The sequence below is a fragment of the Ensifer sp. ENS11 genome (assembly GCF_014851895.1).
Taxonomy (GTDB): domain Bacteria; phylum Pseudomonadota; class Alphaproteobacteria; order Rhizobiales; family Rhizobiaceae; genus Ensifer; species Ensifer canadensis.
Genome location: NZ_JACVAN010000007.1, coordinates 230,686 through 287,641, shown reverse-complemented (window position 1 = coordinate 287,641; position 56,956 = coordinate 230,686). Strand labels below are relative to the sequence as shown.

55 protein-coding genes (2 of these 55 running past the window's edge) are annotated in these 56,956 nt (G+C 62.1%); 17 read left to right on the top strand and 38 right to left on the bottom strand.

What is annotated here, in order from left to right; translation table 11 throughout:
• The 6 genes from IB264_RS16545 to hutU all read left to right on the top strand — a co-directional run.
• Positions 1-545, top strand: the 3' end of a protein-coding gene (locus IB264_RS16545; protein ID WP_025428669.1) for an alpha-D-ribose 1-methylphosphonate 5-triphosphate diphosphatase. It extends 595 nt beyond the left edge of the window; the window shows 545 of its 1,140 coding nt (coding positions 596-1,140); its start codon lies off the left edge, out of view; its stop codon occupies positions 543-545.
• Positions 542-1,129 carry a phosphonate metabolism protein/1,5-bisphosphokinase (PRPP-forming) PhnN gene (phnN, locus tag IB264_RS16540; RefSeq protein WP_057211228.1) on the top strand — a complete coding sequence of 196 codons (588 nt, stop codon included), beginning with the start codon at positions 542-544 and terminating at the stop codon, positions 1,127-1,129. The genes IB264_RS16545 and phnN overlap by 4 nt, the downstream gene beginning before the upstream one ends.
• Before the next feature lie 193 nt (positions 1,130-1,322).
• Positions 1,323-2,567: an imidazolonepropionase gene (gene hutI, locus IB264_RS16535; RefSeq protein WP_057211229.1), complete on the top strand. Its 1,245-nt coding sequence runs from the start codon at positions 1,323-1,325 to the stop codon at positions 2,565-2,567.
• Positions 2,564-4,099 carry a histidine ammonia-lyase gene (gene hutH / locus IB264_RS16530; protein WP_025428666.1) on the top strand — a complete coding sequence of 512 codons (1,536 nt, stop codon included), beginning with the start codon at positions 2,564-2,566 and terminating at the stop codon, positions 4,097-4,099. Before hutI ends, hutH begins: the two co-directional genes overlap by 4 nt.
• A gap of 1 nt (position 4,100) precedes the next feature.
• Positions 4,101-4,919 (top strand): N-formylglutamate deformylase, encoded by an 819-nt coding sequence (hutG, locus tag IB264_RS16525; protein WP_025428665.1) that lies wholly within the window; start codon positions 4,101-4,103, stop codon positions 4,917-4,919.
• Positions 4,920-4,921: 2 nt separating this feature from the next.
• Entirely contained in the window at positions 4,922-6,595 is a 1,674-nt protein-coding gene (gene hutU / locus IB264_RS16520) for a urocanate hydratase (protein ID WP_025428664.1), read from the top strand.
• A 43-nt stretch (positions 6,596-6,638) separates the two neighbouring features.
• Here hutU and IB264_RS16515 read toward each other — a convergent pair whose 3' ends face one another.
• The 6 genes from IB264_RS16515 to IB264_RS16490 all read right to left on the bottom strand — a co-directional run bounded on the left by IB264_RS16515 (position 6,639) and on the right by IB264_RS16490 (position 13,413).
• On the bottom strand, positions 6,639-7,850 hold the full coding sequence (locus IB264_RS16515; protein WP_025428663.1) for an MFS transporter: 1,212 nt from the start codon (positions 7,848-7,850) through the stop codon (positions 6,639-6,641).
• Positions 7,851-7,937: 87 nt separating this feature from the next.
• Positions 7,938-9,380: a M81 family metallopeptidase gene (locus IB264_RS16510; protein ID WP_025428662.1), complete on the bottom strand. Its 1,443-nt coding sequence runs from the start codon at positions 9,378-9,380 to the stop codon at positions 7,938-7,940.
• Positions 9,381-9,391: 11 nt separating this feature from the next.
• Positions 9,392-11,311, bottom strand: coding sequence for a beta-N-acetylhexosaminidase (locus IB264_RS16505; protein ID WP_192433841.1), 1,920 nt, complete (start codon positions 11,309-11,311; stop codon positions 9,392-9,394).
• A 25-nt stretch (positions 11,312-11,336) separates the two neighbouring features.
• The gene (locus IB264_RS16500) at positions 11,337-12,113 is read right to left on the bottom strand and encodes an SDR family oxidoreductase (RefSeq protein WP_025428660.1); all 777 of its coding nucleotides are present in this window, start codon (positions 12,111-12,113) and stop codon (positions 11,337-11,339) included.
• Between the two features lie 21 nt (positions 12,114-12,134).
• Positions 12,135-12,998, bottom strand: a complete 864-nt coding sequence (locus IB264_RS16495) for a MurR/RpiR family transcriptional regulator (RefSeq protein WP_025428659.1) — start codon at positions 12,996-12,998, stop codon at positions 12,135-12,137.
• 25 nt (positions 12,999-13,023) lie between these two features.
• Positions 13,024-13,413 (bottom strand): RidA family protein, encoded by a 390-nt coding sequence (locus IB264_RS16490; RefSeq protein WP_025428658.1) that lies wholly within the window; start codon positions 13,411-13,413, stop codon positions 13,024-13,026.
• A gap of 113 nt (positions 13,414-13,526) precedes the next feature.
• Here IB264_RS16490 and IB264_RS16485 point away from each other — a divergent pair, with 113 nt between their 5' ends.
• Complete coding sequence (locus IB264_RS16485; RefSeq protein ID WP_025428657.1) at positions 13,527-14,018, top strand: hypothetical protein; 492 nt, start codon at positions 13,527-13,529, stop codon at positions 14,016-14,018.
• Between the two features lie 20 nt (positions 14,019-14,038).
• Complete coding sequence (locus IB264_RS16480) at positions 14,039-15,514, top strand: M81 family metallopeptidase (protein ID WP_025428656.1); 1,476 nt, start codon at positions 14,039-14,041, stop codon at positions 15,512-15,514.
• 151 nt (positions 15,515-15,665) lie between these two features.
• On the opposite strand, the gene IB264_RS16475 is transcribed toward IB264_RS16480, so the two are convergent.
• From IB264_RS16475 to IB264_RS16435, 9 genes are all read right to left on the bottom strand, one after another.
• The gene (locus IB264_RS16475; protein WP_025428655.1) at positions 15,666-16,799 is read right to left on the bottom strand and encodes an ABC transporter ATP-binding protein; all 1,134 of its coding nucleotides are present in this window, start codon (positions 16,797-16,799) and stop codon (positions 15,666-15,668) included.
• Positions 16,800-16,887: 88 nt separating this feature from the next.
• Positions 16,888-18,117, bottom strand: coding sequence for an ABC transporter substrate-binding protein (locus tag IB264_RS16470; protein ID WP_025428654.1), 1,230 nt, complete (start codon positions 18,115-18,117; stop codon positions 16,888-16,890).
• Positions 18,118-18,152: 35 nt separating this feature from the next.
• Positions 18,153-19,010, bottom strand: coding sequence for a carbohydrate ABC transporter permease (locus IB264_RS16465; protein WP_025428653.1), 858 nt, complete (start codon positions 19,008-19,010; stop codon positions 18,153-18,155).
• On the bottom strand, positions 19,007-19,891 hold the full coding sequence (locus IB264_RS16460; protein ID WP_025428652.1) for a carbohydrate ABC transporter permease: 885 nt from the start codon (positions 19,889-19,891) through the stop codon (positions 19,007-19,009). The genes IB264_RS16465 and IB264_RS16460 overlap by 4 nt, the downstream gene beginning before the upstream one ends.
• A 13-nt stretch (positions 19,892-19,904) precedes the next feature.
• Positions 19,905-21,062: a Gfo/Idh/MocA family protein gene (locus tag IB264_RS16455; protein ID WP_025428651.1), complete on the bottom strand. Its 1,158-nt coding sequence runs from the start codon at positions 21,060-21,062 to the stop codon at positions 19,905-19,907.
• Positions 21,063-21,329: 267 nt separating this feature from the next.
• Positions 21,330-22,067, bottom strand: a complete 738-nt coding sequence (locus IB264_RS16450; RefSeq protein WP_025428650.1) for an ABC transporter permease — start codon at positions 22,065-22,067, stop codon at positions 21,330-21,332.
• Entirely contained in the window at positions 22,067-23,005 is a 939-nt protein-coding gene (locus IB264_RS16445; protein ID WP_025428649.1) for an ABC transporter ATP-binding protein, read from the bottom strand. The genes IB264_RS16450 and IB264_RS16445 overlap by 1 nt, the downstream gene beginning before the upstream one ends.
• The gene (locus tag IB264_RS16440; protein WP_025428648.1) at positions 23,002-24,168 is read right to left on the bottom strand and encodes an ABC transporter permease; all 1,167 of its coding nucleotides are present in this window, start codon (positions 24,166-24,168) and stop codon (positions 23,002-23,004) included. Before IB264_RS16440 ends, IB264_RS16445 begins: the two co-directional genes overlap by 4 nt.
• A 115-nt stretch (positions 24,169-24,283) precedes the next feature.
• Positions 24,284-25,195 (bottom strand): ABC transporter substrate-binding protein, encoded by a 912-nt coding sequence (locus IB264_RS16435; RefSeq protein WP_025428647.1) that lies wholly within the window; start codon positions 25,193-25,195, stop codon positions 24,284-24,286.
• Between the two features lie 335 nt (positions 25,196-25,530).
• Here IB264_RS16435 and IB264_RS16430 point away from each other — a divergent pair, with 335 nt between their 5' ends.
• Both IB264_RS16430 and IB264_RS16425 read left to right on the top strand, forming a co-directional pair.
• Positions 25,531-25,998, top strand: coding sequence for a membrane protein (locus IB264_RS16430; protein WP_025428646.1), 468 nt, complete (start codon positions 25,531-25,533; stop codon positions 25,996-25,998).
• Positions 25,995-27,371 (top strand): FAD-containing oxidoreductase, encoded by a 1,377-nt coding sequence (locus IB264_RS16425; RefSeq protein WP_025428645.1) that lies wholly within the window; start codon positions 25,995-25,997, stop codon positions 27,369-27,371. Before IB264_RS16430 ends, IB264_RS16425 begins: the two co-directional genes overlap by 4 nt.
• Before the next feature lie 30 nt (positions 27,372-27,401).
• On the opposite strand, the gene IB264_RS16420 is transcribed toward IB264_RS16425, so the two are convergent.
• From IB264_RS16420 to IB264_RS16385, 8 genes are all read right to left on the bottom strand, one after another.
• Positions 27,402-28,553, bottom strand: coding sequence for a M20 aminoacylase family protein (locus IB264_RS16420; RefSeq protein WP_025428644.1), 1,152 nt, complete (start codon positions 28,551-28,553; stop codon positions 27,402-27,404).
• A gap of 10 nt (positions 28,554-28,563) precedes the next feature.
• Positions 28,564-29,328, bottom strand: coding sequence for an ABC transporter ATP-binding protein (locus IB264_RS16415; RefSeq protein ID WP_025428643.1), 765 nt, complete (start codon positions 29,326-29,328; stop codon positions 28,564-28,566).
• Between the two features lie 37 nt (positions 29,329-29,365).
• Positions 29,366-30,067: an ABC transporter permease gene (locus tag IB264_RS16410; RefSeq protein WP_025428642.1), complete on the bottom strand. Its 702-nt coding sequence runs from the start codon at positions 30,065-30,067 to the stop codon at positions 29,366-29,368.
• A complete protein-coding gene (locus IB264_RS16405; protein ID WP_025428641.1) occupies positions 30,067-30,780 on the bottom strand; it encodes an ABC transporter permease in 714 nt (237 codons plus the stop codon). The genes IB264_RS16410 and IB264_RS16405 overlap by 1 nt, the downstream gene beginning before the upstream one ends.
• 124 nt (positions 30,781-30,904) lie before the next feature.
• Complete coding sequence (locus tag IB264_RS16400) at positions 30,905-31,705, bottom strand: transporter substrate-binding domain-containing protein (RefSeq protein WP_025428640.1); 801 nt, start codon at positions 31,703-31,705, stop codon at positions 30,905-30,907.
• 30 nt (positions 31,706-31,735) lie between these two features.
• Positions 31,736-32,539 carry a dimethylarginine dimethylaminohydrolase family protein gene (locus IB264_RS16395; RefSeq protein ID WP_025428639.1) on the bottom strand — a complete coding sequence of 268 codons (804 nt, stop codon included), beginning with the start codon at positions 32,537-32,539 and terminating at the stop codon, positions 31,736-31,738.
• 31 nt (positions 32,540-32,570) lie between these two features.
• Positions 32,571-33,542, bottom strand: a complete 972-nt coding sequence (ctlX, locus tag IB264_RS16390) for a citrulline utilization hydrolase CtlX (protein ID WP_025428638.1) — start codon at positions 33,540-33,542, stop codon at positions 32,571-32,573.
• A gap of 1 nt (position 33,543) precedes the next feature.
• Positions 33,544-34,596, bottom strand: a complete 1,053-nt coding sequence (locus IB264_RS16385) for an ornithine cyclodeaminase (RefSeq protein ID WP_309141653.1) — start codon at positions 34,594-34,596, stop codon at positions 33,544-33,546.
• Positions 34,597-34,720: 124 nt separating this feature from the next.
• On the opposite strand from IB264_RS16385, the gene IB264_RS16380 reads away from it, so the two are divergent.
• Both IB264_RS16380 and IB264_RS16375 read left to right on the top strand, forming a co-directional pair.
• Complete coding sequence (locus IB264_RS16380) at positions 34,721-35,146, top strand: Lrp/AsnC family transcriptional regulator (protein ID WP_025428636.1); 426 nt, start codon at positions 34,721-34,723, stop codon at positions 35,144-35,146.
• Between the two features lie 41 nt (positions 35,147-35,187).
• Positions 35,188-35,709, top strand: coding sequence for a hypothetical protein (locus IB264_RS16375; protein WP_038578194.1), 522 nt, complete (start codon positions 35,188-35,190; stop codon positions 35,707-35,709).
• A gap of 44 nt (positions 35,710-35,753) precedes the next feature.
• Here the strand turns inward: IB264_RS16375 and IB264_RS16370 are convergent, their stop codons facing one another.
• The 3 genes from IB264_RS16370 to IB264_RS16360 form a co-directional block, all read right to left on the bottom strand.
• A complete protein-coding gene (locus tag IB264_RS16370) occupies positions 35,754-36,182 on the bottom strand; it encodes an OsmC family protein (protein ID WP_025428635.1) in 429 nt (142 codons plus the stop codon).
• A gap of 146 nt (positions 36,183-36,328) precedes the next feature.
• Positions 36,329-37,918 carry an ABC transporter substrate-binding protein gene (locus IB264_RS16365; RefSeq protein ID WP_192433837.1) on the bottom strand — a complete coding sequence of 530 codons (1,590 nt, stop codon included), beginning with the start codon at positions 37,916-37,918 and terminating at the stop codon, positions 36,329-36,331.
• Between the two features lie 10 nt (positions 37,919-37,928).
• Positions 37,929-38,615 (bottom strand): helix-turn-helix domain-containing protein, encoded by a 687-nt coding sequence (locus IB264_RS16360; RefSeq protein ID WP_025428633.1) that lies wholly within the window; start codon positions 38,613-38,615, stop codon positions 37,929-37,931.
• Between the two features lie 120 nt (positions 38,616-38,735).
• On the opposite strand from IB264_RS16360, the gene IB264_RS16355 reads away from it, so the two are divergent.
• Genes IB264_RS16355 through IB264_RS16335 form a run of 5 tightly spaced genes read left to right on the top strand, consistent with a single transcriptional unit; the run spans position 38,736 to position 42,828 of the window.
• Positions 38,736-39,812 (top strand): ABC transporter permease, encoded by a 1,077-nt coding sequence (locus IB264_RS16355; RefSeq protein ID WP_025428632.1) that lies wholly within the window; start codon positions 38,736-38,738, stop codon positions 39,810-39,812.
• A gap of 12 nt (positions 39,813-39,824) precedes the next feature.
• Complete coding sequence (locus IB264_RS16350; RefSeq protein WP_025428631.1) at positions 39,825-40,730, top strand: ABC transporter permease; 906 nt, start codon at positions 39,825-39,827, stop codon at positions 40,728-40,730.
• Entirely contained in the window at positions 40,730-41,563 is an 834-nt protein-coding gene (locus IB264_RS16345; RefSeq protein ID WP_025428630.1) for an ABC transporter ATP-binding protein, read from the top strand. The genes IB264_RS16350 and IB264_RS16345 overlap by 1 nt, the downstream gene beginning before the upstream one ends.
• Positions 41,560-42,300: an ABC transporter ATP-binding protein gene (locus tag IB264_RS16340; protein WP_025428629.1), complete on the top strand. Its 741-nt coding sequence runs from the start codon at positions 41,560-41,562 to the stop codon at positions 42,298-42,300. The genes IB264_RS16345 and IB264_RS16340 overlap by 4 nt, the downstream gene beginning before the upstream one ends.
• A 21-nt stretch (positions 42,301-42,321) precedes the next feature.
• Positions 42,322-42,828, top strand: a complete 507-nt coding sequence (locus IB264_RS16335; protein ID WP_025428628.1) for a GAF domain-containing protein — start codon at positions 42,322-42,324, stop codon at positions 42,826-42,828.
• 46 nt (positions 42,829-42,874) lie between these two features.
• Here IB264_RS16335 and IB264_RS16330 read toward each other — a convergent pair whose 3' ends face one another.
• The 12 genes from IB264_RS16330 to IB264_RS16275 all read right to left on the bottom strand — a co-directional run.
• Positions 42,875-43,966 (bottom strand): ABC transporter ATP-binding protein, encoded by a 1,092-nt coding sequence (locus tag IB264_RS16330; protein WP_025428627.1) that lies wholly within the window; start codon positions 43,964-43,966, stop codon positions 42,875-42,877.
• A gap of 239 nt (positions 43,967-44,205) precedes the next feature.
• Positions 44,206-45,660, bottom strand: coding sequence for an ABC transporter substrate-binding protein (locus IB264_RS16325; protein WP_025428626.1), 1,455 nt, complete (start codon positions 45,658-45,660; stop codon positions 44,206-44,208).
• A 41-nt stretch (positions 45,661-45,701) separates the two neighbouring features.
• A complete protein-coding gene (locus IB264_RS16320) occupies positions 45,702-46,730 on the bottom strand; it encodes a carbohydrate ABC transporter permease (RefSeq protein ID WP_025428625.1) in 1,029 nt (342 codons plus the stop codon).
• Entirely contained in the window at positions 46,727-47,605 is an 879-nt protein-coding gene (locus IB264_RS16315; protein WP_025428624.1) for a carbohydrate ABC transporter permease, read from the bottom strand. Before IB264_RS16315 ends, IB264_RS16320 begins: the two co-directional genes overlap by 4 nt.
• The gene (gene rbsK / locus IB264_RS16310; protein WP_025428623.1) at positions 47,602-48,534 is read right to left on the bottom strand and encodes a ribokinase; all 933 of its coding nucleotides are present in this window, start codon (positions 48,532-48,534) and stop codon (positions 47,602-47,604) included. Before rbsK ends, IB264_RS16315 begins: the two co-directional genes overlap by 4 nt.
• A 121-nt stretch (positions 48,535-48,655) precedes the next feature.
• Positions 48,656-49,111: an RbsD/FucU family protein gene (locus IB264_RS16305; protein ID WP_025428622.1), complete on the bottom strand. Its 456-nt coding sequence runs from the start codon at positions 49,109-49,111 to the stop codon at positions 48,656-48,658.
• A 154-nt stretch (positions 49,112-49,265) separates the two neighbouring features.
• A complete protein-coding gene (locus tag IB264_RS16300; protein WP_192433835.1) occupies positions 49,266-51,650 on the bottom strand; it encodes an aldehyde dehydrogenase family protein in 2,385 nt (794 codons plus the stop codon).
• Between the two features lie 5 nt (positions 51,651-51,655).
• Positions 51,656-52,669 (bottom strand): deoxyribose-phosphate aldolase, encoded by a 1,014-nt coding sequence (gene deoC, locus IB264_RS16295; RefSeq protein ID WP_025428620.1) that lies wholly within the window; start codon positions 52,667-52,669, stop codon positions 51,656-51,658.
• Positions 52,670-52,847: 178 nt separating this feature from the next.
• The gene (locus IB264_RS16290; protein ID WP_192433833.1) at positions 52,848-53,579 is read right to left on the bottom strand and encodes a DeoR family transcriptional regulator; all 732 of its coding nucleotides are present in this window, start codon (positions 53,577-53,579) and stop codon (positions 52,848-52,850) included.
• 226 nt (positions 53,580-53,805) lie between these two features.
• A complete protein-coding gene (locus IB264_RS16285; RefSeq protein WP_025428619.1) occupies positions 53,806-55,608 on the bottom strand; it encodes an aminopeptidase P family protein in 1,803 nt (600 codons plus the stop codon).
• Between the two features lie 28 nt (positions 55,609-55,636).
• Positions 55,637-56,650: an ABC transporter ATP-binding protein gene (locus tag IB264_RS16280; protein ID WP_246811774.1), complete on the bottom strand. Its 1,014-nt coding sequence runs from the start codon at positions 56,648-56,650 to the stop codon at positions 55,637-55,639.
• On the bottom strand, positions 56,647-56,956 hold the end of the coding sequence (locus tag IB264_RS16275) for an ABC transporter ATP-binding protein (protein WP_192433831.1). Its footprint extends 704 nt past the window's final position; only the last 310 of its 1,014 coding nucleotides appear in the window; its start codon lies off the right edge, out of view; its stop codon occupies positions 56,647-56,649. Before IB264_RS16275 ends, IB264_RS16280 begins: the two co-directional genes overlap by 4 nt.

Sequence of the window (56,956 nt, the reverse complement as noted above, 5' to 3'; positions counted from 1 at the left end):
TTGAACGTCAGCAGGCGCTTTCGGCGAAGTATGCCGGCCCGCACCGCGATGCGCTCGCCAAGGCCTGTGCTGAGCGCGGCATTACCATCGCCAGCCACGACGACGCCACGATCGCCCATGTCGACGAATCTATCAGCTACGGCATCAAGCTCGCCGAGTTCCCGACCAGCTTCGAAGCGGCGGAAGCCTCCCATCGCGCCGGTCTTAGTGTGCTGATGGGCGCGCCCAACATCGTGCGCGGCAAGTCGCATTCGGGCAATATCGCCGCCCGTGACCTTGCCGACCGCGGCGTGCTCGACGTGCTTTCGTCCGATTATGTGCCCTTCAGCCTGATCCACGCGCCGTTCGTGCTCGCCGATGAGCTTGAAGCCATCGACCTGCCGAAGGCGATCGCCATGGTCAGCACCACCCCTGCCCGCACCGTCGGCCTCGACGATCGTGGCCGGATTGCCGTCGGCTTGCGCGCCGACATCGCGCGTGTCCACAGGCAGGAAGGTATTCCAGTGGTGCGTTCGGTCTGGCGCGAAGGTCGGCGTGTCGCATGAGCCAGCTCGAACTTAGGCGTGGCGCGCTTGTCGTCGTCGTCGGCCCGAGCGGGGCCGGCAAGGATAGCGTCATGGGCTTTGCCGCCCGACACTTCTGCGACTGCTCCGATGTCCACTTCGTTCGCCGCGTGATCACGCGGCCGTCGGACGCCGGAGGCGAGGTGCATGAAAGCGTTTCAGTCGCCGAATTCGTCGACATGGAGCAGGCAGGCGCCTTCGCTGTGTCCTGGGACGCGCACGGCCTGAAATACGGCATTCCCGAAGACGTTCGCCGCAATGTCGAACACGGCACCACGGCAATCGTCAACGGCAGCCGAAGCGCCCTGCCGGCGTTCCGCGCCGCCTTCGGCAACATCGCCGTCGCGGTCATCACGGCCGAGCCCGCCGCGCTCGCCAAGCGTCTTGCCGAGCGCGGACGCGAAAGCGAAGAGGACGTGTTGCGCCGGCTCTCGCGACAGGTGCCCGACGTCACATCGGGACCGGATGTCACGATCATCGACAACAGCGGTCGCCTTGAGAGTGCCGGGCGTCACTTCGTCGACCTCGTCGAGCGATTGCGCATGAGTGCCGCCCATCCGGCCTAAGTGTCGCGTTTTCCCAGGCGCCGTTTTTTAAGACCCTGGAGCAACCGCTCCGGGGTCTTTTGCATTTGAATGCCATCGCCCGGCGGCAATTCCGTGCGCCGTCTCCTTCCCTTTTCCTTCAGAAAGTCAATTTTCCTCTTGTCGAGACGATTATTATGTATATACATTATATCCAACGAGAGGGGATCGGCTGATGAGTCAATTTTCGACCAACGCAAACGCGTCCGGCATCTGGCGCAATCTTCGCCTTGCGACGTTGCGACCCGATCAAGACGGCCTCGGCATGGTGGAAAAGGGCGCAGTGGCTGTCGTCGACGGACACATTGCCTTTGCCGGCGCCGAGAGCGACCTTCCCGCCGATCTATCCCGCACACTTGAAGCAACGAATTGCAACGGCCGGGTGATGACGCCCGCCTTCATCGATTGCCATACGCACCTCGTCCACGGCGGCAACCGCGCTCGCGAGTTCCAGATGCGGCTCGAAGGTGCGTCCTATGAGGAAATCGCCCGCGCCGGTGGCGGTATCGTCTCCTCGGTCAAGGCAACCAATGCACTCTCAGTCGACGCGCTCGTGAAAAGCGCTCTGCCACGGCTCGACACGCTCATTGCCGAAGGTGTTTCGACGGTCGAGATCAAGTCCGGCTACGGCCTGAATATCGACGCCGAACTCAACATGCTGCGCGCCGCGCGCAAGCTTGGCGACAAACGTCCGGTCCGCATCGTCACCAGCTATCTCGCAGCGCATGCGACCCCCGCCGACTACAAGGGGCGCAACGACGACTACATTTCCGAGGTGGTGCTTCCGGGTCTTGATGTCGCCCACGCCGAGGGCCTGGTCGATGCCGTCGATGGCTTCTGCGAAGGCATCGCCTTTTCGACCGCAGAGATCGCCCGCGTCTTCGGTCGCGCCAAGGCGCTCGGCCTGCCGGTCAAACTGCATGCCGAACAGCTTTCCAACCTCGGTGGCGCCAAGCTTGCCGCCTCCTACGGTGCGTTGTCCGCCGACCATCTCGAATATCTCGACGCTGATGGAGCGCAGGCAATCGCCAAATCGGGCACGGTAGCCGTGCTGTTGCCCGGCGCGTTTTACGCGCTGCGCGAAAAGCAGCTTCCGCCGGTGGACGCGCTGCGCGCTGCCGGAGCGCACATCGCCATCGCAACGGATTGCAATCCCGGCACCTCGCCGCTGACTTCGCTGCTACTGACCATGAACATGTCGGCGACGTTCTTCCGGTTGACGATTGCCGAATGCCTCGCCGGCGTTACCCGCGAGGCGGCACGTGCGCTCGGGCTTCTCGCCGAAACCGGCACGATCGAAGTCGGCAAGTCTGCCGACCTCGCACTCTGGAACATCGAAGATCCGGCCGAGCTCGTCTACCGCATCGGCTTCAATCCACTTCATCTGCGCATCTTTAAGGGCGAAAGGACCGGTCTATGACCATCATTCTGCATCCAGGCTCGGTTCCGCTTGAGTATCTCGAGACCATCTATTGGAGCGGCGAACCTGCCCGCCTGCATCCGTCGTTCGACGCAGGAATCGAGAAGGCGGCCAAGCGCATCGCCGAGATCGTCGCCGGCAATGCGCCTGTCTATGGCATCAACACCGGCTTCGGCAAACTGGCTTCGATCAAGATCGACAGCGCTGACGTCGCCACCCTGCAGCGCAACCTGATCCTGTCGCATTGCTGCGGCGTCGGCCAGCCGCTCGCCGAAAACATCGTCCGCCTGATCCTGTCGCTGAAGCTCGTTTCTCTCGGTCGCGGCGCCTCCGGCGTCAGGCTCGAACTGGTGCGGCTGATAGAGGCGATGCTCGACAAGGGCGTCATCCCGGTCATTCCGGAAAAGGGCTCGGTCGGTGCGTCCGGCGACCTGGCACCGCTTGCCCACATGGCAGCCGTCATGATGGGCCACGGCGAGGCATTCTTCGAAGGCGCCCGCATGTCCGGCGCACAGGCCCTTGCCAAGGCCGGGCTGACGCCGGTGGTGCTTGCCGCCAAGGAAGGCCTCGCGCTGATCAACGGCACTCAGACGTCGACCGCACTCGCGCTCGCCGGCCTCTTCCGCACCCACCGCGCCGCCCAGGCAGCGCTCATCACCGGCGCAATGTCGACCGATGCAGCGATGGGTTCGTCTGCGCCCTTCCATCCGGACATTCACACACTTCGCGGCCATCAGGGCCAGATCGACACCGCCGCCGCCCTTCGCGCGCTTCTCTCAGGTTCCGCCATTCGCGAAAGCCATATCGAGGGCGACGAGCGGGTGCAGGATCCCTATTGCATTCGCTGCCAGCCGCAGGTGGACGGCGCCTGCCTCGACCTGTTGCGCTCGGTCGCGCGCGTGCTCGAAATCGAAGCGAATGCCGTTACCGACAACCCGCTTGTCCTTTCCGACAATTCCGTCGTCTCCGGCGGCAACTTCCACGCAGAACCGGTAGCGTTTGCCGCCGACCAGATCGCGCTCGCGGTTTGCGAGATCGGCGCGATCTCCCAGCGGCGCATTGCCCTTCTTGTCGACCCGGCCTTGTCCTACGGACTGCCGGCCTTTCTCGCCAAGAAGCCTGGCCTCAACTCCGGCCTGATGATCGCCGAGGTGACGTCGGCGGCGTTGATGTCGGAAAACAAGCAACTTTCGCACCCGGCCTCGGTCGACTCCACGCCGACATCGGCCAATCAGGAAGACCATGTTTCCATGGCCTGCCATGGCGCCCGCCGGCTGCTGCAGATGACCGACAACCTGTTTTCGATCATCGGCATCGAGGCGCTGACCGCCGTGCAGGGCGTCGAATTCCGTGCGCCGTTGACAACGAGCCCCGAACTTCAAAAAGCCGCCGCAGCCCTACGTGCAGTTTCGCCGACGATCGAAGAGGACCGCTATCTCGCCGACGATCTGCAGGCGGCCGGCGAGCTGATCGCATCCGGCACCCTGAATGCCGCGATTTCTGCCGGCATTCTGCCAAAACTGGAGGCTTGAGATGAGCGTCTTCGAAGTCCGCCAGGGCACCTCGCCCGTCATCCTCGGCTTTCCGCACACCGGCACGGATGTGCCGGCTGAAATATGGGACCGTCTCAACGATACCGGTCGCCTGCTCGCAGACACCGATTGGCACATTCACAAGCTCTATGAAGGCCTGTTGCCTGATGTTACCGTCGTGCGCGCCACCTTCCACCGCTACGTAATCGACGCCAACCGCGACCCGGAAAACGTCAGCCTTTATCCCGGGCAGAACACCACCGGGCTTATCCCGGAGACCGATTTCGACGGGTTGCCGATCTGGAAGGATGGCGAGGCCCCGACGGAGGCCGACACGGCATCGCGCCTGCGCCAATTCCATGCGCCTTATCACGCCGCATTTCTGGCCGAGATCGAGCGGGTCAAGGCCATCCACGGCATCGCCATCGTCTACGACTGCCATTCCATCCGCTCGCATATCCCGTTCCTGTTCGACGGCAAGCTGCCGGACCTGAACATCGGCACGGACATGGGCCGCACCTGCGCGCCTGCTATCGAGAAGGCCGCCGTCGATATCGCCGCTTCGGCCGATGGTTACACGAGCATTCTCAACGGCCGCTTCAAGGGCGGCTGGACGACCCGGCATTACGGGCGCCCGGAAACCGGCGTGCACGCCATCCAGATGGAACTGGCGCAATCGACCCATCTTGCCACCGAGGAGCCGCCTTTCGTGCTCGACGCCAGCAAGGAGGAACGCCTGCGCGCGCCCCTTCGGGCCATTCTTCAAAGCATCGAGAATACCGCATTCGACCTTAAAACGCTGACAGGGAGCGAGGCATGACCATGAACAATCCGCGCCACAATATTCGCGACGTGCGCGCCCCACAGGGAACCACGCTCAACGCCAAGAGCTGGATGACCGAAGCGCCGCTGCGCATGCTGATGAATAACCTCGACCCGAACGTGGCAGAAAACCCGCACGAGCTGGTCGTCTATGGCGGTATCGGCCGCGCCGCCCGCACCTGGGCCGACTTCGACAAGATCGTCGAAACCCTGAAGGACCTCAACGAAGACGAGACCCTGCTCGTCCAGTCCGGCAAGCCGGTCGGCGTCTTCCGCACCCACAAGGATGCGCCGCGCGTCCTGATCGCCAACTCCAACCTGGTGCCGCATTGGGCAACCTGGGACCACTTCAACGAGCTGGATAAAAAGGGTCTGGCGATGTACGGCCAGATGACGGCCGGCTCGTGGATCTACATCGGCACGCAGGGCATCGTTCAGGGCACCTACGAAACCTTCGTCGAGGCCGGCCGCCAGCATTACGGTGGCAGCCTCAAAGGCAAGTGGGTGCTGACAGGTGGTCTGGGCGGCATGGGCGGCGCACAGCCGCTGGCAGCCGTCATGGCCGGTGCATCCTGCCTCGCCGTCGAGTGCAACCCGGACTCGATCGACTTCCGCCTTCGCACCCGCTACGTCGATGAAAAGGCGGAAACGCTCGACGAGGCGATGGAGATGATCGCTCGCTGGACGAAAAACGGCGAAGCCAAGTCCGTCGGCCTGCTCGGCAACACCGCCGAAATCCTGCCGGAAATGGTTCGCCGCGGCATCCGCCCGGATATGGTCACCGACCAGACCTCCGCGCATGATCCGGTCAACGGCTACCTGCCCAAGGGCTGGACCATGGCCGAGTGGAAGGCCAAGCGCGAGAGCGACCCGAAGGCTGTCGAAAAGGCTGCGCGCGCCTCGATGCGTGAACATGTGGAAGCCATGATCGCCTTCCAGGACATGGGCATCCCGACCTTCGACTACGGCAACAACATCCGCCAGGTCGCCAAGGAAGAGGGCCTCGAAAACGCCTTCGCCTTCCCCGGCTTCGTGCCGGCCTATATTCGCCCGCTCTTTTGCCGCGGCATCGGCCCGTTCCGTTGGGCCGCACTCTCCGGCGATCCGGAAGACATCTACAAGACCGATGTCAAGGTCAAGGAACTGACCCCCGGCAACACCCACCTGCACAATTGGCTCGACATGGCGCGCGAGCGCATCTCGTTCCAGGGACTGCCAGCACGCATCTGCTGGGTCGGTCTCGGTGATCGCCATCGGCTCGGCCTCGCCTTCAACGAAATGGTCAGAAACGGCGAGCTCAAGGCTCCTGTTGTCATCGGCCGCGATCACCTCGACTCCGGCTCGGTCGCCTCGCCGAACCGCGAAACGGAAGCGATGAAGGACGGCTCGGACGCCGTCTCCGACTGGCCGCTGCTCAACGCCCTCTTGAACACTGCGTCCGGCGCCACCTGGGTGTCGCTGCACCATGGCGGCGGCGTCGGCATGGGCTTCTCGCAGCATTCGGGCGTCGTCATCTGCGCCGATGGCACTGATGATGCCGCCAAGCGACTTGAGCGTGTACTCTGGAACGACCCGGCCACCGGCGTCATGCGCCACGCCGATGCCGGCTACGACATCGCGCTCGACTGCGCCAAGGACAAGGGCCTGCGCCTGCCGGGCATCCTCGGCAACTGACGAAGATTTAGGGGCGCCGGTCTGGCGCCCCTACCCCTGGTTCTTACGGGGTGGTCGCTTTCCGATTGCCGCCTTCGAGCAAGAGCAGTAGTCCAAGGCCCGCCAATCCGCCAAGACCTCCAAGAAGTGCTGTTCCCGAATAGTCGCTGATGCGGGTGCCGAGTGCAAAGAGCGCCGCGCAAAGGCCGCCGCTCATGAAGATGTTGACCGAGATCAGCGAGCTTCCGAGCCCCGGCCGGTCGGCAATCAATTCCTGCAGGTAGGTGATGGGGATCGTGATCAGCGCGGCAGCGCCGAAGGCGCTGATCAGCGTCAGCGCATAGATGTGCCACGGCGCCGACGACAGTCCGAGCAGGACCATGTAGCCGATATAGATGACCGTCCCGAGCGCCAGTGCCTTCGCCGGCAGCAGGCTCACCTGGATGCGCGCCCAGACGAAGATGAAGACCACCTCTAGAAAAGCGACAACGCCGGCGATGATGCCGATATCCGTGACGCTACCACCGACGGCATTGGTCATGATCAGCGGCAGGACGGCCGCGTTGATATGCAATGTCGAGGTGATCATTGCCACCGCGACCACGCGCGCGAAGATGCGCGGCGCAAGGATCTCGCCGAAGGATGTCCAATAGGAAAGGCGCTTGCCCAGGCCCGGATCGACGCCGCCCTCGTTCGGCAAGGAGAAGAAGACCAGAAGCAGGTTGGCCGAGCATCCGAGGCTGGCGAGCAGATAGGCGGGCAGCATGCTGTCGCCACCGGCAAGCGCAAAGCCCACCAGCCCGGGCACCAATACCCAGGCAAGCGAAATCGCCGCGCGCGCGCCGGTCGTCAGAGCGCCGGCGTCCTGCCCACTCATGCGCCGCGCGACGCTGCGCACATTGGCAAAGAGCAACGTGTAGACTGCGCCATAGATCGGCAGGAACAGAAGCACGCTGACGAGAAAGCTCGATTGATAGGGCAGGACATAGACAATGCCGTAGCCGACCACGCCGAACAGGATCGCGGTCGACATCAGCACGCGATAATTGCCGATCCGATCGGCAAGGATGCCGATGGAAACGCTGACGATGACGTTCACCGTCGCGGCGGCCAGAATCAGCAGTGAATAGAGCCCGTCACTCAGGCCCAGTTCGTTGATGCCGACCACGGATTGATAAGGTGAGGTTGCCGCCCCGGCGAAGCCGAAGAGAAAGATCGCCAGCATGCTGACCCGAATCGACGGGTTGCGCATGGCGCTGAAAAGCGAGGAAGTCATGATGATGCACGTCCACGAAGGAGGCGATTTCAAAAGGGGAGCTTGGCGCCGGCGGGTCGCACCGGCGGTTGCATTGCGGGAAGCTGCTTACACCGATTCCGACCAGCGCGCCGAGAGATTCGCCTTGGGCATAAAGTCGAATTCCTGATCGAAGGGAAATGCGGGACGAGAGCGGTGCAGGCTTGCCAGATGGGGGATGTCCTGGTTGACGACACCATCGGTCAACGCCATCAGGTTGGGGTTGGCAATCGGCGCGAGTTCCGGCGAGAGATAGCCTGACTTGACCACGAGCAACCGGACATTGCTCGGGTCGAGGCCGAGGCGGGTGAAGTCGGCGATATCGTGATAGGGTCGACGTCGCGCCGAAAGCACGACGTCGATCGCCCCAACGCGGACAACCGCCTGGCGCTCCTTTACAGGACCAGGATCATCGAGCCGTACGACTTCCACCAGCATCTCCGCGACGGGACTTGCCGGATCGAGGCTGCCGCCGATCTTCAGCATCAGGTTTTCGCCGACGCCGGCAGCAAAGCAGGCTTCCACGGCAGGACGATCGGCGATACCGGCGATGAGTGCGCCGCGCCACCCCCGCGCAAGCAGGGCCTTCAACACATCCGCCCTATCGCCGACACCGCCGCCGGTCGGGTTGTCGCCGGAATCGGCAAGGATGATGGGGGTTGTCGTCGCCTTTTCGGCGACATCGAGCATGGCGTCGAGCGGGCCCGTCACAGGACCGAAACGGAAATTGCGACGTTCCGCCCAGTATGCCGCCGCAATGTCGACGGCTGCCTGCTCTGCCGCGGCCCGATCGGTCGCGGTAATCACGGCACAAGCCGTTGCACGCGGCTCGTCGGCCCAGACATAGCCGACCATCAGGTTGGCATCGAGCACACCCGGCCGCGCGTCGATGTCGGGCAGTTGCCGGTAGAGGCCCCTGGCCGGCTCGTCCTCGGTAGAGGTGCATTCCCCCGGCAGCAACACGGGGATCTTTGCCCACGCAACACCCGGGCGCGTCCCGCTGCGTAGCGCCTCAATGAGCATCGCCCAGGCGCGGATCATCGTTTCACGCGTGTCGATGTGCGGCGCGGTCCGATAGCCCGCGAAGATGTCGATCTGGTCGATGATACGCTGGCTGACATTGCCGTGCAGATCGTAGCTGGTGGCGATCGGGCAGTCCGGCCCGACGACAGATCTCGCGGCAGAGATCCAGTCCCCCTCAGCATCCTCCATGCCGTCGACCTTGATCGCCCCATGCATGGCGAGATAGAGCCCGTTGATCGGCAGGGCCTGTTGCAGCCGGTCGAGAAACTCCGCCTTGAAGGCGTCGTAGGTCGGTCGGGACACCGGCCCACCGGGCACGGCGCGCGCGTGCAGGAGCGGCAGATGCTCGATGCCTTCAGCGTCGAGAAAATCGAAATACTCCGCCTGGAGCAGATCCGCCCCGCGCAGCACCCGAAAATCCTCGACCGCCATCAGCACCGGCGAATAGGTGCTGCACTCCGTATGGATACCGCCGACGGCAATGCGCATGGAAGCTCCTGTCACAGTTTCGGGCTCAAGGGAGCGATCGCAGCAAAGCGCTGCCAGTCCTTGGCGGATTTCGGGGTCCATGCGGCTTCGGCGATGGCGCACAGCCTGGGGAAGACGAGCCGATTGAAGTAGCCGCGCGACAGGAAATGCTCCGACCAGATGCAGGCCTGAACGCCCTTCATGCGCGCTTTCAGCTCATCCGGAAATTCGCCTTCGGCCTCGTAGCCATAGGTATGGGCCGACGTTGCCGTCCCGGCCCAGCTGGCGCCCGGTTCCTGCCAGGCGTCGGCCTGCGCCATGTCGAGATAATAGGCCTGACCGGGCGTCATCACCACGTCATAGCCTTCCCGCGCAAGCTCGATGCCGACCTCCGGCCGCTCCCACGCCATCAGCAACGTGCCTTCGGTCTCGACGCCGCCGCCATGGGCGACCTCGTTCCACCCGGCAAGCTTGCGGCCGCGGACGGTCAGCATCTGCTTGACCTTCTTCAGGAAGAAGGATTGCAACGCAAAGGTGCCGGAAAGACCCTCTTTCTCCATCAGCTTCTTCGCCAGCGGCGAGGCAAGCCAGGAACCGTTGGCAACCTCGTCGCCGCCGATATGGATGTACTGACTCGGGAACAACTCGACCATTTCGTCGAGCACTTTCTCGAGGAAGTCATAGGTAAAGGCGATCGCCGGATTGAGCGCATTGTTCGGGTAGCCCTGAACGGAATGATAGCTTTCCGGCGCTTCTTGGCCATCGGTCAGGTCAGGCAGGGCGACAAGCGTGGCGGTGCTATGGCCGGGAATGTCGATCTCCGGAACGATCTCGACGTGAAGCGCCGTCGCCTGGGCCACCAGGGCTTTCACATCCTCTTGGCTGTAGAACCCGCCGGCGGGTTCCGCACCGTTGCCGAGTTGCGGCAACAACGGTTCGTCCGGCCCGCGCAGCACGCCGATCGTCGTTAACGTTGGAAACGCCTTGATTTCAAGCCGCCAGGCCTCGTCATCCGTCAGATGCCAGTGGAAGATGTTGAGCTTGAACCAGGCGAGAATATCGATGAGGCGGGAAATGTCCGATGTCGGGTAGAATTGCCTGGATACGTCGAGATGACAACCGCGCCAGCCGTAACGCGGCGCATCGGAGATCGTGCCCTGCGCCGGAAAACGGAATTTTTCCGGATGCGTGCGCGCGCCGTTCAGCAGCTGCGCCAAGGTCGTCAGCGCGTATTGCCGGCCGGCAGCACCACCATAGGCAAGGCGGATCTCCTTGGTCGAGAAGGCCAATTCGTAGGCCTCGGCAGCAAGCGTCGCATTCTTCGAGAAGACAATTGCCCGCCCTTGACTGGAGGCAACCAGGCTGAATGGCGCATGCCCCGCCGAAAACAGACGATGAAAAAGCCCAAGCACGCTCGCGACCGCTGCCACGTCGTCGGGCGCCGTCATCGGCGCGGGGTAAAGCACGACGGGAAAGCTGTCGCCTGCCCAGGCGTCGATTTGCGCCGGCCATGGCTGCATCGAAAACGGCAGGTCGAGCTTGCCTTCGGGCAGTTGTGCTGGCGGAGGCTCGCTCATGGTATTTTCCAGGAGCAGATCGGAGACGGCGACCGGCACATGCTCGCCGCTCGAAAACGTCAGATAGGCTGACTTGGCACCATCAGTGCAGTGCTTCGCCTGTCGATGCAGGCCGCTCACCGTGAACGTCCAGCTTTCGCCGGGGCCAAGCGTCAGCCCGGCGGGTGGTGCGAATTCATGAAAATTGGCGTTGCGGCGCAGGAAAGTGGCGTTGTCGCAGGCCTCCGGCACGATTACGCGCGTGAGCGACGTGTACACCAGCCGGAAGCCCGTGAGCGGTGCGGCTGAGAAATTGAACAGCGTGAAGGTGAACCGGCCAAATGCGCCGCCGTCAGGCTGCCAGGACGCTTCGAGACGATAGGAAACGGGCGCCATGATCTTCCTCCCAGAAGTCTTTCGGTCAGTAGTGGCTAGATTGTGAGAAGGTTCGCGCCAGTTCAGCCTGGCCGGCGGTCAGACCGCAATCAACAGGCAGGCACACGCCCGAGATCGCAGCGGCGAGCGGCCCTGCGAGGAAATGTACGGCGTTGGCAACATCGTCAGGATTGACGATGCGCTGTAAGGGATACCAGCGGCGCGCTTCCTCAAAGACCTGCGGATTGGCGGCGGCACGCGCTTCCCATGCCTGCGTTCGCACGGTGCCCGGCGCAACGGCGTTGGAGCGAATGCCGAACTTGCCGTACTCCACGGCGATCAGGCGTGTCAGATGCAGCAGGCCGGCCTTAGCAACGCTGTAGGCGGGATGGCCGAAGACATTCATGCCGTTGACGGAGGCGATATTGATCACCGAGCCGCGGCTTTCCTTCAGCATGTCTTCCACCGCGCGAAAGCACAGGAAGGCAGCTTCAAGGTTCAGCGCATTGTCCATGCGCCAGATATCCGGCGTCGTATCATGCAGGCTGACGGCGCGTGCGGCGCCGGCATTGTTGACGAGCGTGCGCACCGTACCGTGCTCGCCGGCCGTCGCAGCCAATTTTCCGACGCTTGTCGCATCCGTCACATCGCACGGGACCGCAACGAAGCGCTTGCCGCCGCCGATCTCCAGCGCCGCTCTCTCGGCGGCACGGCTGTCGATGTCGGCAAGGAGGACGACATCATGATCCTCGCCAAGGCGCCTGGCGATTGCGCGGCCGATATCGCCGGCTGCACCGGTGACGATGGCGACGGACTGCGTCATGCGGAAACCTTTCGCGGCACGTCAGTCTCCCAGCAACTGGCGGTCATCACCGTCGCGGTGCGTCACCAGCTGCTGCTTGATGCGCCGAAGTGTGACCGTTGCCTGCGGCTGAACCCGGTAGGCAACGAGACTGGAGAGGATATCGAGCAGCGCCAGATAGGCGATGCGGGTGGAGGTCGGACGGTAGATGTTGTTGCCCTCGGGCAGGTCGACAGGAACCGTGATCGTCGCCGCGGCCGCGACCGGACTGTTGCTCTGGGTCAGGGCAATCGTCGGCACCTTGAGCTCGCGCGCCAGCGTGAAGGCGCGCACGAGTTCGGCGTTCCGGCCCGAGAAGGATGAGCCGATCAGAACGTCGCTTGGGCGAGCGGCGGCCGCCATCATCAGCTGCATGCTGTGGTCGGAACTGGCGGTAACACGCAGGCCGTAGCGAAAGAGCCGGTTCTGCAACTCGCTGGCTATCATCGAGGAATTGCCGCCCGAACCGAAGGCATAGATCATTTCGGCGGTTGCGATGCGCTCGACCGCCTGCTCGATCGCCGCGAGATCGAGCGAACGATGCAGGAGGAAAAGCGCGTTCTGCGCCTTGGTGATGATGTCCTGGGCGACGTCACCGGTCTCGCGGCTCTTCGGCTCCGGCTTCAGGTAGCGCATGCCGATATAGGCGGTGCGCGCCAATTGCACCTTGAAATCGGAGAAGCTGTCGCAACCGAGCCGCCGACAGAAGCGCGTGACCGTGGGAGGAGAGACATCGGCCTTGCCGGCCAGCTCGATGATCGATGCATTCACCGCGAACTCGAAGTCATTCAGAAGAATATCGGCGATGCGGTTCTCCGATTGCGAGAGCCGGCCCTTTTCTTCCTGAAGTGTCGCGAAAATATCCATCGGCTGCTGATGTCCTTAGGGTCTATCAGCCTTCCTTCGGCTTGTAGGCGATGCAGTCGATCTCGACCTTGCAATCAACCATCATCGCCGACTGGACGCAGGCCCTCGCCGGTGGATGCGCACCGAAATACTCCTGATAGATCTTGTTGAAAGTCCAGAAATCACGCGGATCGTCGAGCCAAACGCCGCAACGCACCACGTGCTCGGTACCGTATCCGGCCTCGTCCAGAATGGCCAGAAGATTGGCGATCGCCTTGTGCGTCTGAGGGATGATACCGCCCTCGATGATCTCGCCTTTTTCCATGGCGACCTGGCCGGAAACATGCAGCCAGCCGTCCGCTTCCACCGCGCGCGCAAAGGGTAATGGCTTACCGCCCGCACCGACTTGTTCAGTGCCATACCGTTTGATGGTCATGTGTGCCTTCGTGCAAATTATTTTCTTTGATCGTTGACAAGTGACCATAGAAAGCTGAATTTGACCAGAGAAAAACACCATTCATGAAAAGAATTTCAATCCAGGGCGAAAACATGCGGGATCCCTTCCTCAATCCGTTCCCCTCTTCCGACACCGCACGCCATAGCATCTGGGAGATGCTTGTTCCGCGCGATATCGACGCTTTTCTTTCGGCCGACTGGTCGATGGTGGCAGGTGACTTTGTCGAAGACGGCTTCATCGGCATCGATGGACGTCGCGAAACCAATCCCGACAATTGGCGCCTCACCTTTCCCTCGCTTTCGGCCTATCGCGATGAGTGGCTGCGCCAGGCGAAAGATTTCGCGGGCCTCTCCTTCGCGGAAGACACACGCACGGCGATCTTCACGACGACGACGCTTGAGGACATCGAGGTCAACGGCGACTTCGCGCTTGCGCGCAAGAAGTTCGACGGCGGGTTGAAGAAATCGGACGGCAGCTTCGACGTGATGAAATGGCAGACGGTCTATTATTGCCGCCTGCACGAGGGACGCTGGAAGATCTCCGGTTTCACCGGCTACCTGCCGAACCCGATGGGACCGGCCTAAAAAGCAAAAAGGCAACGGCATTGCGGATCTTCACAGCAGCGCTCGCAACGGAAACCAATACCTTCTCGCCCATCTGCATAGATCGCCGCGCCTTCGAGGCGTCGCTCTACGCGCCGCCGGGCGAGCATCCTGAGACGCCGACGCTCTGTACGGCGCCGATCACGGTCGGCCGCCGCATTGCCGCGGAAAAAGGCTGGACGCTGATCGAAGGCACCGCCACCTGGGCGGATCCTGCCGGCCTCGTCAACCGCCAGACCTATGAGAGCCTGCGCGATGAAATCCTCGACCAGTTGCGCGCCGCGCTTCCGGTCAATGCCGTCGTCATGGGACTGCACGGCGCGATGGTCGCTGCCGGCTACGAGGACACCGAGGGCGATCTTCTTTCTCGCATTCGCGAGATCGTTGGCCGTGATGTTCTCGTCTGCGCCGAGTTGGACCCGCACAGCCACTTGACCCAGAAGCGCGTTTCGGCGTCAGACTTCTTCGTCTACTTCAAGGAGTTCCCGCACACCGACTTCGTCGATCGTGCCGAGGATCTCTGGCGGATCGCCATCGACACGCTGGAAGGTCGCGTGACGCCTGTGATGTCAGTGTTCGACTGCCGCATGATCGACGTCTACCCAACTTCGCGCGAGCCAATGCGCTCCTTCGTCGACAAGCTGATGCGTATCGAAGCGGAGGACGCCGATGTCCTGTCGCTTTCGATGGTGCACGGCTTCATGGCGGGCGATGTTCCGGAAATGGGCACGAAGGTGCTCGCCGTGACCAACGGCAAACCGGAGAAAGGCGAGGCGCTCGCACGGGAACTCGGGCTCGAACTCTTTTCGAAACGCGGAACCTTCATCATGCCGCAGATCGACGAGAAGCAAGCTGTCGCCGAGGCGAAGGCTGCGACCGAAGGCCCGGTCGTCATCGCCGATGTCTGGGACAACCCGGGCGGCGGAACCGCGGGCGACGCGACGGTGCTGCTCGAGGAACTGCTGGCACAGGGTGTCACCAATGCCGCCGTCGGAACGATCTGGGATCCGATGGCCGTGCAGATCTGCATGGCCGCCGGCGAAGGCGCCGAAATCCCGTTGCGCTTCGGCGCCAAGTCGGCTCCGGGAACCGGCAATCCTGTCGATGGCATCGTCAAGGTGGTCAAGCTGGTCCGCGACGCCGAGATGCGGTTCGGCGAGAGTTTTGCCCCCTTCGGCGATGCAGCCCTCATTTCCTATCGCGGCATCGATATCATCCTGAATTCGACGCGGGCGCAAAGCTTCGATCCGAGCCTCTTCTCGGTGATGGGCCTCGACCCGCAGTCAAAGAGCATTCTGGTCATCAAATCGACCAACCACTTCTACGCTTCGTTCTCCAAGATCGCCGCGCAGATCCTATATTGCTCGGCCGGCACCCCCTACCCGAACAACCCCGCCAAGACCGCCTATCTGCGCGCACCCAGGAATATCTGGCCGAAGGTCGCCGATCCGCATGGTCTCGAAAAGGGAGCGGCGTGAACCAAGGCAGTTTATGCGGCGGCCGCGATCGAGGCGGATAGTCAGCAGATCGGCCTTCTGATCTGGCCTATTCTCATCACCAATAACGAAAACGGCCGCTGTCCTGGTCATGGACAGCGGCCGTTCTTGTCCTAGTCTAGCTACGCTCCGCTCAGGCCGCCGCCGGGTCGAGCAAGCCCATGTCGATATCGGTGAGTTCGACACGCCGCTCGAGCGCGATGCCCGCCTCGTCGAACAGATGGCAGTCGGCGGCACGTATGCCGGTCAACACCTGTTCCTCCGGGCGGATTGCCACCGTGCCCGGCAGCATCGCGCAATAGTTCTCCCCTTCACCGCTGATGGCGGCATAGGCAACGGTATGGGCGCCCAGGCGCTCGATCACCGTTGGCGTGACTGTCAGCGACAGGTCTCCGGCGCCGAGCAAAATGTGCTCGGGCCGGACGCCCAGCGTCAATGTCCGCCCAACCAGGCCATCGTGCGGCCTGACCGGGACGACAACCGTCTTCCCCTTGTAATCGACCTCTACGCCGGCATCGCTGACGCCTTTGCAGGTGACCGGCAGGAAGTTCATCTTCGGGTTGCCGATGAAACCGGCGACGAAAATGTTGGCTGGCTTATGGTAGAGCTCGAGCGGTGCGCCTGTCTGGGCGATTTCACCGGCATTGAGCACGACGATCCGGTCCGCCATCGTCATCGCTTCGACCTGGTCGTGCGTGACGTAGATCATCGTGGCCCGCAATTGCCGATGCAGCTTCGCCAATTCAATGCGCATGTCGGCGCGCAGCGCCGCATCGAGGTTAGAGAGCGGCTCGTCGAACAGAAAGATCTTCGGTTCGCGCACGATCGCCCGGCCGATGGCCACCCGTTGGCGCTGGCCGCCGGAGAGCATTCCCGGTTTTTGCTGTAGCCGCTGGTCCAGATGGAGAATGCGCGCTGCATGCTCCACCTTGGCCTTCAGTTTCTCTTCCGGCATGTTTTCCACGCGAAGCGGAAAGGCAATGTTCTCGAAGACAGACATGTGCGGGTAGAGCGCATAGGATTGGAACACCATCGCGATCCCGCGCTTGACCGGCGGCAGGTCGTTGACGCGTTTGCCATCGATCACGATGTCCCCCGAGCTGGTCTCATCGAGACCGGCTATCATCCTGAGCAATGTCGACTTGCCGCAGCCGGAGGGTCCGACGAAAACGACGAACTCACCGTTCCTGACTTCGAGCTGGATACCTTTCAGCACCTCGAATGTCCCGTAGAATTTCTGAACCGTATTGAGATTGAGCTGTCCCAAGAAACTGTCTCCGGCCACCGGCGAGAAGCGGCACGTTCGTAAGCGGATTGGCCTGGGCCGCGGACCAAAGATCCGCGGCCCGGTGATTTTACTTGTACTCTTCGAGGTCGGCGGCCGCCTTCTTCAAGGCGTCGGCCGGTTCGGCCTTGCCGGTCACCACCGACTGGACCATTGCGATGATGACGTTCTGGAAGCCCTTGTAGTCGGTAAAGAGCGGCTCCGGACCACCGAACGCGATGCCGTCGATGAACGGCTGCCAATAGGGGTCCTTCTTGACGAATTCGTCAACCATCGGCGACGGACGCAACGGCGTCAGGCCGGCCGCGCCTTGCAACTCATACTCACCTTGCGGACCGGGCGAGGTGATGAATTTGGCGAATTCGGTCGCCTTCTCTTCGACACCGGAGCCCTTGAAGATCGCCAGGCTGTCGGTAATCAGCAGCGTCCCCTCGCCCTTGGCCGATGGGCCGAGCGGCAGCGGCGCAACGCCCCAGTTGACCTTGGTGTCCTTCAGGCGCACGGCGGCACCAGACCCGCCCTGGATCATGCCGACCTTGCCGTCGAGGAAGATCGCGCGAACCTCGTTCTGTTCGTAGGCGGTCGCCCCTTCGACGGAATAGGGAGTGATGTCCTTGTAGGCCTGGAGCGCGGCGAGAACCTCCGGGCTGTCGATGACGATCTTGTCGCCATCGATCACCTTGCCGTTGTTGGTGTACACCCAGTGCATGAACTGGTGCATCGTGTTGTCGAAGGTCTTGGCCGGAAGGCCGTAACCGGCGATACCCGTCTTTTCCTTGATCGCCTTGGCGAACTCGATCTCTTCGGCCCAGGTCTTCGGCGGCTTCTCAGGATCAAGGCCGGCCTGCTTGAACAGGTCCTTGTTCCAATAGAGCGCCTTGGTCGAGAACGCGATCGGAACGCCCCACTGGTTGTCGTCGAAGGTCACCGTGTCGACGATGTTGGGGTAATAGCTCTTCTTTTCCTCGTCCGTCATCGGCACGGGAACGATGAGATCGTTCTGGGCGAACTCCTTCAGCGTGCGCGAGCCGACATAGGCCATGGCGACCGGCGTGCCGGCAGCGGCAAGCGTCGTTGCCTTATCCTGGCACTGGGCCCAGCCGACAACTTCCGGCGTGACTTTCCAGCCTGGATTCTTTTCTTCCCACTGCTTGATGTATTTGGCGTGAACCGCATCCATGGTGTCGCCGCAGTAGATCCAGCTAATCTCCTGGTCGGCCGCCTGGGCGGTGACTGCGCCAAGCGCGGTCGAACCGAGCAGGGCGAGCGCGAGTACCCCTGTCTTGAATTGAATTGACACGTTGCAAGCTCCCGTTCTCTGGTGGTTGGTTGGTCTTATTGTTTCACCGCGCCTGCGGTCAGCCCGCTGACGAGATACCGTTGTAGGAGGAAGATCACGACGACCGCCGGCGCGATGCCGACGAAACTCGCCGCCATGAGCTCGTTCCAGATCACCTCTTGGCGACCGAAATAGGCGAAGAGCCCGACCGGTAGCGGCATGTATTCGCTCTTGGAGTTGAAGGTCAGGGCATAAATGAACTGCTGGGCATAGGCGCCGATGAAGGTGGTGATCGCCACCACGGTGATGCCCGGCATGGCGATCGGCAGGATCACGCGGCGCAGCGTATAGAAATGGCTCGCGCCATCGACGAAAGCGGCCTCGTCGAGCTCACGCGGAATGCGCATCATGTAAGTGCGCAACAGCCAGATCGCCGACGGGATAAGGAAGGCGACACCCGGCATGATCATGGCGAGATAGGTGTTGAGCACGCCGAAGCTGCGCATCAGCCGGAAAAGCGGAATGAGCAGCACGGCGCCGGAGAACATGTTGACTGCGAGAAAGGCGCCGAGCAGCGCGCCGCTGCCGCGGAATTTGAAGCGGGCAAAGGCATAGGCCGCCGGAATGACCAGTATCAGCACGATGGCTGTGACGATGGTGGAGATGAAGAAGGAATTGAAGATGTACCGAGCGAAACCGGGCACGCTGTCCCACATGGTCCGATAGGCGGCGAATGATCCGTTTTCCGGCCAGAACTTGTAGGGGGAGGAAAAGAGCAGACCCAGCGGCTTCAGCGAAACGAGGAACCCCTCGACGAATGGCGCCAGAATGAAGGCCAGGAAAACAAAGATCCCGGCATAGATGGCGACGAGTTCGTACCAGCGATATCGGTTGATCAAGGCAGGCTGGCTCATTTCTGTTCTCCCGAGGACAGGCGGCTGGTGACCCGGAAATAGGCAAAGCAGAAGATCGACAGGAAGATGCAGATCAGCACCGCGCGTGCCGCACCCTCGCCGTATTTCTTCGACCCTATGGCGGTGCGGTAGGTATCGATGATCATCGTTGTAGTTTCGCCGTTCGGACCACCCTGCGTGAGGATCCAGATGATATCGAAGGAGTTGAAGGTCGCGATCAGCGACAACATCGACATCGTGATCAGCGACGGCACCAGCAGCGGCAGCGTGATGCGCCGGAATCGATAGAAGCGCCCTGCTCCATCCGTCCAGGCCGCCTCATACAGATCCTGCGGGATCGCCTGCATCGCAGCCAGCATGTAGAGCGTGACCAGCGGCACGCCGATCCACACGTCGGTAACGATTGTCGCCCAGAAGGCCGTCTCGCCGCGTGCGAGGAAAGCGATCGGTCCGTCGATGAGACCCCAGTTCTGCAGCACGCCGGAAATCATGCCGAACTGGCCGTTGTACATCCAGCCCCACATGAAGATGCCGATGGCCATCGGGACGATCCACGGCGGCATGGTGAGCAGCCGGAAAAGCGCGCGGCCGGGCACGGCTGCGTTCAGCATGGTCGCGCCGAAGACACCGATGATCATTTTGATCGAGACCGAGAAGAAGGTCCAAATGAAGGTGCGGAAGATGACCTCGGCGAAGGTCTCGTTGAAGATCTTGTCATAGTTGGCCCAGCCGACCCATTTCGTCGTCTTCTTCAGCGACGCGTCGGTGAACGACAGGATGAAGGTGTCGACAAGGGGATAGGCGACGATGACCGTGACGTAGAGCACGGCTGGTAGGAGCAGGATCCAGGCGAAGATGATCGTGCTGCGTTGAACACTCATCCCGCTTCTCCCCTCAAGCCGCGCGCGAGTGCAAGGCTTCGTCGAACCGATCCCAGATCGGCCTGAGATCGATCACGGTCCGCTTGCGCCGGGCCTCGTCCATCGACAAGGCGAGGATACCGGCTTCGAGCGCATCGATCGTCGAGACCGGCAGCGGCCGGCCGTCACGCACATGGCCGATGATGTCGGTCGCCATCTGCTCATCGGCGCCGTAGTGCTGCGACAGCTCGGTGGCCGCGTACTTGTTCTCGACCACCTTCTTGCCGCTCAGCATCTCGTGCACGTCAAAATAGCCGCGGATAAAATCCCCCTCGGCCATGCCCCGCGATCCCATGATGCAGAAGCGTCGGAACTGGTCCGGCACATTGAGATTGGTGTGGAAGTTCATGCCGACGCCATTGGCATATTCGACGATGGCGACCTGATAGTCGATGATGTCGCCGTCGCTGTCGAACACCTTGTCGGATCCCATCCAGCCGCTCGGCTTGCGATGGAAAAGCTCGAGATCGTTGATGCCCTCGCGTGCGGGGTCGTTTGCGGGAATGAAGCTCTTGCGGCCGCCGAAGCTGGCGACACGTTCGGGACGCGCGCCGACGACGCCGTTGTAAAGATCGAGGTCATGGCAGCATTTTTCCAGCATGAAGCTGCCGGAATAGCGCTCGTAGCGGCGCCAGTCGCGCATGAAGAAGGCACCGTGATAGGGTTCGATATGTTCGGATGCCTCGATCGAGACGACCTGGCCGAGCTTTCCTTCGGCAAGGGCCGCACGCAGGTCGCGATACATCGGCGCGTAGCGCAGCACGAGGCCGACCATCAGCCGCTCATGACCGAATTTCGCCATCAACTGCGCAAGCTCCAGGCTTTCCTGGACCGTCGTCACGATCGGCTTTTCGCTGAAGACTTTGAGGCCGGCCTCGAGCCCGATCCGGATATGATCGAGATGCATGTGGTTGGGCGAACCGATCATCAGCAGGTCGAGCTTTTCATTGGCGATTAGCTCTTCAGGCGTCGCATAGGCCGTGCCGGCGGAGATGCCTTTTTCGGTCAGGCCCGGCAGTCCGGCCGGATTCGGATCGACGTATCCCGCGATCTCGAAGTTCTCATCCATGGCTTTGAAAACGTAGCCCAGATATCCCAGACGGAATCCGAGTCCGATTATCCCGACTTTCATGCGCGCACTGTTCCCTTGCCTTATGGCGTAATTTATTTTCGCAGACTGGGACAGTTTTTTCAGGTCGTCAACCTAAATCCGCGTATTTTGTAAAATTGTGAAATTCATTTTCATAAAGGTCGGAAACACCGGAAATATGGGCAATTGCCAACACAACCGAAAAGGGAAGTGACCCATTAACGCTACAACAGGGGGAAAGCGGTCCAGACCAATGCGGCTTCGCCATGTGAGGCGTCTCGTTCGCGCCAGAACGCATCGTTGACGAAACTACCGTCCCATTCGAGAACTGATGCTTCGTTCGGCTGCCTGCAAGGCGTCGTGGATCAACACCGCGAGCACCGCGACGATGAGGCCGCCCTGAACGACGAAGGCGAGATTGTTCGACTGGAGGCCGGCGATGATCACCTCGCCGAGCGTCCTTGCTGCGACCGTCGAGCCGATCGTCGCCGTCGCCAGACTGATCACCACGGAGAGCCGGATGCCGGCGAGGATGACCGGCATCGCCAGCGGCAGTTCGATTTTCATCAGCCGCTGGCGCCCGGTCATGCCGGTGCCCCGCGCCGCCTCCATGATCGAAGGCGGCAAGGTCGTAAGCCCAGTCAGAGCATTCTCGAAGATCGGCAGCAGGCCGTAGAGGAAGAGCGCAATCAGCGTCGGCTTCTCGCCGAAGCCGAAGATCGGCACGGCGAGCGCCAGCACCGCAACCGGCGGAAACGTCTGGCCGATGTTCACAAGGCTGCGCGAAAGCGGCAGGAATTCTGCTCCGGAAGTGCGTGTCACCAGGATCGCCAGAGCCAGCGCGACCACCGTCGCGCCAGCCGTTGCAATCGCGACAGTGCGCAGATGCAGAAACGTCAGTTGCAGCAGGCTGCCCTGGTTATAGATGGCCGGCGCATTCTCCTGCACAAGCGGTCGCAACAGCGGCTCGAACCACTGCGGCTGGACCAGAAACGCGATCAGAAGGGCTAGAGCAAGCAGCCGGAACAGGTTGGGAAGACGCAGCATCACGATGGCCCCGCGGCACGCTGCGCCAAGCTTTCAAGACTGACCTTGCCGATGAGGACACCATCGGGGCCGACGACGGGAAGAGCCTTGCGGCCGGACCAGAGAAGCGTCGACAGGGCCTCGCGTTGACTGGCAGCGCTTGAGATCGCCTCTCCCTCAGCGGTACCCGGTTCAACGGCTGATGACACCGGCTCGATCGCCAGCAGGCGAAACGGGCGCTCACCGGCCCCGATCAGGCTCTCGACGAAAGCGGTCGCCGGTTTGACGAGCATTTCGGCCGGCGTTGCGTATTGCACCACCTCGCCCTTGTCCATGACCGCAATCCGGTCGGCCAGATGGAAAGCCTCCTCCATGTCGTGCGTGACGAGGACAACAGTCGTTTCGAAATGTTTCTGGATCGCCAGCAGGTCGTCCTGGGCCTTGGCGCGAATGATCGGGTCGAGCGCGCCGAAGGGCTCGTCCATCAGCAGCACCTTCGGCTCTGCCGCAAGCGCGCGGGCAACGCCGACGCGCTGCTGCTGGCCGCCGGAGAGTTCGTGCGGATAGCGCGGGCCGAACGCCGCGGGGTCGAGCTGAAAAAGCGTCAGCAGCTCGGCGACCTTCGCGTCTATGCGGGCGCGATCCCAGCCGAGCAGCGTCGGCACGGTGGCGATGTTCTGAGCGACCGTGCGATGTGGAAACAACCCGTGCCCCTGGATCGCATAGCCGATCCGGCGACGCAGCTCGTAGCCCGGCAACGAGCGGTTATCCTCGCCATCGAGCCTGATCGTGCCCGATGTCGGTTCGACCAGACGATTGATCATCCTAAGCAGCGTCGTCTTGCCGGAACCGGACGTGCCGACGATAACGGTAACCGTGCGCGGCGCGATCGTCAGGCGGACATCCCTGACGACAGTGGTTTCGCCATAGCGCTTGGTAATGCCTTCGATCTCGATCATGCGCTTTGCACCTGGTTGCGGTTCGGAGTAGCCGCCTCGATCACGGCGTCGAGGACGATTGCGGCCGTGAAGGCAAGGATAACGGTCGGCACTGCCCCGAGCAGCACCAGATCCATCGCCGTCTGCCCCACCCCCTGGAAGACGAAGACGCCGAAACCGCCGCCGCCGATCAGCGCCGCGATCGTCGCCAACCCGATGTTCTGAACGAGCACGATGCGAATGCCGGTGAGAACGACCGGAAAAGCCAGCGGAAACTCGATACCGGCAAGGCGTTGGAAGTCGGTCATGCCGATGCCGCGTGCCGCGTCGTTGGCTTCTCGCGGCACGCCGGCAAGCCCCACCACTGTATTGGCGACGACAGGCAGCAGCGAATAGAGGAAAAGGGCAACGAATGCCGGTGCCGCCCCGATCCCACGGATGCCGATGGCGGCAGCACCCGGAACATGGATCGCAATCCAGCCAAGCGGCGCTATCAGAATGCCGAAAAGTGCAATCGACGGGATCGTCTGGATCGCATTCAGGACACCCAAAAGGCCATCGCGCAGGCGCGTGACACGATGGCAGAGAACGCCGAGCGGAATGCCGACAATGGTGGCGGCGGCAAGCGAACCCAAGGCGAGCATCACATGCTTGCCTGCCTCGGCCCAGAAGGTGTCGGCGCGGCTGGCATATTCTTTCAGAAGCGACAGACCGTCCCAGGTGCCGGACCACAGGAGCGCGGCAATAAAACCAAGGACGGCGGCAAGGAACAGCACTCGCACCAGCGGGGATGGACGCATCCGGGTCAATGCGTCGGCCGCTAGAAGACCGAGCGCAAACAAAAGAATCCAGAACCCTGATGCTGGCGAAACGCGGGCGTAGGTATTTTCAGGCGGCGTCAGGTGGCCGGCTGCAGCACCGATACCGAGCGCCAATGCCGCGATCGTCGAAAAGGCGATGGCAAGGCGTAGCGGGCTTGGCGTTTTCAGGAGGGCGACAACCGCCGTGGCGATCACGAGGATAAGGATGATGGCAGCCCACGCCGGAGGCAACGCCTCGCCGAGCGATCTCGCCTCGCCGGCGACGATGCGGTTGGCACGAAAAGTCGCAAAGGGCGCCAGCAAGGCGCCGTAGGCGGTAAGCACGGCAATGATCACGCCAAGCTTGTCCACGCGGAGCTGCATCAGATCCCTTTTTCTCGCCCGGCTTCCGCTCGACGGACCTTGGTCGTTCTACGCCTAGAAAACAAAACGCTGGTCGGATGCGTGCATCCGACCAGCGTCGCGCATTTGCGTCAACCTATTTCAGAAAGCCGTTCTTCTTCAGGAAGTCTTCGGCAACCGTCTTGGCCGGTTCACCACCGACTTGGACGCGGCCATTCAACTCCTGCAGTGTCACCAGATCGAGTTTCTCGAAGACCGGCTTCAGCAGGGACTCGATCTGAGGATTTTCCTTCAGCACTGCCTCGCGAATGATCGGAGCCGGCTGGTAGATCGGCTGGACTGCCTTGTCGTCTTCCAACACCACGAGGCCGGAGGGGGCGATGCCGCCATCGGTGCCGTAGACCATCGCGGCATTGGCACCATTCGTCTGGTTAGCAGCCGCAGCGATTGTCGCTGCCGTATCGCCACCCGAAAGCGTGATCAGCTGCTCCGGCTTCAACGTGAAGGCGTAGGTCGTCTGGAATGCGGGAAGCGCTGCTGCCGAGTTGACGAATTCGGACGATGCGGCGAGCACGATGTTTCCGCCGCCGGCAACATACTTGCCGAAATCGGACAACGTCGCCAGCTTGTTGGCTTCAGCGACGTCCTTGCGCAGCCCGATTGCCCAGGTGTTGTTGGCCGGCGATGGCGTCAGCCAGACAATCTTGTTGGCGTCGTAGTCGAGCTTCTTGGCGGACTCGTAGGCCTTCGCCGCGTCCTTCCAGACCGGGTCATCGGCCTTCTCGAAGAAGAAGGCGGCATTGCCGGTGTACTCCGGGTAGATGTCGATCTCGCCGGCGGTGATCGCCTTGCGCACCACCGGTGTAGCACCGAGCTGTACGCGGTCTACAGTTTTGATATTATTGGCATTCAACACAGCAAGGATGATGTTGCCGAGCACACCGCCTTCTGTATCGATCTTGGAGGACACCACGACGTCGGCGTTGGCGGCGGCTGCAGTGAGTGTCAAGGCAAAGGCTGTCCCGATAAGCAGTTTGGTCAGGCGCATGGAGATCTCCCTCGAAATTCAGTCCCGCAGTTTGATCACGGAATATTCGCGTCGTCCGGGCAAGCCATTCCATATATGTCAGTCTTCGACGAAAAATAGAGCTGCACGCAGGAAGTGCGGCGCGCGAAAAATTCCAACATCAAGTAACGCGATCGAAAGCATCAACTACCGCATGGGGCAGCGTAGGATTGGACGTTGCAATCAACAGCGTTGTCGGTCACTCTGATTGAGGCCCGCCGGAAACATCCGCTTTCACTCTTGGTTGCGATGCCGCTCGATCCGAACCGCTTGGGGGCTGGCGGCGCGGGTTCGCCCGGCGAACGTTCGGGGAATTGATGTCGATCTATCTTCTCGCGCTTCTCATCGGCGTGGTCGCCGGCCTTCGCGTCATGACTGCACCTGCCGCCGTCAGCATTGGTGCGGCCGCCGGCTGGTTGCCGCTTTCCGGCACCTGGGCAGCCTTCATGGGCTTCCGCTTTACGCCTTACATTTTCGGGCTCCTCGCGCTCGTTGAATTCGTCACCGACCAGTTGCCGAGCACACCGAGCCGCAAGGTGCCGCAACAGTTCGGCGCACGCATCGTCAGCGGCGGATTCTGCGGTGCGGTGCTGGGCACTGCCGGCGGTTCGTTGGTCGGCGGCCTGATTGCCGGCGTCATCGGCGCCGTGATCGGCACGCTTGGTGGCTATGAGGCGCGCAAACGCCTGGTCGCAGCCACCGGCGGTAAGGACCTGCCGATTGCCCTGCTGGAAGACGTCGTTGCAGTGCTGCTCGCGCTCTGGGTGGTGTCCTCGGTCCTATGACAAAACATTTCGACGCCATCATCATCGGCGCAGGCCAGGCGGGACCATCATTGGCCGGTCGTCTGGCCGCGGCCGGCAAGGCCGTGGCGCTTATCGAGCGCAAGCTCTTCGGCGGCACCTGCGTCAACACCGGCTGCATGCCGACCAAGGCGATGGTCGCCAGCGCCTACGCCGTGCACATGGCGCGTCGCGGTGCCGATTTCGGCGTGACAACCGGCCCGGTTTCGGTCGATTTCAAGCGCGTCATGGCGCGCAAGGACAAGGTGAGGACCGACGCCCGCACGGGCGTTGAAAACTGGCTCAAGGGGATGGAAAACTGCACCGTCATCGAAGGTCATGCCCAATTTGAGGACCCGCACACGATCCGGGTGGGCGAAGAAATCCTCACTGCCGACCAGATTTTCCTGAACACCGGCGGTCGGGCGGCAGTACCGGATTTTCCCGGTGTCGACGACGTGCCTTTTCTCACCAATGTGTCGATGATGGACCAGGATGTTCTTCCAAGGCATCTGATCATCGTCGGCGGCAGTTATATCGGCCTTGAATTCGCCCAGATGTTCCGCCGCTTTGGCTCCGAGGTAACGGTGATCGAGAAGGGCCCGAAGCTGATTGCCCGCGAAGACCCAGATGTCTCAGATGCGGTCCTTGCGATCCTGGAGAAGGAGGGCATCCGGTTTCGGCTCAACGCCGAATGCATTCGTTTCGCCAGGCGAGGCGACGATGTCGTCGCCGGCGTCGATTGCACCTCGGGCGCGCCGGAGGTCACCGGCTCACATCTGCTGCTTGCGACGGGCCGCCGGCCGAACACCGACGATCTCGGGCTCGACAGGGCGGGCGTAAAGACCGACGCGCACGGCTATATTGAGGTCGATGACGCCTTGCGGACCAACGTGCCGCACATCTTCGCCATGGGAGATTGCAACGGCCGCGGCGCCTTCACCCACACTGCCTATAACGACTTCGAGATCGTCGCCGCCAACCTGCTCGACGGCGAGCCGCGGCGCGTCAGCGACCGCATCTCCACCTATGCGCTCTATATCGACCCGCCGCTCGGGCGCGCCGGCATGAGCGAGACCGAGGCGCGCAAGACCGGCCGCAAGATTGCCGTCGGTAGGAGGCCGATGACCCGGGTCGGCCGGGCGGTCGAAAAAGGCGAGACCGAGGGATTCATGAAGGTTGTCGTCGACGCCGACAGCAAGGAGATCCTCGGCGCATCGATCCTGGGCACCGGCGGCGACGAAGCGGTTCAGAGCATTCTCGACGTCATGTACGCCAAGAAGCCCTACACCACGATCACCCATGCGGTGCACATTCACCCGACGGTTTCGGAGCTTATCCCGACGGTCTTCGGGGATCTCGCGCCGGCAAACTGACGGTCGGCAAGCCGACCGTCAGGTGTTGGTTCAGACCAGCGCAGAGCGTGCGAGATGGTAGAAATACATCGCGCCACGTTCGAGGATTTCGTCGTTGAAGTCGTAGCGCGTGGTGTGGAGCCCGCTGCTCTCACCATTGCCAATCAGCACGTAGGCGCCGGGAACCTCTTCGAGCAGGAAGGAAAAGTCCTCGCTGCCCATCAACGGCTGGGCGAGTTCGACGAACGCGCCTTCACCGAATTTCTCGCTGATCACGGCGCGCGCCTCTGCGACCGCCTCCGCGTCGTTGATGGTCGCGGGATAACCGACCTGCCAGCCGAAAGTAACATCGGCATTGAAGCTCTGCGCCTGGAAACGCGCAATCTGCTCGACGCGCTCCTGCAACTGCTTTCGCACGGCAGGATCGGTTGCCCGCATGCTGATCTCCAGCACTGCGGTGTCGGGAATGATGTTGGACGCCGAGCCCGATTGGAACGAACCGACGGTCACGACCGAGGGCTGATGCGGCGAGACGTTGCGCGACACGAGCGTCTGCAGCGCCATGACGACGCTTGAGCCGACGACCACCGGATCGACCGTCAGTTCCGGCTGCGCCCCATGGCCGCCTTTGCCCCTGATCGTCAGCGTCAGCACATCGATCGAGGCGGCCATGGCACCGGCGCGCGTCGAGAAGGTACCGGCCGGCAGACCTGGCCAGTTGTGAAGCGCAAAGACGCGCTCGCAGGGAAAGCGCTTGAACAGGCCGTCCTCGATCATCAGCTTGCCGCCGCCGAAATTCTCCTCGGCGGGCTGGAAGATCAGATGCACGGTTCCGTTGAAACTCGCATCCTGCGACAGCGCCCAGGCGGCGCCCAGCAGCATGCTCGTGTGACCGTCATGGCCGCAGGCATGCATCGCGCCGGGATGCTGGCTCTGATAGGCGAGTCCTGTTTCTTCCTGCATCGGCAGCGCATCCATGTCGGCACGAAAGCCGATCGACCGGTTGCTGTTGCCGCGCTTCAGTGTCGCGACGATGCCGGTCGTTGCAAGCCCGCGCGTCACCTCGAAGCCCCAGGACTGCAGCAGGCCGGCGACGAATTCCGAGGTCTTCACTTCAGACAGGCCGATCTCCGGCATCTCGTGCAGCTTGTGGCGGATATTGACGAGTTCAGGCAGGAATTTCGACAGGATCGCGTCGCGCATGGTGTTCTCCTCAAGCCATCTGCAGGAACTGGCGCAGGCGCGCCGACTTCGGGTCACGCATGACCTGCGACGGGGCGCCGCGTTCTTCAACGAGCCCCTTGTGAAGGAAGATGACTTCGCTGGAGATGTCGCGCGCCAGCGACATTTCATGCGTCACCATCACCATGGTGCGCCCCTCCTCCGCCAGTTTCTTGATGACCAGCAGCACCTCGTTGACGAGTTCCGGGTCCAGCGCCGATGTCGGCTCGTCGAAGAGCATCACATCGGGTTTCATCGCCAAAGCCCGCGCGATCGCTGCGCGTTGCTGCTGGCCGCCCGAAAGCTGGTTGGGATAGTGGTCGCGCTTCGGCGTGATGCCGACCTTCTCCATCAGCACCTCGGCCTCGCCGACGGCGTCCTTGCGCGTCATGCCAAGCACATGCATCGGCCCCTCGATGATGTTTTCGAGGATGGTCTTGTGGGACCAGAGATTGAAGCTCTGGAACACCATGCCGAGGCGGGTGCGGATATGCTCGAGCTGGCGCTTGTCGGCGGCAACGAGCTTGCCGTCCTTGCCCTTCAACGTCCTGATCACTTCGCCCGATACCGAGATTTCGCCCTCGTCGGGCGTCTCGAGATAGTTGATGCAGCGCAGCAGCGTGCTTTTGCCAGAGCCGCTGCTGCCGATCAGCGAAATGACGTCGCCGGATTTCGCTTCGAACGAAACACCCTTGAGTACCTCGACCGAGCCGAAGCTCTTGTGGATGTTCTTCACTGACAGTGCGGTTGCGACCATCATCGTTCCTCCCGTGGCGCCTCTGCGCGCCGTGTACCTATGCCTTCGCCGTGCGGTAGCGGGTCAGCCGCTTTTCGACGACGTTCATCACTCGCGTCAGAATGAAGACGACGGTGAAATAGATGATGCCGGCCGCGATCAACGGCTCGAAGATCAACAGCGACTGACGCTGCAGCATGCGCGCGGTGCCCATCACCTCGAGAATGGTGATCGTCGAGGCGAGCGAGGTCGTCTTCAAAAGGATGATCAGATCGCCCGTCAGAACCGGCAAGCAGGATCGCAGCGCCTGCGGCAGCGTGATCCGCCTGAGTATCATCGACGATCGCATGCCGATCGATTTTGCGGCCTCGATCTGCCCACGCGGGATCGCCTTGATCGCGCCGCGGATGACTTCGGCATTGTAGGCCGCCTGGTTGAGGCTGAGCGCGAAGATCGCGTACCACAGGCCGTCGCGAAGATACGGCCACAGGAAGCTGTGGCGAACCCAGGTTCCCGGCAGGACCTGCCCGAGGCCGTAATAGATGAGATAAATCTGCACGAGTAGCGGCGTACCGCGAAACGCGAAGGTGAAGACATAGGCCGGCATCGATAGGATGCGTCGGGTCGAAAGCCGGGCGAGCGCGACAAACGTGCCTATGACCAGACCGAAGACGCCGGCAACGGCGGTCAACAGCAGCGTCAGCGGGGTCGCCTTGATGAGCGCCGGCAAGAAGCCGACAACGTTGGAGATCGTTTCCATCAATTGTGCCCCCGGTTAAGGCGGCGTTCGATCTGCGCGATCACCAAGGCTGAGACAAGCGTAATCAGCAGGAACAGGACGGCCGTCAGCCCGTAGAAGAAAATGTATTGCTTGGTGCCCGCGGCAGCGCGGTAGCCGGTATAGAGCAACTCGCTGAACGAGCCGAGCACGCTGATGATGGCGCTTTCCTTGGTGATGGAAAGCCAGAGATTGCCCATGCCGGGCACGGCGTGGCGCATCATCTGCGGCAGCACGATACGGGTGAAGACCTTGCGTGGCCGCATGCCGATCGAAACCGCAGCCTCGATCTGCCCGGGCGGAACGGCGAGGAAGGCCGAACGCAGCACTTCTGTCATGAACGCGCCGGAGACGAAGGCAAGCGCGATGATTGCCGCCCAGAACGAGCTGAACTGAAACGTCTCGGCGACGAGACCAAAATGCTTCAGCAGCCGCTCAGCGCCGCTTGCCACCGAGAAATACAGAAGCAGGATAACCAGGAGTTCGGGAAGCGAACGCACGACGGTCGTGTAGATATCGGCCAGAAGACGTGGCAAGCGGTGCTTCGACAGCTTGCCGGCAGCGCCCAGCAGCCCGAAGACGACCGCGACTGCATAGGCGACCACGGATACCTGCAGCGTCATCACCAGGCCCCAGGCGAAATCATCGCCCCAGCCCTCGCCGCCCCAGGCAAGCAATTGCCAGTAATACTCCATCCGTCGCTACCTGTTCCCGATTGGTGTCGTCAGCCAAAGGCTGCGATGATGCCCCGGACGCTGCGGTCCGTTTGGCGATCGAGGGCGAAGGGCCTCGGCCCGTCGCCCTCGAAAACGTCCGTTATCACTTCTTGCCGAAGATCCACTTGTCGACGAGCGTCTTGATCTGCCCATCCTTTTCGAGAGCGGCGAGGCCGGCATTGACCTTCTCGAGGTTCGCAGCGTCGCCCTTGCGCACCGCATAGGCAACACCTTCGCCGAGTACGGCGTTCTTGGGAACCTCGACCTTGACTTCGTAGTCGGCGCCGTCAGGCGACTTCAGGAACGTCTGGATGTAGAGGTCCGGGATCAGAACGTAGTCGACGCGGCCGGCGACGAGATCGGCGACGGAGTTGTCGGCGGTATCGTAGCTCTTGGCCTCGGCGCCCGGCAGATACTTGGCGACGTAGGCCGATTGCACGCTCGACGTCTGAACGCCGATGATCTTGCCCTCGACGCTGGCCGGATCGATGATCTGGCCACCGCCGTCGGCGGCGTCGGTCGTCTTGATCTCGCTGGTGTCGGACTTGGCGCCGACGAAGGACGTGCCTTCGGTGTAGTAAGGCGTCGAGAAGTCGACGACCTTGCGGCGCTCATCGGTGATCGAGAACGCACCGATGATGAAATCGACCTTGTTTTCCTTCAGCGACGGGATGAGGCCATCCCACGCCATCTGGTTGATGTCGCACTTCACGGCCATCTTTTCGCAGAGGGCACGCGACAGGTCGGCTTCAAGGCCTTCCCATTCGCCGCCGGCGTTGACCTGCGTGAACGGCATGTAGGGCTCGGGCGTCATGCCCAGACGCAGCGTGTCCTCAGCGAAAGCAGCGCTTGCCGCCATGGTGAGGGCGATCCCCGCGAACAGGGCCGACTTGAAAGTTCTCATGATGTTTCCTCCGCGAATATTATGTCTGGATCAGAGCGTGTTGCTGAACCAGCGCAGCGACATGCAGGACAGGCCGGCGTCGATCTTGCCGATTTCAGTCGTCTTCATCGGCACGACCTTGTAGCCGAGCTTGTCGAGCATCTCGATCGTGCGCGGGAAGTCGGAGCCAACCATGACGACGTCGTTGACGCGCAGCGCATTGGCCGCCGGCTCTTCGCCTTCGGGAATAATGACCTGCTTGAAGCGGTCGAACACGCCGGACTTGGCAAGACGAGCGGTCGAGAGCACGGTTTCCTCATCGAGCAGCGAGCAATCGGTCTTGAAGTGCAATACGCCTTCCGGTGTGGTGACGATCTCGCTCTTGCGGCCGAGCTTGTCGAGGCACGCCTGCAGCGCTTCGGCGCCGACCTTGTCGGTGCGGGCGGAAAGACCGATCATCACGCTTTCGCGGGTCGTCAGCACGTCGCCGCCATCGGCAAGGCCGGTGCCCGGCAGATCGAGAACCGTCTCGAACATCGCGCGAAGCGTCGGCTCGATCTCGATGGTTTCCTTGACGCGGGTGGCAGCACCCGGACGCAGGAGGATCGCGCCTTCGGTGAACACCAGCGCCGGATCTTCGACGAAGATCGAATCCGGGAAGGCTTCGAGCGCCGGAAGCACGGTGACCTTGACGCCCGCATCCTTCATCGCAGCGATGTAGGTATCGTGCTCGGCCTTCACGCCCTCATAGGTCGGATTTCCACGGTCATCGGCACGCAGGCCGTTGACGACGGTGGTCGAGGGCGTGCGGACGATGATGTTGTTGAAATTGTAGACGGGGCGTGCTTGCGACATTTGTAGTACCTTTGGCTTGGATGAGGTGCTTCTATCGATCGGATGTGGCGGCGTAAAGCTTTTGCGTACCGGCGGGTTCTCTGCGTGACAAATGCACGCCGGCGAGCATGCAGCGCACGGAGCCGCCGGCAAGCTCGATGGTCGGCACGTCGAAGGCGAGCACGCGCGCCGAAACCTCGATCGCCTTGACCTGGTCCGGCCGAAGCGACGCAAGCGCACGCGCCGACATCACGACGACACGGCCATCGGCGCCGTCGAGTTCGATCGCGTTGCCGGCAAAATTCTCGATCTGATCGATCGTGAGATCGATGACCTGCCGGCCCGTTTCCTCCAGCCGCGCGCAAATTTCCTGTCGCCTTGCCGCGTCGGGGATCATGCTGGTGCCGATCAGCGCGAAATCCGTACCGATGCACATCAGCACATTGGTATGGTAGATCGAGTTGCCGTTGCGGTCGACCGCACCAAACACCATCGGCTCGAAGTTGAAGTGGGTGCAGAAGCGCTCCAGCGCCACCTCGTTGGTGCGGTTCGACCGGGCCGCATAGGCCACGCGACCGATATGGTCGAGCACCATGGCGCCGGTGCCTTCAAGATAGACGCCGTCCTTTTCGAGGCCTGAGTAGTCGATCACGTCCTGGACGCGATACTCGTTCTTGAGCATCTCGATGATGTCGGCGCGGCGTTCGCTCTGACGGCTTTCCGAATACATCGGATAGATGGCCACATGTCCGCCCGAATGGGTGGAGAACCAGTTGTTCGGGAACACCGAGTCCGGACGGGTCATCGTCTCGTCTTCGAACAGGTGGACGGCGACGCCGGCGGCCGACAGGCCATCAGCCATGCGCGTCACTTCATCAAAAGCGGCAGTTGCGATCGCCGAGGGCTTGCGCGCCTCGTCAGTCGACTGGAAGGCATTGTCCTTGGCCGTCATCGGGTTCGGGCCGAAATGGTGCGGACGGATCATCACGACACCCTTCGGCGCCTGTACGGACAGTCTCTTCATCTCAGGCAACGCTCCGCTCGGCAATGACAGCGGCCGCCGGCTGCTTGAACAGTCCGTAGAGATCACGCGGATGCTCCGGCTGCGTCGTCAGGTCGAGCTCGGTGTAGAAGGCCGTGCCCTGGATCCTGTCACGAAGGAAGCGCAGCGCCGAAAAGTCTTCCGTGGCAAAGCCGACGGAATCAAAGATGGTGATCTGCGAGCCCGACCGGCGGCCTTCAGCCTCGCCGGCAATCACGCGCCAGAGTTCGATCACCGGGAAGTCCGGCGCCATCTGCTGGATTTCTCCTTCGATCCGCGTCTGCTCCGGATATTCGACGAAGACATCGGCACGGCGCAGGATATCGCCCTGCAGTTCGGTCTTGCCGGGGCAGTCGCCCCCTACGGCGTTGATGTGCACGCCGGAGCCGACCATATTGTCGGAGAGGATCGTCGCGTTGCGCTTGTCGGCCGTCACCGTCGTGATGATGTCGGCGCCAGCAACGGCCTCTTCTGCGGTCTTGGCGACAACGATATCGAAATCCATGTCGGCGAGGTTCTTCAGGAACTTGTCCGCCGCTTCGATGTCGATATCGAACACCTGCAGGCGCTTGATCCCGAGCAGGGCCCGGAAGGCGAGCGCCTGGAATTCCGACTGCGCGCCAAGCCCGATGATCGCCATCGAGCGGGCATCGGGGCGAGCCAGGTACTTTGCGGCCAATGCAGAGGTCGCCGCCGTGCGCAGACCCGTCATGATCGTCATCTCGGAGACGAGGCAGGGATAACCAGTGCTGACGTCCGAGAGAACACCGAAGGCCGTCACAGTCTGCAAGCCAACATTCGGATTCTTCGGGTGGCCGTTGACGTATTTGAAGCCGTAATGCTCGCCGTCGGACGTCGGCATCAATTCGATGACCCCCGTCTTCGAATGGCTCGCCAGCCGCGGGGTTTTCTCAAAAGCGTTCCACCTGCGGAAATCGTCTTCGATATATTCCGTAAGACCCAACAGGAACGTTTCAATGCCGATCGATTTGACCAGCTCGATTACGTTGCCGACACCGACATACTGAACCACGATTTCATCTCCATCGGGAAATTCGATGAGGTCAGCGTAGGCACGCAAGAAGCGAGTTGAAATTTTAAACTTGCGCAAAATCTTGCAAAAGATTGCGCAAATTGTACAACTCATCTATAAGATTTTTATGCATATCTTCGATGACCTCGATCACCAGCTTATCTCGCTTCTGCGAGAAGACGGCCGCGCGCCCTACTCCAAGGTCGCCTCGGTTCTCGGCATATCGCGTGCAACCGTACAGACGCGCATCGACCGGCTGCTGGAAACCGGGGCGGTGCTGGGCTTCACATTGCGCGTCCGCCAGGACTATGACCAGCGCGCCATTCGGGCAATCATGATGATCGAGGTCAGCGGGCGCACGACCACAAAGGTGATCAAATTCCTTCGCGGCCTGCCCGAACTCTATGCTCTCCACACCACCAATGGCGCCTGGGACATGGTGGCCGAAATTCGCGCCAACAGCCTCAGCGACTTCGACCGCATCCTGCGCGAGGTCCGCGACGTCGAAGGCGTGCTCAACAGCGAGACGAGCATACTTCTCAGCACCATCTGACATCTGCGCGTCCCCCCGCCATCACCAATACAGGCATGACCGTGAGCCACATTCCCCAGATCGATTACGACACCGCTTCCGACGCTATCCGTGCCGCCCACGACGAGGAGGTCCAAGTCCGTGGCCGCATGACCAATATGAAGCGTACCCTCTTGCATTCGCCGACGGCGCACCGGATCTATGCCGAGTGGTTCACGCTGCGGGAGGAGTTGCGGCCTGTTCTCGACGACCGGGCGATCTGGCTGCTCTCGCATGCAATCTCCGAGGCGATGAAATCGCCGATCGCGATGGGCTTTTTCCGCCGCGCCTTCGCCAATTCCGGCGCCGACTTCCATTCCCTCGTGCCGACCGAGGACGAACAGCGGCTGATCGATTTCGGCCGGGCGATCGTCGCCAATTCAAATGCGGTGCCGGCAGAGATCTGGGACGGGTTGAAAGCGCGCTATGACAATGCGGCGCTCGTCAACCTCGTGGCATTTGCGGGGATCATGGTCGCAACCGCGCTGTTCAACAACGTGGTCGAAGTCGAATTCGATAGGGAATTGGCGCCGTTCATGGATTGAGCGGGCCGTGGCCCGAGACGGTCGGGCCACTCATACAAAGAGGGTCAATCTGCGTATCGGGTCACAAATTCCGGGTTGCCGCGCAAGGTGTTGCTGACGGTGCAGATTTCATTTTCGGCAGCCTCGGCAATGGCATGCCGGGTCGCGTCGTCAAAATCGCCTTTGATGTCGAAGACGATCTCGAATTTCCCGATCCGTGACGGTTCGTCATGGGCCTTCTCGCCCGTCACCCTGGCGCTGACTTCGGTCAACCGGTCGAGGACGCCAAAACGGCTGGCGGCAATGCGGGCGCTCAATACCAGGCAGCTGGCGAGCGAAGCATAGAGCAGGTCAAGCGGTCCGTAGCCCGGCTGCGACGGGCCCGTCACGATATCCAGTTCGCCGCCGGTAACCGAAGTCACGTGCGGAAAGCCGGTCCTGCCCACCACTGCCGTGGCGCCTGTTTCTCGCGTCCTTACCTTCACGTCTGCCATTTTACTCGCCTTCTCCAATGTTCGCAGAATCGGGTTCAGCCACTACGCAGAAGTCCCGATTCGGCCGTGGTGCCGCGGGTCACAAGTGGCCCGCGGCTCTGATATGTCCGCGCTCAGTTGCAGGTGCAAGTGAGCGCGCACAGGAATCAGTTCTTTTTGACGAGGCGGTAGAAGACGAAGTCGGAGGTAGCGCCGTTGACGTAACCTTCGACCTTGTCCTTCATCGCAACCTGAGTTGCGGCCTGGAACATGATCACGATCGGTGACGTTTCCTGCACCTTGCGCTGCAGGTCGACATAGAGCGCCGAACGCTTGGCCGGATCGGCTTCCTTCAACGCAGCTTTCGTCGCTTCGTTGAGCTCTGCCGGGACTGCCCAGCCGTTACGCCATGTGGTCGTCGACTGATACTTGTCGTCCGCATTGTCTTCGTTATAGGCGAAGGCCTTGGCGTTCGAGTGCGGGTCCATGAAATCAGGGCCCCAATAGAGCAGCATGGCCTCATGCGTACGGGCACGGTATTTGGTGATGACCTGGCTGCCGGTTCCCGGGATGATGTCGAAGTTGATGCCGGCTTCGGCGAAGGAAGCCTGCAGCGACTGTGCCATGTCGGTGAACGGCGTCGAGTTGATAACATCGAGCGTCACCTTGATCGGCGTCTGGATGCCGGCATCGGCAAGGATCTTCTTCGCCTTTTCGACATCGTAGGTATAAGGCGTTTCGTCGAGCGAGCCCGGGAAGCCCTTCGGCCAGAAGGCCTGGTGGACCTCCATCTGGCCCTTCAGGAAGCTGTCAGTCATGCCCTTGTAGTCGACGAGATAACGGGCTGCTTCCCAGACGGCTGGCGGCTGCAGGGCTGCGGCCTTCTGGTTGAACGACAGGAAGTGGACGGCCGCCTGTGGGTAGGATTCGACCTTCATGCCGCTCTTGGCCCCAAGGCTTGCGACCTGGTCGGGCGTCAGGTTCTTCGCCATGTCGACGTCGCCGGTTTCAAGCATCAGCTGCTGGGTTGCGGCTTCCGCAACGTGACGGATGATCACGCCCTTGATGGCCGGAGCGCCGGCGAAATAGTTCGGGTTGCTCTGCAGGTTCAGAAGTTCCCCGGCGCGGAAAGCCTTGAGCACGAACGGGCCGGAACCGGCCGAGTTCGCCTTGAGCCAGGCATTGCCGTAGTCGCCGTCGGCTTCGTTCGCCTTGACGGCTTCCGCGTCGACGACCGAGGCCGGACGTGCCGCCAGAACGTTGAGTACGAACGCCGACGAGAAGTCGCCTTCATACTTGATCGTGACCTTGTTGCCGTCGGCAGTCACCATCTTGTCGATATTTTCAGGTGTCCAGCCGAGCTGCGTCAGGATGAAGGCAGGCGCCTTGTTGAGCGCGACGACGCGCTTGAAGGAGTAGACAACATCTTCGCCACGCAGCGGGTTGCCGGAGGAGAAGGTGACGCCATCTCGCAGGTGGAAGGTGATCGTCTTTGCCGCATCGTCGGCGGTCCATTCGCTGGCAAGACCAGGCGAAAGCTTCAGGACGTCGGGCGCATCATATTGCACCAAACGGTCATAGGTCTGCGTCACATATTCGCCGGACGAAAACTCGTAGGCTTCGGCCGGATCGATGCTGACGATATCGTCGATGTTCTGGGCAACCACCAGCACTTCGGCCGGGGTCTCCGCCAAAGCTGCCGGAGCCACGCTCAGCATAAGGGATGCCGCGAAAACCGCGGCCTTGAACATTCTCATCATCGCTCTCCTATTTTCGATGAGGTTTGGTTTTTGTTGTCGTCGCCGGCTTGGGGGTTGCCTGAGGCATACCGGTCTCGTTGGGCAAGGGTGTACGGGATCGGAACAGAGGCAGGGTGCCGGTCCAGATCAGCCGGACGGGCCGATCCGTCTTGTTCCACCAGTAGTGTGGCTGGATACCCCGAAAATGCAGGCCGTCGCCGGGGGTAAGTGTGGTCTCGTCGTCATCGAGACCGAACAGGATTTCGCCCTGCAGGACGTACACCAGTTCCTCGCCCTCATGGCTGAACACCTCCGAGCGGTGTCCGGCGGGGATGGTGATGACGAAGCTGGATAGCTGGTTCCCGGCAAAGTCCGCACCGATCCGCTCATAGGACACCGGCGAGCCGCCGACGGAAAAGACCATGCGCTCGCTGGCGCGTGACAGACCGGTATCGATCGCCGGTGCCAGGATGAAGTGGTTGAGCTCGGCGTTCAGCCCCTGGGCGATCTGCGCAAGCGTGCCGAGGGAAGGCATGGCGAGATCGCGCTCGATCTGGCTGAGATAGCCAACCGATACCCCCGCAGCATCGCTCAGCGCCTGCAGCGTCATATGCATCTGCCGCCGGCGCGCACGCAACAGCGCGCCGATCCGCGGCTGGCCCGCAGTCGCGGCCCTGGCGGATGCGGTCTCTGCATCCTCAGATGGCACGGTCACAATGGATTCTCCTCACCAGTAAAATTTTTTTGATTTAAGCAAACTTATTTATATACTCCAAGCGAATTCTTGCGCTATCGACAGCCGCGACCGCAAGCGAACGAGGGATGGAATCGCCACGTGGCAAACAACAACACGACTACAGCGCCCGCGCCGACGCGCCGCGCCGGGGCACAAAGCCCGGGCAGACGGCGCCTTTTTTCGCTGCTTGGCTTTCTCGTCACGCTTGGCGTGACCTTCATCGGGCTGCTCGCAATCACCTTCTTCATCGGCCGCATCGTGCCGATCGACCCAGTGCTCGCCGTCGTCGGCGACCGTGCCCCCGTCGCCGTCTATGAGCGCGTCCGCGAGGAAATGGGTCTCGATCGACCGCTGGCCGCCCAGTTCGTCAGCTATGTCGGCGATGTGGTCACCGGCAACTTCGGCACGGCAGTATCAACCGGCAAGCCGGTGATCGAGGATCTCGCCCGGGTCTTCCCGGCGACGCTGGAGATGGCGACGCTCGGCATCATCCTCGGCGTACTGATCGGCGTGCCGCTCGGCGTCGTCGCCGCAAGCCGCCGCGGCTCCTGGCTCGATCAGGGCATCCGCGTCGTCGGCCTGCTCGGTTATTCGGTGCCGGCCTTCTGGCTCGGCCTCGTCGGGCTCGCCGTCTTCTACGCGAAGCTGAAATGGGTCGGCGGCCCTGGTCGGGTCGATATCTTCTACGACGGCGTCGTCACCCCGATCACCGGCCTTATCCTCGTCGACAGCATCATCGCCGGCGACTGGGAGATCTTCCGCAACGCGGTCTGGCATCTCATCCTGCCGGCGTCCTGCCTCGGCTTCTTCTCGCTTGCCTATATCGCCCGCATGACACGGTCCTTCATGCTCGATCAGTTGAGCCAGGAATATGTGACGACGGCGCGGGTCAAGGGCGTTCCGGAACGGCTCGTGATCTGGCGCCATGCCTTCCGCCCGATCCGCGTGCCGCTGATCACCGTCATAGGGCTTTCCTATGCCGGCCTGCTCGAAGGCTCCGTGATGATCGAGACGATCTTTTCGTGGCCCGGCATCGGCAACTACCTGACCGTCGCCCTGCTCAACGCCGACATGGCGGCCGTCCTCGGCTCGACCCTGGTGATCGGCGCGGTCTTCATCGGCATCAACAAGATATCGGACGTGCTCTATCGCGTGCTCGATCCGCGTGCGCGCTAGGGAGAAGCGGACATGACAACACTTCGCGACTGGCTGATCGACGACAGCCCCGCCTCGCCGATGCAAGCGCGCCTTGGCAGGTTCTACCGGATTTTCGGCGCGCTGATGCACAATCCGCTCGCCGTGGTCGGCGCGATCATCATCCTGGTGCTCGTGTTGACCGCACTGTTCGCACCCTGGATCGCGACGCATGATCCGCTTCGCCAGGCACTCGGCGAGCGCCTGCTGCCGCCAAGTGCCGAGCATTGGATGGGAACCGACGAACTCGGCCGCGATATCTGGTCGCGCGTCGTCTACGGTGCACGCATCACGCTGGCGATTGTGACGCTGGTGGCGGTGCTCGCAGCGCCCGCCGGCCTGGTGATCGGTGTTGCCGCCGGCTATTTCGGCGGCTGGGTCGATCGCATCCTCATGGGCATCACCGACATTTTCCTGTCGCTGCCCAAGCTGATCCTGGCGCTTGCCTTTGTCGCGGCGCTTGGTCCCGGCATCGAAAATGCGATCATCGCCATCGCCATCACCTCCTGGCCGGGTTACGCCCGTGTCGCCCGTGCCGAGACGATGACCTTCAAGAACTCGGAATTCATCTCGGCCGTGCGGCTGCTCGGTGCGTCGAGCCTCCGGGTCAATCTCGGTCACGTCCTGCCGCTCTGCACCTCTTCGATGATCGTGCGCGTCACGCTGGACATGGCCGGCATCATCCTGACGGCAGCCGGCCTCGGCTTTATCGGGCTGGGCGCCCAGCCGCCGCTTCCCGAATGGGGTGCGATGATCTCGCGCGGCCGTTCCTTCATTCTCGACCAGTGGTGGGTGGCAACCATGCCAGGCTTTGCCATCATCCTCGTCAGCCTCGGCTTCTGCTTCCTTGGAGACGGTCTGCGCGATGTGCTCGATCCGAAGAGCGGGGAGCAACGCTGATGAACCCGCTTCTCGAAATCGAAAACCTGCGCGTCACCTTCCCGACGCCGCGCGGCGACCTTGAGGTCGTCCGTGGCCTCTCCTTCACGCTCGGCCGCGAACGCCTTGGGATCGTCGGCGAGAGCGGTTCGGGAAAGTCGATGACCGGCCGCTCGATCCTGAAACTGGTGCGCGCACCGGGCCGGGTAACGGCAGACAAGCTGACCTTCGACGGCATCGACCTGCTGACACGCTCCGAACGGCAGATGCGCCCGATCCGCGGCGCCCGCATCTCGATGGTGATGCAGGACCCGAAGTTCTCGCTGAACCCGGTGATGACGATCGGCGAACAGATCGCCGAGGCCTTGCTGACGCATCAGCGTATGCCGCGCCGCGAAGTGAACAACCGCGTTCTGACCATGCTGGAATCGGTCCGGATCGCCGACCCGGAGCGCGTTGCGAAACTTTACCCGCACGAAGTTTCCGGCGGCATGGGCCAGCGCGTCATGATCGCAATGATGCTGATCCCGGAACCCGACCTCCTGATCGCCGACGAACCGACTTCGGCGCTCGACGTCTCGGTGCAGGCACAGGTCCTCGACATCATCGACGAACTGGTCAAGCGCAAGGGCATGGGCCTGATCTTCATCAGCCACGACCTCAACCTTGTTTCGAGCTACTGCGACCGGATCCTGGTGATGAACACCGGCGAGGTCGTGGAAGAGTGCAAGGCGGGCGAATTGATGAATGCCAAACACCCCTATACCCGTGGTCTGATCGCTTCGATCCCGCGTCTCGACGAAACCCGGACCGAGCTTCCCGTGCTCGACCGCAGCGCATGGGCAAAGAAATGACGGCGCTTTCCCTCAAGAACCTCGACATCTTCTACGGCGACGCGCACATCACGCACGACGTCAATCTCGAGATTGCCGATGGCGAAAGCTTTGCGCTCGTCGGCGAGAGCGGCTCGGGCAAGTCGACGGTGCTGAAGGCAATCGCCGGCCTTGCTCCCGAGTGGACCGGAGAGATCAACGTCTTCGGCAAGCCGCGCAGCCACGGTATCGACCGGGCCTTCTCCCGTCAGTGCCAGATGGTGTTTCAGGATCCCTACGGTTCGCTGCATCCGCGCAAGACCGTCGATGCCACGCTCGGCGAAGCGTTGACCATTCACGGCATCGGAAATCGCAGCGCGCGTATTGAAGAAGTGATGTCCTCCGTCGGCCTCGACCGGAAATTCCGCTTCCGCTTTCCGCACCAGCTCTCCGGCGGCCAGCGCCAGCGCGTCGCCATTGCGCGTGCACTGATGCTGAAGCCGAAGGTGCTGTTGCTCGACGAGCCTACCTCGGCACTCGACGTGTCGGTACAGGCGGAAATCCTGAACCTGCTCAAGCGTTTGCGGCAGGAACAGAACCTGACTTTCCTCATGGTCACCCACAACCTTCCAGTCGTTTCCTTCCTTTGCGACCGGCTGGCAGTGATGCGGCAGGGCCGCATCGTCGAAGTGGCCGATGTCGCCGACCTCAAGCGTGGCGACCTCAAGGACCCCTATTCGCGCGAACTGATGCACATCAGCGCAGCGCACGCGAACTAATCAACATTCCAAGGACTTATGATGAACAGTGAACAGATCGCTGCCGCGTTGGCTGAATTCGACGCGGCGATTGCCAAGGACATCGACGCGGACGCCGTATGGGGCGCGCTTCAGACGCTTTGCCGCCAGGTGATCGGCGCCAAGCTCTTCACGATCATGACCGTCGACATGGTCAACGAAGTCGCCCGTCGCGCCTATACCTCGCATCCGGAGGAATACCCGACCTCCGGCACCAAGCCGATCCGCTACGACAGCTGGTTCGACATCGTGCACAAGGCGCATCAGACCTTCGTCGCCAATACGATTGTCGACATCTCCAAGGTATTCGGCGACCACGAAACGATCTGGGCACTCGGCTGCGGATCGGTCGCCAACATCCCCGTCGTTGTCGGTGGCGAACTGCTCGGAACCGTCAACTGCCTCGACGTCGAACATCATTACACGCCCGAGCGCGTTGCCCTGTCGAAGCATCTGGAACTGCCGGCCAAGCTGGCTTTCCTCGCCGCCGCTCGCTCGGCCAAGAACTGACATGTCGTGGCCGGGGGCATCGATTGCCCTCGGCCACGCCTTTGCCTCAGCGACCGATCGCCATGCCGGTCTGCTTCAGGAAGAAGTGCATCTTCTGCGTCTCGATCGGGACCTCGATCGTGTCGTCCGGCCTGACCCGCGATGCCGCGTGGATCTGTGCGGTGAACGCTGCCTGACCGACCTTGCCGAGCGCCAGTGTGTGCGGCCCCAGGGGCTCGATATCGCGTACCTGCACGGAGAGCTTCGGCGCATCGACGTCCGACGCCATCGTGTGCTCCGGGCGAATGCCAAGCACGACGGCCTGACCGATGAAAGCGCCGAGTTTCTCGGCTCGTGTGTCTGGTATCCTGGCTGCGATGCCACCATCCGCCTTGAACCATAGCCCGCCGTCGCCGCGCTCGAGCGTTCCCTCGACGAAATTCATGCTCGGCGCGCCGATGAATGCCGCGACGAACAGATTGCTCGGCGCCTCGTAGAGGGTGATCGGATCGGCGGCCTGTTCGATGCGTCCCTGATTCATGACGACGACGCGGTCGGCCATGGTCATGGCCTCGACCTGATCGTGGGTCACGTAGACGGCAGTCGTCTGAAGACGTCGATGCAACAGCTTGATTTCCGTGCGCATTTCAATGCGCAGCTTGGCGTCGAGGTTCGACAGCGGCTCATCGAACAGGAAAACATCGGGCTGGCGGACGATCGCGCGACCGATGGCGACGCGCTGGCGCTGGCCACCGGAAAGGGCGCTCGGCTTGCGATTGAGGTAGGCGCCGAGATTGAGAATACGGGCCGCCTCGGCGACGGATTTTTCGATGTCGGCCTTCGAAGTGCCCCGCACCTTCATGCCGTAGCCGATGTTCTCGGCCACCGTCATATGCGGGTAGAGCGCGTAATTCTGGAACACCATCGAGCAATTGCGCAGGCCCGGGCGTAAATCGGTGACGTCACGCTCGCCGATCCGCACCGTGCCCGAAGATGCCGTCTCAAGGCCGGCAATCATGCGCAGGGTGGTCGTCTTGCCGCAACCGGACGGCCCGACGAGAACGACGAACTCCCGGTCGGCGATTTCAAGATCGAGCGGCGGGATGACGGTGATGTTACCGAAGGACTTGGTGATCTGCTCCAACCGGACCTGGGACATGCTGACGCCTTTTCTGCTGACGATAGCCGGCGCGAAAAGCGACCGGGATACTGCATAATCCCTCAAATCGACATCGATCTGAGGAGAACTTTATGCAGCAGGTTTCAAGCGCCACAGCGTCTTTAGTGCGCCATATCTGACGCGCGGCGCTGTAGCGTAGCTGCAACCGGGACGGTGCGCCCCGGCCGCAGATATCGAGAAACCCGCCCCGGTCACTTCGGAGCGGGCGCTGGCTCATCCTATTTCTGTGGCAGGCCCATCGATGCGCGATAGGCAGCAAGCTGCTTGTCACGACCGAATTCGTCCGTCAGCTTGTTCCACTGCTCAGCGACGCTATCAAGCGCCTGTTGCGGTGTGACTTCGCCGGCAAGTGCCTTGGAAAGTTCGATTTCAAGCACTTCGGTGTAGGAGAAATAGCCCGGCAAACGCATGTCGAGCGCGATGTTCTTCGCGGTCACCGCCTCCTTCTGCGCGCCCAGGTACTCCTTGGCTTCACGCTCGGAGAAGATCTTCGACCAGAGATCGACATTGGTCGTGTGGGAGATGCGATAGGGATTGACGCCGGTACCGCCGGTGATCGCCGCCTGGCCGGAGACGGCAGGGCTCGACAGATACTGAATGTAGTTCCAGGCCGCTTCCTGCTTGGTCGACGATGCGGGTACCGCCGCCTGCCAGCCGCCGAACGCCATGAAGGAGGTCTGCACGACGTGGTCGAACTTGTCCCACTTCTTGGTCTTGTAGTTCCAGACCTCGTCCGAACCCGGCAAGGACGCCGAGCCGACATTGCCTGCCACCTTCGACTGCTTCGGGTCGGCGCCGATAACGCCGGTATCGCCCCAGCCGATCGACTCGGCAACCTGGCCGCCGGCAAACGCCGCGTTCACTTCGCCGAAAGAGAAGTTCAGGGCATTCGGCGGAGCGAGCTTCGAGGCGCGGATATATTCCTCGAGGCCGCGGACCCAGCCGGGATTGTTGACCTGCGCATCCATCGTGTCCGGATCGAAGAACATGCCGCCTGGATTGTCGGGATGGCTGGTGTAGCCGGCAACGTGGCTGAAGAGGAACCAGAACTGCTGGCCGCCGCGGCGGAAGGCTTCGGCCGTTCCCCACAGGTTGTTGGAGGGCTGGTTGAAATATTCGGCGATGTCGAGATACTGCTTCCAGGTCTTCGGCGGCGCCAGATCGTAGCCGTATTTCGCCTTGAAGGCCTTCTGGTTGTCGGCATTCTCGAACAGGTCGATACGATAGCTGTAAGTATGGGCGTCACCATCCATCGTCTGTGACAGGATCTTGCCGTTCCAGACCATCAACTGTTCGCGATAGACCGGTGCGATATCCTCCCAGTCGGCGCCTTTCTGCATGTCGGCGGGCATTTCCGACAGGAAATCGGTAAAGTCCGGCGCCCAAGCCGGCGCAAAGGCGATGACGTCAAAGGCATCTTCGCCCGATGTCAACGACGTAACGATTTTCGGATAGAGTTCCGACCACGGAAACTCGACCACCTTTACCTTGCCGCAGGTCTTTTCCTCCCAACCCTTGGCCGCAAGTTGCAGCGCGGACGCGATATAAGGCCCGGTCTGCGTGGTCGCCGTCAGTTCGACGCCGGAATAATCGGGGTCGCAGGCGAGTGCCGTGCCGGTGCTTGCCATGGCAAGGACACCCAGCGACGCTGATGTCAGTAGCAGTTTCCTCATTCTTTCCTCCCTTGAATGAATTCTTGCCGAAAAACAGGTCGTTATTTGATCGCCCCCAGCAGCAGACCGGAGCGCATGAGCCGGCTCAACAGCCCGGCCATGACCATCATCGGAATGATCGCCACCAGCGCGGCGGCGGAGATTGCCCACCACTCGTCGCCGCGCTGGCTGTTCTGACCAGCCACGAGGATCGGCAGCGTCTGCCATCTCGAATTGGTCAGGAACAGCGCGAACAGGAACTCGTTCCAGACGAAGGCTAGCGTGATCATGAATGTCGCGATCAACCCCGGCTTCGACATCGGCAGAACGATGCCGAAGAAAATCCGCCAGGACGGAACGTTGTCGACCATGGCCGCCTCTTCGACTTCGACTGGCAGCGCTTCGAAGAAATCGCGCATCAGCCAGATGACGATCGGCAGCGAGAAGGCGACATAGGCGAAGGTCAGGCCGATATAGCTATCGACCAGCTTGAAGCCGAGCTTGCCCATTTCGGTGTACATCAGATAGAGCGCGAAGGCGGCAACGATTGGCGGGAACATGCGCTGGCTGACGAACCAGAAGACGATGTCGTTGTTGCCGAGTTCAGGCCCCGGCAACCGGAAGCGACTTGAGAACACCGCCAGCGCCAAGGCGGCGATGAAGGCGTAGATCAGCGAGATCCCCTGCCCGAAGCCGAGCACATTGCGACCGAGCAGGAAGCCGCCGAAGGCGATGACGACGAAGATTAGGGCGGAGGCCAGCCGGAAGCGGAAGGTAAAGCGCACCAGCGCATAAGCTGCCATCGCGCCGATGCCTGTCGCGAGGATAGACGCTGAAAGGCCGATGATCGTCGAGGCCAGGAAGGTGTTGTAGAACTGGCCGCGCTGGCCGGACAGAAGTTCGCGCCAGGCCGTGAGGCTCGGCTCGAAATCGACGAAGGGCAGATAGGTCGGCCCGCCGACGACGGCGATCGGCGTCTTGAACGACGTGATCAGGACCCAATAGAGCGGGAAGAAAGTAATGGCGAGCCAGATGAGGCAACCGCCGAGCGCGGCCCAACGCCGTTTCCCCTTGAGGGTGCGCACGCTCATTTGTGCTTCTCCAGATACGGCTTGAGGATGGCGAGATAGACGAGGCCGATCACCGTGATGACGATCAGGAACAGAAACGACAGCGCCGAGGTGTAGCCGAGATTGAATTTCTTGAAGCCCTCCTGATAGGCAAAGAGCGTCAGCGTTTCGGTCGAGATTCCAGGCCCGCCGCCCGTCATCACGAAGACCGTGTCGATAATCTTGTAGCTTTCGATCAGCCGGATGAAGACGACAGCAACAGAGATCGGCAGCAGCATCGGAAAGGTGATGTCGCGGAACTGTTGCCAGGGTGTCGCGTTCTCCAGCGCCGCGGCCTCGTAGACGTCATCGGGCAGCGTCTGCAGCCCGGCCAGCAGCATCAGAATGACAAAAGGCGTCCATTGCCAGACCTCGACGGCGATAATCGACCCGAGCGCCCAACTCGTCTGCGTCAGGAACGGCAAATTGGGAAAACCGAGAGCACTCATCAACTCGTTGAGCGGACCCATCGTCGGATTGAGAACCTGACGGGCGATCAGCGCCACAGCAACCGGGGCCACCAGCATCGGCAATAGAAAGCTGACGCGAAAGATGCCCTCGCCCGCCACACGGGAATTAAGCGCAAGCGCGACGGAAAGGCCGATCACATATTGCAGGCCGACGGAGATGAACGCGATCAGCGTGGTCGTGCCCGCAACATGCCAGAAGCGTGGGTTCTGTAAGAGATCCGCATAGTTGCCAAAACCGACGAAACGCGCCGGCATCGGCGGCACCAGACGCATGCTCATGAAACTGGTGGTCAGCGAATAGATCAACGGAAAGATGGAAATCACCAGGACGATGATGAGAGCCGGCCAGATGAAAAAGTGCTTGATCGGGTCGTTGCGCGTGGTCATGCGGCCGCCCCTCGCCCAAGTAGAGCCTCTATCTCCGCAAGGGTCGGCATGGCAGGTGCTGTGCCGCGGCGGGTAACCGAGATTCCGGCCGTCGCGCAGCCGAAGCGTGCTGCCTCAACCGGGGCCAATCCCCGCGCCAGTGCCGCCGAGAACCCGCCGACGAAGGCATCGCCCGCACCGGTCGTGTCGATAACCGCGCCGCTTGCCATCGCCGGGACGAAAACGGACTGGCTCTCACTGTGGAGAAGGACGCCCCGTTCGCCGAGAGTGATCAACGCGGACTTTGCGCCCTTCTTCAGAAGGGCGTCACCTGCCCGCCGCGCATCGTCGGCCGTGGCAAGAGCAAATCCGACCAGCGCTGCCGCTTCGGTCTCGTTCGGCACGATGTAATCGCAAAGCGGGTAGATCGCATCCGGGAAGGGTTCCGCCGGCGCCGGATTGAAGACGGTGACGACACCTGCCGCATGTGCGATTTCGAGCGCTCGCTGGGCGGCAGCCGCAGGCTGCTCCAGCTGCGTGACGAAGATGCGCGATCCTTCGATCGTTTCTCGCGCCGCCTCGACATCGTCGATACCGATCGACCCGGCCGCACCGGGATAGACGATGATCGCGTTCTCGCCATTCTGGTCGTTGACGTAGATGAAGGCCGCACCGGTCGGAAGGTCGTCCATCTGGACGATCTTGGGTGTCACGCCTGCCTCGGCATAGGTACGAAGCGCCATCTCGCCGAAGGTATCGCGCCCGATTTTCGAGATGAAGGAAACCTGACTGCCCGCCCGCGCTGCGGCGACGGCCTGGTTCGACCCCTTGCCACCCGGCCCGACCGAAAAGCCGCTGCCGGTAATCGTTTCGCCGACAACGGGCATGCGCCGCGCCAGATAGGCCGTATCGGCCACGAAGATCCCCAGGATCGAAACACCAACCTTCATTCCTGCCTCCCCTGGTCAGGCCGCGACGAAGGACGAAGCGGAGATCCAGCTAAATTTCACAACTTCAAGATCTTACGACGATCAGCTCAGGCGGCTGATGCTTAGGCTAACGTATGGTCAGCTAGGCCGTTTCCGGTGGAATGACGCCCTTGGTGAAAAGGAAGCAGCCATAGAAGCGCGTCTCGCCGGTGGTTATGACGCAATAGGCCTTCTTGGCTTCCTCATAAAACGCAAAGCGTTCGATGCCGTACATCGGCGCAGGCTTGCCCTCGGCGCGGTCGATTTCGGCCTGGACCTCCTGTTGCACGCCGGGAATTTCCGTCGGCGCCCCCATGATCTCCATGCGCCCGGCCGAAGGCTGCAACGGCGTGTCGAGCGGCAATACCGACAGGACCGCCTTCACGGCGCGTGCAGCAGATACGTTGTCGATCCGCAAAAGCTTGCCGAGCGTGGTCTGCCTGGCGATCGCATCGGATGGGAAATTGGTGTCGGAGATGACCAGTGTATCACCGTGCCCCATGGAACGAAGCGCGTGCAGAACATCGGCATTGAGCGCCGGGTCCAGATTTTTCAGCATAGACAACCCTCCTCCAGACGCCCGCTCGCATGCTCCCGAGTGGCGTGAAACTGCGTGCCGCCATGTCGGCGCCACGCTCTCCCAAATCTAACCATGCAACGTTGCAGTCGCTGCATTCTCGAGCCGGCTCCCCCCGCCCCGAGATGGGGATCCCTTACTCGCCGTAAGGGATCCAGATGTTTTTGACGTCGGTGGCGCGGCGCAGATAGGCTTGTCCTTCTGCAGCCGAGCGATCGAACCAGTCGGTCGCCTTGCCATTGTCGACAAAGGTCCGCTTCAGGTTCCCTGCCGAGAGCTTTTCGACCATTGTCGAAAGCTCCTGCGTGCCGAAGGCCCAGAGCGCGTCGACGTCGTTGTGGCTTGCCAGCGTTTTTGCCAGCTCCATCGCCGAGCCCGTGACGATGTTGATGACCCCCGCCGGAACATCGGACGTCTCGAGGATCGAGTAGAAGTCCGTCGCTGCCAACGGGTGCTGTTCGCTTGGAACCGCAACGACGCGGTTGCCGGTAGCGATCAACGGTGCCACCAGACTGATGAAGCCGAGCAGCGGCGCTTCCGTCGGGCAGACGACACCGACGACACCGATCGCTTCGGGCATGGCAAGCGTGACGCCGCGCAGCGGCGGCTGATGGACCACGCCCTCGTATTTGTCGGCCCAGGCGCCGTAGCTGAAGAGCCGAGAGATCGAAGCCTCGACCTCTGCCTTCGCGTTGGCTGCCGAGGCGCCGGTCATCGCGACGATACGGTCTGCAAATTCATCCGCCCGGCCGCTCAGGTTTTCGGCGACGTAATAGAGGATCTGTGCACGATTATGCGACGTCGCCGACGCCCAGCCGGAGGCCGCATGCGCCGCAACGACGGCGTTGCGGATATCCTTGCGGTTGCCCTCACCGACCTCGCCGAGCACTTTGCCCTTCGGCGAAAGGACAGGGCGCGAATAGTTGCCATCCGGGCGCGCCTGCTTGCCGCCGATGAAAAGCTTGGCCGTGCGATCGAGCGACGGCAGCGAGAAATCGCCGGACGCCTGCTTCAACACCGGTTCTGCCGGTGCTGCACGCAGCTTGCGACCGACCCAGGCCTTGGGCTTCAGATATTCGTAGCAGCCTTCGCGGCCGCCCTCGCGGCCGAAGCCGGATTCACGCTTGCCGCCAAAACCGGCCGCAGCGTCAAAGAGATTGGTGGCATTGACCCAGACGACGCCGGCCGCAAGCTTGGCTGCGACGTTCAGCGCCAGGCCGATCGTTTCGCTCCAAACGCTTGCGGCCAGGCCGTAGCGCGAATGGTTGGCGAGCTGGATTGCCTCCTCCGGCGTGCGGAAGGTCATCGACACGGCGACGGGTCCGAAGATTTCCTCGGTCGCGACGATCGAAGTCGGCTGCACGTTGGTGAGCAAGGTCGGCGGATAGAAGCTGCCGCCCTTCGGCAGCTCGATCTTCGGCTGGTGAAGCTTCGCGCCTTCGGCGACGCCCTTGGCGACCAGGCTCTCGATGCGCTGCAACTGCACCGGCGCAACAATCGCCGCCATATCGATCGCCTTGTCGAGCGGATGGCCGACGCGCAGGGTCTGCATGCGCCGCGTCAGGCGCTCGTAAAAGAGCGGAGCGACGCCTTCCTGCACCAGAAGTCGGGAACCGGCACAGCAGACCTGGCCCTGGTTGAACCAGATCGCGTCTACCACACCTTCAACGGCGCCATCGATATCAGCGTCGTCAAAAACAATGAAAGGCGACTTGCCGCCGAGCTCAAGCGTCAGCGATTTGCCGGTACCAGCCGTCTTTTCGCGGATCAGGCGGCCGACCTCCGTCGAGCCGGTGAAGGCGATCTTGTCGATATCCGCATGCTCGACGATCAGCGCGCCTGTTTCGCCTTCGCCGGTCACGACGTTCAGCACGCCGGCAGGCAGTCCGGCTGCAGCGGCAAGTTCCGCGAAAAGCAAGGCCGTCAGCGGCGTGAACTCGGCCGGCTTGAGGATGACCGTGTTGCCCAGCGCCAGGGCCGGCGCGACCTTCCAGGCGAGCATCAGGAACGGAAAATTCCACGGGATGACCTGACCGACGACGCCAACCGGCACCTGATCGGCAAACTCGGTTTCCTGCAGCTGCGCCCAGCCGGCGTGGTGGTAGAAGTGGCGGGCGGCCAGCGGAATGTCGATGTCGCGCGTTTCACGGATCGGCTTGCCGTTGTCGATCGCCTCGACCACCGCGATCAACCGCGCATGGCGCTGGATCATGCGGGCAAGGGCATAGAGGTGGCGGGCACGTGCATGGCCCGGCAGCTTGGCCCAGGACCCTTGCGCCTTTCGTGCCGCCGCGACCGCGTCGTCCACGTCCTTGGCGCTACCCAGGGCGACCTTTGCCAGAAGAGCGCCGGTTGCGGGTTCAAAGGTTTCGAAGGCCTTGCCGGAGGAAGACGCGACAAAAGCACCGTTGATGAAGTGGCCGAACTCGCCTTTGTGGCGCGCCAGCCACTGGCGAGCTTCGGTGTCGGCTTCCGGTGCGGGACCATAGGACATTTCGTCAAAATACCTTGCGACTGTCATCGGGATCATCCAATCGGGTGTCGGTTGAGGGCCGAGTAGGCGCCGGTCACGTGATGCTCCAGCTGGCGTTCGATATCGCCGAGGAGGCTCGATGCGCCGACGCGGAAAAGGTCCGGCTCCAGCCACTCACGACCGAGTTCGTCCTTCATCAGGAACTGGTAGTTGAGGATATCCTTGGCGGCCGAGATGCCGCCGGCCGGCTTGTAGCCCACCTTGATGCCGGTGCGTTCCTGATAGGCGCGGATCATGCGCAGCATCACCAGCGTCACCAGAAGGGTGGCGTTGACGCCTTCCTTGCCGGTGGAGGTCTTGATGAAATCGGCGCCCGCCATCATGCAGACGAGCGAAGCGCGGGCCACATTGCGCAGCGTCTTCAGGTCGCCGGTCGCCAGGATCGCCTTGACATGCGCATCGCCGCAGGCGGCGCGGAAGTCGCGCATCTCGTCATAGAGAGCCTGCCAATTGCCGGTCAGCACATGCTCGCGGGTAATGACGATGTCGATTTCCTTGGCGCCATCGGCAACCGAAGCCTCGATCTCGCGCAGCTTGACGTCATGCGGAATGAGGCCGGCAGGAAAACCGGTGGAGACGGCGGCAACCGGAATGCCCGAACCTTCAAGCGCGTCGACGGCGGTCGAAACGAAACGATGATAGACGCAGACGGCGCCGGTGGTGATACCGCGACTGCCCATGCCAAGCGCATCGAGAATGTCCTGGCGAACCGGCTGGCGCGCCTTGGCACAGAGCCGCTTGACGCGTTCGGTCGTGTCGTCGCCGTTGAGCGTCGTCAGGTCGATGCAGGTCACGGCCTTCAGCAGCCAGGCGGCCTGCGCGTCCTTCTTCACCGTCCGGCGACCAGGCAGCGTCGAGACGCGTCGTTCGGCAGCCGAAAGGTTGACACGCTGGTCGACAACCCAGCCGAGATCAAGCTCCATGCCATCGTTGCGCGGCCAGTTATGGCCAGCGGCCACAGGTGCCACGGCTTTCGCGGCCACATTCTTCACAGCAAGGTCTTCCAAGCGATTGCTCCTCGAACTCCCTGACATCGCGGCACGATAGCACGGCTGTTACCCGTGTCGGCGGCGATTCTCATTTTGTTATTTTTCTATCGTATTTTTGTTAGCATTCCACCAGAAACGCGACGTGTCAAGCGACCTATCGCGTTTCGGTGAAATGCTGCCATTTTTTGGCGAGGTCTCAGATCACCGGAATGCGCGTGTCGCCGTCCTCGGTGATCACCGAACGAAAGACGTTCATCGGTGCAAAGAATGCGGGCTTCAGCTTGCCGATCTTGCTCAGGTCGACAACGAGGTGGCTTTCGCGCGCGAGCGAGATCACCTTCTGCTTCACCGCCACCTCATGAAAATGCACGCAGGTTGCACCACGTCCCGGGTCCACGCCTGCGGCCGAGAGAAAGGCGACATTGATCCCAAGCAAATCGAGCGTTTCCAGCCCAGAATTCCCCGAGAACGACGCCGAGGCCGGATGATAGACACCGCCGAGCATGACGATGCGGACATTGGGTTTTCGCGTCAGCCTGTCAGCAACATTTAACGAGTAACAGACTGCAGTAATTGAATAATTGTCCGGAATGAGATCGACCAGATACTCGAGCGTCGTACCGCAATCGATAAAGATGGTTTCGTCCGGACGAATGTGCTGCGCCGCATGGACACAGGCCTCGCGTTTTGCCGCTGCATGACTGTCGGCCTCGCGCGCCAGCTCATAGGGCATATCGCCATCGATCTCGCCCGCAGGCACGATGTGGCCGCCGAGGAAGGTGAATTGCCCGGGATTATCGGCGACATCCCGCCGGATGGTCATCTCGGAAACCCCGAGCAAGGCAGCGGCATCGCGCAGATGAAGAACGCGACGGCCGGAGAGCGTGTCGGCGAGTTGAATGATGCGGGCTGTCTTGCGGCTGGCCATAATCGTTCCGTCTGTCCGGTCGTTCGAGCCAAAACATCACAGCAGAGATGGCCGAACACAATTTGTGACAATTATCACAAAGTGTCGTTATTCGGCAAGTAACTTCACACGACCCGGCAAAAGCAGACGACGGAGACCGCAATGCAAGCCTCCGTCGTCGAAAATTGTCGCTTTGAGAATGCCGACGGCGGTAGATCAAAGAAACCCGCCGCCGCTTTTCGCTCGGCTAGCTGGCGATCGGCGCGGTACGCGCTGCCAGCCACGCTGCGGTCTCCGGATCGAACACCCCTTCCATGGTCTTGGCTACACGCCAATGGTAGGTGTCGATCCACTGCCGCTCAGTTTCGCTCAGCAGGCTGATATCCGCGAGCCGCAGATCGATCGGCACCAACGTCAGGCTGCGGAAGCTCATGAAACCATCGCCGTCGTCGATCACTTCCACCTGGTTCTCGATGCGGATGCCGTATTCCCCAGCCTTGTAATAGCCAGGCTCGATGGTCGTCACCATGCCCGGCCGCAATTCGATCTCGTTGACGCGCCGGTCGAAACGCTGCGGCTGCTCGTGCACCGACAGGAAGTGGCCGACACCGTGACCGGTGCCATGATCATAGTCGAGCCCGAGGTCCCAAAGCGGCCGGCGCGCGAAGGCGTCGAGGTGATGGCCGTAGGTCCCCTTCGGGAATTTGAGCGAGACCATGGAGATCAGCCCCTTGAGGACCGCCGTATAGGTGCGGCGCACTTCATCGCTGACAGCTCCGATCGCGGTCGTGCGCGTCGCATCCGTCGTGCCGGTAAAATACTGCCCACCTGAATCGAGCAGATAGATGCCTTGCGAGGTGATCGGCGCATCGCTCTTGGCGCTGGCCGCATAGTGGCACATGGCGGCATGGCCGGCGGCCGCCGAGATCGAGCGGAAGCTCGGCTCGACGAAGGTCTCCTCCATCTGCCGAAGGGCGAGAATACGATCCTCCGCCTCCAGTTCGGTCACCGGGCGCCCGTCCTTCTCGCGCTTGGCCGCATTGGCCTCCAGCCATGCGAAGAACCTGATCCACGCAGCACCATCATGGCGATGGCAATCGCGAAAGCCCTGGAGTTCAACGGGATTCTTCAGCATCTTGGCAAGCGTGATCGGGCTGCGCAAAAGGCGCACGCTGCCGCCAGCCTCGCGCGTCGCGTGGGCGACCGCCGATGGGGCAAAGCCGGCATCGACGAGCGCCACCCGCCCGGCGGCAGCGGTCCGGACGCGGTCGAGCAACACCTCCGGCTCGGACATCGTCACGCCGTCGAGTTCGAAGTCCGAGAGGTCATTGGGCAGCTTGCGGTGGTCGACGAGCCATTCGACCCGGCCGTCCCTGTCGGCGATCATGAAGGATTGCGGCATTGGGTTGAACGCTATGTCACGGCCGCGAACATTCAGGAACCAGGCGATGTTGTCGGGCTGCGCCTCGATCAGCACGTCGGCGCCTTGCTCCGCCAGCATCTGGCCAATGCGGCGCTTCTTGTCGGCGACGCTTTCGCCGGCATAGTCGCGCGACAGGGCCATCACGTTGCCAAGCGGGCGTTCGGGCTGGTCCGACCAGATCGCATCGACGAGATCATCGGTTACGGCGACCCACTCGGCGCCAGCGGCGACAACCGATTGGCCGCAATCCATGTCCCAGGTCGACGGCAGCAGCATCGAATTGAAGCCGACGCGTTCGCCCTTGCGCAGGTTCTTCCGCAGCCAGTCCTTGAGCGGTGCGTCGTAGAAATGCTCGATGGCGAAGCTGTCGGCATCAATCTCTTGGCGAACCTGCACCTGATAGCGACCGTCGACGAAGATTGCCGCGCGGTCGCGCATGACGATCGCAACGCCGGCAGAACCGGTGAAGCCGGTGACAAAAGCGAGCCTGTTGTCATGGGGCGCACAATACTCGCCCTGATGTTCGTCGAACCGCGGGACGACGTAGCCGTCCAGCCCCTGCTCGTCGAGTTTGCGGCGCAGGGCCTCGATCCGGCCGGAAGCCTCCAGCCTGTCTTTCGATGTCATGTGGTCTTTCCCTATTGAATATTTGTCTTCACGCGCCGCCGATCGTTTCGGCGAAGTGACAGGCGGTCATGCCGTTGCCGACCGGCCGCAGTGCCGGCTTTTCCCGGCGGCAAAGCTCGGTTGCGTGCGGGCAGCGGACGTGGAAGGGGCAGCCGGGCGGAATGTCGAGCGGGCTCGGCAACTCACCCGACAGGGCTGGCGCCCTGCGCCGCTCCGTCGGGTCGAGCGACGGGGCCGCGGCCAGCAGGGCTTGCGAGTACGGGTGCATCGGCTTGGAAAACAGCGCCTCCGACGGCCCGATCTCGACGATGGCGCCGAGATAGATCACCGCCACGCGATGGGAGACATGGCGCACCAGCCTGAGGTCATGGGCAACAAAGAGCACCGTCAGCCCCAGATTGTCCTGCAGTTCCAGCAGCAGATTGACGACCTGCGCCTGAACGGACACGTCGAGCGCGGAGACGAGCTCATCGGCAACAAGGCAGGTCGGCTCCAGCGAGAGTGCCCGCGCGATGCCGATGCGTTGGCGCTGGCCGCCGGAAAACTCGTGCGGATACTTGTCGGCGGCGCCATCAGGCAGCCGCACAAGGTCGAGCAGTTCGTCGACACGGCGGTCGACGCCGGCGCCCTCGCGCATGCGATGGACAGTGATCGCCTCGCGCAGAGTATCGCGCACGGTCATGCGCGGATTGAGCGAGGTATAGGGATCCTGGAACATCATCTGGACGCGCTTGTTGTAGCCGCGTCGCCTGGCGCCCTTGAGGTCGATGGCACTCTCGCCTTCGAAACGGATATCGCCTGATGTCGGCCGGTGAAGACCGGCGATACAGCGCGCAAGCGTCGACTTGCCGCAACCGGACTCGCCGACGATCCCCAGCGTTTCGGCCGGCATCACGTCGAGATCGACGCCGTTGAGCGCTGAGACGACCTGCCGCGGCCGACCGGCAAGCGTATCCGACAGCGAGCGACGCTTCTCGAACCGCATGAAAAGGTCGCGGATGGAAAGTAGCGGCGTGGCCGCTTCTTGCATCGATTGGCTCATTGCGCCGCCTCCCGTGCGCTGAAATGAATGAGGGCTTCCTCGCGGTGGTGGCAGGCGACCTGGCGCAGCCGTCCGATCGCTTCGAGGCTCGGGCGAACATCCCGGCATTCCGGCCCGGCCACGGGACAGCGTGCCGTAAACGCGCAACCGGCCGGCAAGGCGTTGAGTGACGGCGGTGCTCCGGGGATGGAATAGAGCGGCGTGCGTGGTGCGACATCGCGCGGGATAGAGCGCAGAAGTCCCAGGGAATAGGGATGCCGGGCGTCGCCGATGACATCAGCCGTCGGTCCTGTCTCGCAAAGACGG

Bases quoted from the DNA above. Each gene is read 5' to 3' on its own strand.
- IB264_RS16445 (WP_025428649.1), bottom strand. From the start codon at position 23,005: ATGATCGAGATCGAAGGCATTACCAAGCGCTATGGCGAAACCACTGTC.
- IB264_RS16345 (WP_025428630.1), top strand. From the start codon at position 40,730: ATGAACCCGCTTCTCGAAATCGAAAACCTGCGCGTCACCTTCCCGACG.
- IB264_RS16420 (WP_025428644.1), bottom strand. From the start codon at position 28,553: ATGCGCGACGCGATCCTGTCGAAATTCCTGCCTGAACTCGTCAATATC.
- IB264_RS16325 (WP_025428626.1), bottom strand. From the start codon at position 45,660: ATGAGGAAACTGCTACTGACATCAGCGTCGCTGGGTGTCCTTGCCATG.
- IB264_RS16340 (WP_025428629.1), top strand. From the start codon at position 41,560: ATGACGGCGCTTTCCCTCAAGAACCTCGACATCTTCTACGGCGACGCG.
- hutI (WP_057211229.1), top strand. From the start codon at position 1,323: ATGAGTCAATTTTCGACCAACGCAAACGCGTCCGGCATCTGGCGCAAT.
- IB264_RS16415 (WP_025428643.1), bottom strand. From the start codon at position 29,328: ATGGTCGCAACCGCACTGTCAGTGAAGAACATCCACAAGAGCTTCGGC.
- IB264_RS16300 (WP_192433835.1), bottom strand. From the start codon at position 51,650: ATGACAGTCGCAAGGTATTTTGACGAAATGTCCTATGGTCCCGCACCG.
- IB264_RS16495 (WP_025428659.1), bottom strand. From the start codon at position 12,998: ATGGATATTTTCGCGACACTTCAGGAAGAAAAGGGCCGGCTCTCGCAA.
- IB264_RS16505 (WP_192433841.1), bottom strand. From the start codon at position 11,311: ATGGCGCCCGTTTCCTATCGTCTCGAAGCGTCCTGGCAGCCTGACGGC.
- IB264_RS16435 (WP_025428647.1), bottom strand. From the start codon at position 25,195: ATGCGCCTGACCAAACTGCTTATCGGGACAGCCTTTGCCTTGACACTC.
- IB264_RS16465 (WP_025428653.1), bottom strand. From the start codon at position 19,010: ATGAGCCAGCCTGCCTTGATCAACCGATATCGCTGGTACGAACTCGTC.
- IB264_RS16350 (WP_025428631.1), top strand. From the start codon at position 39,825: ATGACAACACTTCGCGACTGGCTGATCGACGACAGCCCCGCCTCGCCG.
- IB264_RS16410 (WP_025428642.1), bottom strand. From the start codon at position 30,067: ATGGAAACGATCTCCAACGTTGTCGGCTTCTTGCCGGCGCTCATCAAG.
- IB264_RS16330 (WP_025428627.1), bottom strand. From the start codon at position 43,966: ATGTCCCAGGTCCGGTTGGAGCAGATCACCAAGTCCTTCGGTAACATC.
- IB264_RS16320 (WP_025428625.1), bottom strand. From the start codon at position 46,730: ATGAGCGTGCGCACCCTCAAGGGGAAACGGCGTTGGGCCGCGCTCGGC.
- IB264_RS16490 (WP_025428658.1), bottom strand. From the start codon at position 13,413: ATGACCATCAAACGGTATGGCACTGAACAAGTCGGTGCGGGCGGTAAG.
- IB264_RS16485 (WP_025428657.1), top strand. From the start codon at position 13,527: ATGCGGGATCCCTTCCTCAATCCGTTCCCCTCTTCCGACACCGCACGC.
- IB264_RS16285 (WP_025428619.1), bottom strand. From the start codon at position 55,608: ATGACATCGAAAGACAGGCTGGAGGCTTCCGGCCGGATCGAGGCCCTG.
- IB264_RS16280 (WP_246811774.1), bottom strand. From the start codon at position 56,650: ATGAGCCAATCGATGCAAGAAGCGGCCACGCCGCTACTTTCCATCCGC.
- IB264_RS16315 (WP_025428624.1), bottom strand. From the start codon at position 47,605: ATGACCACGCGCAACGACCCGATCAAGCACTTTTTCATCTGGCCGGCT.
- rbsK (WP_025428623.1), bottom strand. From the start codon at position 48,534: ATGAAGGTTGGTGTTTCGATCCTGGGGATCTTCGTGGCCGATACGGCC.
- IB264_RS16460 (WP_025428652.1), bottom strand. From the start codon at position 19,891: ATGAGTGTTCAACGCAGCACGATCATCTTCGCCTGGATCCTGCTCCTA.
- IB264_RS16335 (WP_025428628.1), top strand. From the start codon at position 42,322: ATGAACAGTGAACAGATCGCTGCCGCGTTGGCTGAATTCGACGCGGCG.
- phnN (WP_057211228.1), top strand. From the start codon at position 542: ATGAGCCAGCTCGAACTTAGGCGTGGCGCGCTTGTCGTCGTCGTCGGC.
- hutH (WP_025428666.1), top strand. From the start codon at position 2,564: ATGACCATCATTCTGCATCCAGGCTCGGTTCCGCTTGAGTATCTCGAG.
- IB264_RS16305 (WP_025428622.1), bottom strand. From the start codon at position 49,111: ATGCTGAAAAATCTGGACCCGGCGCTCAATGCCGATGTTCTGCACGCG.
- hutG (WP_025428665.1), top strand. From the start codon at position 4,101: ATGAGCGTCTTCGAAGTCCGCCAGGGCACCTCGCCCGTCATCCTCGGC.
- IB264_RS16290 (WP_192433833.1), bottom strand. From the start codon at position 53,579: ATGGCCAGCCGCAAGACAGCCCGCATCATTCAACTCGCCGACACGCTC.
- IB264_RS16450 (WP_025428650.1), bottom strand. From the start codon at position 22,067: ATGCTGCGTCTTCCCAACCTGTTCCGGCTGCTTGCTCTAGCCCTTCTG.
- IB264_RS16405 (WP_025428641.1), bottom strand. From the start codon at position 30,780: ATGGAGTATTACTGGCAATTGCTTGCCTGGGGCGGCGAGGGCTGGGGC.
- IB264_RS16510 (WP_025428662.1), bottom strand. From the start codon at position 9,380: ATGCGCATTGCCGTCGGCGGTATCCATACGGAGTGCAGCACCTATTCG.
- IB264_RS16515 (WP_025428663.1), bottom strand. From the start codon at position 7,850: ATGACTTCCTCGCTTTTCAGCGCCATGCGCAACCCGTCGATTCGGGTC.
- IB264_RS16400 (WP_025428640.1), bottom strand. From the start codon at position 31,705: ATGAGAACTTTCAAGTCGGCCCTGTTCGCGGGGATCGCCCTCACCATG.
- IB264_RS16380 (WP_025428636.1), top strand. From the start codon at position 34,721: ATGCATATCTTCGATGACCTCGATCACCAGCTTATCTCGCTTCTGCGA.
- hutU (WP_025428664.1), top strand. From the start codon at position 4,922: ATGAACAATCCGCGCCACAATATTCGCGACGTGCGCGCCCCACAGGGA.
- IB264_RS16425 (WP_025428645.1), top strand. From the start codon at position 25,995: ATGACAAAACATTTCGACGCCATCATCATCGGCGCAGGCCAGGCGGGA.
- IB264_RS16430 (WP_025428646.1), top strand. From the start codon at position 25,531: ATGTCGATCTATCTTCTCGCGCTTCTCATCGGCGTGGTCGCCGGCCTT.
- IB264_RS16395 (WP_025428639.1), bottom strand. From the start codon at position 32,539: ATGTCGCAAGCACGCCCCGTCTACAATTTCAACAACATCATCGTCCGC.
- IB264_RS16500 (WP_025428660.1), bottom strand. From the start codon at position 12,113: ATGACGCAGTCCGTCGCCATCGTCACCGGTGCAGCCGGCGATATCGGC.
- IB264_RS16370 (WP_025428635.1), bottom strand. From the start codon at position 36,182: ATGGCAGACGTGAAGGTAAGGACGCGAGAAACAGGCGCCACGGCAGTG.
- ctlX (WP_025428638.1), bottom strand. From the start codon at position 33,542: ATGAAGAGACTGTCCGTACAGGCGCCGAAGGGTGTCGTGATGATCCGT.
- IB264_RS16440 (WP_025428648.1), bottom strand. From the start codon at position 24,168: ATGCAGCTCCGCGTGGACAAGCTTGGCGTGATCATTGCCGTGCTTACC.
- IB264_RS16455 (WP_025428651.1), bottom strand. From the start codon at position 21,062: ATGAAAGTCGGGATAATCGGACTCGGATTCCGTCTGGGATATCTGGGC.
- IB264_RS16365 (WP_192433837.1), bottom strand. From the start codon at position 37,918: ATGAGAATGTTCAAGGCCGCGGTTTTCGCGGCATCCCTTATGCTGAGC.